This window comes from Kitasatospora sp. NPDC059673 (assembly GCF_042734215.1).
In the GTDB taxonomy this organism is placed as follows: Bacteria; Actinomycetota; Actinomycetes; order Streptomycetales; family Streptomycetaceae; genus Kitasatospora.
Genome location: NZ_JBHWEN010000011.1, coordinates 1 through 56,734 on the forward strand (window position 1 = coordinate 1; position 56,734 = coordinate 56,734).

A 56,734-nucleotide genomic window follows, 5' to 3' on the forward strand; every position below is an offset into this window, starting at 1 on the left:
GCGCCGGAAAGGTGCGGCGCCGGGCCGAGGGGACGTCAGAGCGCGCCGAGGGCGGCCAGGTACTCCTGGGTGTCACGGGCGTCCGGGAGGCCGTTGACGACGCTCCAGCGGACCACGCCCTCCTTGTCGAGGACGAAGGTGCCGCGCACCGCGCAGCCCTTGTCCTCGTTGAAGACGCCGTAGGCGCGGGAGACCTCGCCGTGCGGCCAGAAGTCCGACAGCAGCGGGTACTCCAGGCCCTGCTGGTCGGCGAACACCCGCAGCGAGAACGGGGAGTCGGCGGAGACGGCGAGCACCTGCACCTCGTCGTTCTGCAGGCGCGGCAGCTCCTTCTGGATCTCGCAGACCTCGCCGGTGCAGACGCCGGTGAAGGCGAACGGGTAGAAGACCAGGACGACGTTCTTCTCGCCGCGGAAGTCGGACAGCTTCACCGACTCGCCGTGCTGGTTCTTCAGCTCGAAGTCGGGGGCCTGGGCGCCGATCTCAATGGCCATGAGGGGACCTTCCTGCCGGGTCTTGGTGGTACGGGCAGGGAAATCCTCCCATCCGCACACCCCCCGTTCAGCCGTTCGGGTGAGGCCCCAGGGCCGTTCGAGGCGCTGTTCAGCCCTGAGCGAACAAGGTGGCGGCGGCAACGCGCGCGGGCCCCGGCGGAGTCTCCTCCACCGGGGCCCGCGCGTGCTCGCGGTCCGAAGCTCAGCGCTTGCCGGTCTTCGAGGCCTTCGGGGTGGCCAGGCGGGTGCCCGCCCAGTCCTTGGCGATCGCCACCGAGCTGGTCTGCGACAGGCCGGCGGTCTTCGCGGCATCGGCGATCTCGTGCGCCTCGACGTGCCCGTCACGGCCGGTCTTCGGCGTCAGCAGCCAGATCAGGCCGCCCTCCGCCAGGTACTCCAGGGCGTCGACCAGGACGTCGGTGAGATCCCCGTCCTCGTCGCGGTGCCACAGCAGGACGCCGTCTGCGACGTCGTCGTAGTCCTCGTCGACGAGTTCGGTGCCAGTGATGTCCTCGATGCCCTCGCGGAGCTCCTGGTCACTGTCGTCGTCGTACCCGAGCTCCTGAATGATCTGGCCCTCTACGAAGCCCAGACGAAGCGCCGGGTTGGACTTGTCCGCGGGGTCCGCGGTCGCGCTCACGGGAATAACCTCCAGTATTCGGCTCGGCATCCATGCCGAGGCTGTGGCCGTAGTCCACACGGGAGCGGCGGTTCGCGCAAGTACCCGACCCCCGATCCCACCCAAAGGTTGACGTGTCGAGGGCCGACACGCCGCCCTCCGAGTGGGCAATCGCACCGAAATGTCCGTATCCGTACCGGACGAGGACGCTTCGTCGCCCGCCCACACGCAGACCGTACGCCTGCCCGAGATGCGAACGGCATTCGGGCCAGCCGCGTGTGCGGGCGTAGAGTCTCCTGTTGGCCCTCATCCCGACCGGCCGCCATTGTCCGGCCGGGATGCCAGGTCGGACCACCTCCTGACCGTACCGCCCAACCGGCGGAACGGTTACCGATCGGTAGAGATGACGGATCTCCGAACGCGGTAGCACGATGGAGGCGGCGCGACAACTCAGTTTCGACCGACAGTGAAGGAACAGCGTGGCTTCCGGATCCGATCGCAACCCGATCATCATTGGCGGCCTCCCGAGCCAGGTCCCGGACTTCGATCCCGAGGAAACCGCGGAGTGGCTGGAGTCGCTTGACGCTGCCATCGACGAGCGCGGGCGTGAGCGTGCCCGCTACCTGATGCTGCGGCTGATCGAGCGCGCCCGTGAAAAGCGTGTGGCCGTGCCCGAGATGCGCAGCACGGACTACGTCAACACCATCGCCACCAAGGACGAGCCGTTCTTCCCCGGCAACGAGGAGATCGAGCGCAAGATCCTCAACGCGACGCGGTGGAACGCGGCCGTCATGGTCTCCCGCGCCCAGCGTCCCGGGATCGGCGTCGGCGGCCACATCGCCACCTTCGCCTCCTCCGCGTCGCTGTACGACGTGGGCTTCAACTACTTCTTCCGCGGCAAGGACGCCGACGGCGAGTCCGGCGACCAGGTGTTCTTCCAGGGCCACGCCTCGCCGGGCATCTACGCCCGCGCCTTCCTGCTGGACCGACTGACCGAGCAGCAGCTCGACGCGTTCCGCCAGGAGAAGTCCAAGGCCCCGTACGGTCTGTCCAGCTACCCGCACCCGCGGCTGATGCCGGACTTCTGGGAGTTCCCGACCGTCTCGATGGGCCTCGGCCCGCTCGGCGCGATCTACCAGGCCCGGATGAACCGCTACCTGGAGCACCGCGGCATCAAGGACACCTCCGACTCGCACGTGTACGCCTTCCTCGGCGACGGCGAGATGGACGAGCCGGAGTCGCTCGGCCAGCTGTCCCTGGCCGCCCGCGAGGGCCTGGACAACCTGACCTTCGTGGTCAACTGCAACCTGCAGCGCCTGGACGGCCCGGTCCGCGGCAACGGCAAGATCATCCAGGAGCTGGAGTCGCAGTTCCGCGGCGCCGGCTGGAACGTCATCAAGCTGGTCTGGGACCGCACCTGGGACCCGCTGCTGGCCCAGGACCGCGACGGCGTCCTGGTCAACAAGCTGAACACCACCCCGGACGGCCAGTTCCAGACCTACGCCACCGAGTCCGGCGCGTACATCCGCGAGCACTTCTTCGGCGGCGACCTGCGCCTGCGCGCCATGGTCGAGAACATGACCGACCACCAGATCCAGCACCTGGGTCGCGGCGGTCACGACCACCGCAAGGTGTACGCCGCGTTCAAGGCCGCCCGCGAGCACAAGGGCCAGCCGACCGTCATCCTGGCGCAGACCGTCAAGGGCTGGACGCTGGGCCCCAACTTCGAGGGCCGCAACGCCACCCACCAGATGAAGAAGCTGACGGTCGAGGACCTGAAGCGCTTCCGCGACCGGCTGCACCTGCCGATCACCGACAAGCAGCTCGACGAGGGCTACCCGCCCTACTACCACCCGGGCCGCAACTCGGAAGAGATCCAGTACATGCACGACCGCCGCGAGGAGCTCGGCGGCTACGTGCCCACCCGCAAGGTCCGCCCGCGCAAGCTCGAACTCCCGGGCGACGACGCGTACAAGGCGGTCAAGAAGGGTTCCGGCAACCAGACCATCGCCACCACCATGGCGTTCGTCCGGGTGCTCAAGGACCTGATGCGGGACAAGGGCATCGGCAACCGCTTCGTGCCGATCGCGCCGGACGAGTACCGCACCTTCGGCATGGACTCGCTCTTCCCGTCCGCCAAGATCTACAACCCGCTCGGCCAGACCTACGAGTCGGTCGACCGCGAGCTGCTGCTGGCGTACAAGGAGTCCCCGTCCGGCCAGATGCTGCACGACGGCATCTCCGAGGCCGGCTGCACCGCCTCGCTGATCGCCGCCGGCTCGTCCTACGCGACGCACGGCGAGCCGCTGATCCCGGTGTACGTCTTCTACTCGATGTTCGGGTTCCAGCGCACCGGCGACCAGTTCTGGCAGATGGCCGACCAGCTGGCCCGCGGCTTCGTGATCGGCGCCACCGCCGGCCGCACCACGCTGACCGGCGAGGGCCTGCAGCACGCCGACGGCCACTCGCAGCTGCTGGCCTCCACCAACCCCGGCGTGGTCGCCTACGACCCGGCCTACGGGTACGAGATCGCCCACATCGTCCAGGACGGTCTGCGCCGCATGTACGGCTCCTCCGCCGAGCACCCGCACGGCGAGGACGTCTTCTACTACATGACCGTCTACAACGAGCCCATCAAGATGCCGGCCGAGCCGGAGGGCGTGGACATCGAGGGCATCCTCAAGGGCCTCTACAAGCTCGCCGACGGCGCGGCCGGCCAGATCCCCGCGCAGCTGCTCGCCTCCGGCGTGGCGGTGCCGTGGGCGCTGGAGGCGCAGCGCATCCTCGCCGAGGAGTGGAACGTCAAGGCGGACGTCTGGTCGGCCACCTCCTGGAACGAGCTGCGCCGCGACGCCGTCGAGGCGGAGGAGTTCAACCTGCTGCACCCGGAGGAGCCGCAGCGCGTCCCGTACGTGACCGCGAAGCTCTCCGGGGCCGAGGGTCCGTTCGTGGCCGTCTCCGACTGGATGCGGGCCGTCCCGGACCAGATCTCCCGCTGGGTGCCCGGCCAGTACCAGTCCCTGGGCGCCGACGGCTTCGGCTTCGCCGACACCCGCGGCGCGGCCCGGCGCTTCTTCCACATCGACGCCCAGTCGATCGTCCTGGCCACCCTCACGGAGCTGGCCAAGCAGGGCAAGATCGACCGCTCGGTGCTGAAGTCCGCGATCGACCGGTACCAGCTGCTCGACGTGGCCGCGGCGGACCCGGGCGCGGCCGGCGGCGACGCCTGAGCGCCAGCCGCTCCACCCGCTCCACCACAAAGATCCGCCCGAGGACAGAAGTTCTGTCCTCGGGCGGATCTTTGGCGTTCTGCCCTACCGCTTCGCGCAGTTCCCCGCGCACCTGACGGGGCGCGGAGCAACCGCACGTCAGATGTGGACCGCCGGGCCGGCGTCGTTCGCGCCGCGCTTGGTGAGCAGGCCGAGGGCCGCCGCCACGCAGGCGACGATCGCGGCGACGGTGAAGGCCACGCCCATGCCGCTGACGAAGGACGAGTGGACGGCGTCGGCTATGCCCTGAGTGACCTCCGCCGGGACCCCGGGCTGGGCCGGCGGGGCCATGCCCAGCTGGGCGAGCTGCTTGAGCCCCTCGCCCTGCTCCCCGCCCGGCAGCGGCTGGCCGGTGGCGGCGGTCCACTTGTCGGGGAGCACGCTGGTGGCCTTGGAGGCCATCACCGCGCCCAGCACGGCGGTGCCGAGGCTGCCGCCGACCTGCATCGCGGCCTGCTGGAGGCCGCCGGCCACGCCGGACAGTTCCATCGGGGCGTTGCCGACGATGACCTCGGTGGCGCCGACCATGACGGGGCTGAGGCCGAGGCCCATCAGCACGAACCAGAGCGACATCACACCGTTGCCGGAGTGGATGTCCAGGGTGGACATGCCGAGCATCGCGCCGGTGGTGAGCAGCATGCCCACCACGATCGGGATGCGCGGGCCGATCCTGCCGATCAGGAAGCCGGCCACCGGGGCGCCGACGATCATCATGCCGGTCATCGGCAGCAGGTGGACGCCGGCGTCCACCGGCGCCATCCCGTGCACGTTCTGCAGGTAGAAGGTGACGAAGAAGATGCCGCCGAAGAACGCGAAGGCCATCAGCACCATCAGCAGGGTGCCCGCCGACAGCGGCACCGAGCGGAACAGCGACAGCGGGATCAGCGGCTCCTTGGCGAAGTTCTGCCAGACCGCGAACGCCAGCAGGGCGAGCACCGCGCCGCCGAGGAAGAGCAGCGTGGCGGGGTCGCCCCAGCCCCAGGTCGGGGCCTTGATGATGCCCCAGACGAGCATGAACATCGCGCCGGAGAGCAGCACGATGCCGGGGATGTCGAAGGACTTGGCGGCCTTCTCGGCGCGGACGTCCCTGAGGACCAGCAGGCCCAGGATCAGCGCGACGATGCCGACCGGGATGTTGATGTAGAACACCGACTCCCAGTTGACGTGCTCGACCAGCAGGCCGCCGACGATCGGGCCGGCCGCGGTGGAGGCGCCGATGACGCCGCCCCAGATGCCGATCGCCATGTTGAGCTTCTCGGCGGGGAACGCCCCGCGCAGCAGGCCGAGCGCGGCGGGCTGGAGCAGCGCGCCGAACAGGCCCTGCAGCACCCGGAAGAAGATCACCTGCTGGATCGAGCCGGCGAAGCCGATCGCCGCGGAGGTGGCGGCGAAGCCGACCGCGCCGACCAGGAAGGTGGACTTGTGGCCGAACCGGTCGCCGATCTTGCCGGCGGTGATCAGGAAGACCGCCAGGGCCAGCAGGTAGCCGGAGGTGACCCACTGGATGTCGGCGGGGCTGGCCTTCAGGTCGGTCTGGATCGCCGGGTTGGCGATGGCGACGACGGTGCCGTCGAGGGCGACCATCATGACGCCGACGGCGACGGTGAGCAGGGTCAGCCAGGGGTGCCCCCGCAGCTTCCCTCCGGCGGCCGGGGCCGCCTCCTTGTCGAGTACGACGGACTGGCTCATGGCTCGGGACTTCCCCGTTCGTGTGGTGTGGCAAGAGAGCGGCCCGGCCATTATGTCAGCCGCTGACATTCGACAAGCGGTGACTCGTGTCACTTGATGACAAATGGCAGGACGCTATCGTTGAGCCATGGCCACCCCCACCTCCGCCGTCGACCCGCAGCCCGCCGGCCTGCGTGAACGCAAGAAGCAGCGCACCCGCGACGCCCTGGTCGATGCCGCCAACCGGCTGTTCCTGCAGCAGGGTTACGCGAAGACCACGATCGACGAGATCGCGGCCTCGGTGGAGGTCTCGCAACGCACCTTCTTCCGGTACTTCGCCAACAAGGAGGAGGTCGCCCTGGCGGTACTGGCCGACGCCGAGGAGACCTTCCTGGGCCTGCTGCGCGACCGGCCCGCCGCGGAGAACCCGCTGGAGGCGCTGCACGGCGCGATCCTGGAGGCCTGGCGGACCCTCGACCGGAGCCGGCTCACCGAGCGCGGCTCCGTCGCGGGGGCGCTGGAACTGTTCGAACTGATCGAGTCCACCCCCACCCTGCTCGCCGCCCACCTGCGGCACACCCTCCAGCAGGAGGGCGAGGTGACCCGGATCCTCGCCGAACGCGAGGGCCTCGACCCGGCACTCGACCTGCGCCCCCGGCTGCTCGCCGCCGTGTTCGGCGCCGTGATCCGGCTCGCCCACCTGTCGTACGCCACCGAACCCGACCAGCGCGGCCACTGCATGGACGGCATGCTGGCCCTGATCGACCGCCACATCCGCCAGCTCGGACCGGCGCTGGCGGGCTCCTGGCACTGACCCCGGGGCCCGGGTAGTACTGCGGTATGACGGCCGTCGCCCGACCCGGGTATGAGGACACCGGGCGCGCCCCGCTCTACCCTCGGCCCGGTGACCACCTGGAACACCTTCCTCCGCGCCCTCGCCGAGCCCGTCCCGGGCCATCGGCCGCCGCTGTACAACGCCCGCCGGCCATGGGTTCGGGCGCTGCCCTTCCTGGTGGTGCTGGCCATGGTCGGCGCCCTGCTGCCCCTCGGCGTGGTCACGCTGACGCAGTTCTACGGCGTGAACGGGAGCCTGGCCGCCATCCTCGCCACGATCCAGGCCGGGGCGCTGGCCCTCGGGCTGGTCCGACCGCTGACCGGCTGGCAGCTGATGGCGCCCACGACGCTGATCGGCGCGATCGCCACCCACGGCGCGGCCGCCGACCTGCCCTGGCCGTGGCCGATCCCCTCCCTGCTCTGCTACCTGTTCCTGATGGTGTTCCTGGCGATCCGGGAACGCGGACGCACCCTGCTCGCCGTCTGGGCGGTCACCTTCATCGGCAACAGCCTCAGCTGGTCCGTCTTCAAAGAGCACTTCGACGGCACCTCGGTGGTGGTCACCGTGCTCTCCGGGGTGATCCTGCTGCTCGGCTGGAGCCTCCGCGGCCGCGGCGAGGCACGGCGGCTGCTCGCCGCCCAGGAACAGATCTCCGAGACCGAACGCGCCCGGCGCACCCTGCTGGAGGAACGCGCCCGGATCGCCCGGGAGTTGCACGACGTGGTCGCCCACCACATGTCGGTGATCGCCGTCCAGGCCGACAGTGCCCCGTACCGGATCGAGGGCCTGCCCGAGCCCGCCGTCGCCGAGTTCGGGCAGATCGCCACCGCCGCCCGCGGCTCGCTCGCCGAGATGCGCCGCCTGCTCGGGGTGCTGCGGGCCGCCGACACCGAGGCCGACAAGGCCCCGCAGCCGGGCCTCGCCGACCTGCCGGGCCTGCTCGCCACCGTGGCCCAGGCCGGCGTGCGGGCCGAGCTCGACCTCGCCGACGGAATCCAGGACCTCGGCCCCGTCCCCGAGGCGGTCGGCCTGTCCGCGTACCGGATCGTCCAGGAGGCGCTGGCCAACGTCGTCCGGCACGCCCCCGGCGCCACCGCCCGGGTCCGGGTCGCCGCGGCGGACGGCGCGCTCACCGTGGACGTCCACAACGACCCGGCGCCCGGCAAGGCCACCGCCGTCGAAACCTCCACCTCCACCGGGCACGGCCTGACCGGAATGCGTGAACGCGTACGCCTGCTGGATGGCACCCTGGACACCGGCCCGACCGCCGGCGGCGGCTACCGGGTCGCCGCCGTCCTGCCGATCGACCGCACCGCAACGGCGGTCGACACCGCCCCAGGGGAGAAGAAGACCGCATGACCATCCGTGTCCTCATCGTCGACGACCAGGCGATGGTCCGCGCCGGCTTCGCCGCCCTGCTGGGCGCCCAGAGCGACATCGACGTGGTCGGCGACGCCGCGAACGGCCGCGAGGCCCTGGACGTCAGCGGCCGCACCCACCCCGACGTCGTCCTGATGGACGTCCGGATGCCCGAGATGGACGGCCTCGAAGCCGCCCGCCACCTGCTCGACCCCCCGCCCGGTGTGGTCCACCGCCCACGCGTCCTGATGCTCACCACCTTCGACGTCGACGACTACGTGTACGAGGCCCTGCGGGCCGGCGCCTCCGGGTTCCTCCTCAAGGACGCCCCACCCGCCGACCTGATCAACGCCGTCCGCATAGTCGCCGCCGGCGACGCACTCCTCGCCCCCTCCGTCACCCGCCGCCTGATCGCCGACTTCGCCAAGAACCGCCCCACCCCCCGCCGCGACCCCCGCCTCCAGCTCAACGGCCTCACCCCCCGCGAGACCGAAGTCCTCGAACTCATCGCCCGCGGCCTCTCCAACCAGGAGATCGCCGCCCACCTGGTCCTCGCCGAACAGACCGTCAAGACCCACATCGGGCGCATCCTCGCCAAGCTCAACCTGCGCGACCGCGCGCAAGCTGTCGTCCTGGCCTACGAGAGCGGCTTGGTGCAGCCCGGCACATGACCAGCCGGGGGCGCGGGGTTACCTCCCCTCCCACCCCGGTATGACACGTCTCTTGGCTCCGCAGGTTGACGCCCCCTCACCCACCCCCTCCCTACCTTCCTCCCCGTCACCGAACGGGAGGAGGAAGCGATGCTGGGGCGTCTGCGTCGAAGGACAGCTGTCGCGGGGTTGGTGCTGGCGGCCGTGTTGGGGGTGGGTTCCTGGACGTCGGCGGACGCGCAGACGCCGCTGACGGGGCCGCCGCCGGGGTCCGCGGAGTGGGTGGCGGACACCGCGCTGGGGGTGCGGCTGCCCGACCCGGGAAAGGCCTCCCCTGCCGAAGTGGCGGCGTTCTTCGAGGAGTTGACGCCGAACCAGCAGCAGCAGCTCGCCCTCCGCCACCCGCAGGTCCTCGGCAATCTGGACGGCGCCCCGGTCCCGCTCCGCTACCTGGCGAACTCACTCGCCCTCGCCCAGGAGCGCGCCCATGAACAGGCCCGCGCCGACAACACCTCGCTGCCGCGCGAAGAGCGCGAACAGGCCGCCCGGAAGGCCGCCCGCTACGCCGAACTGACCGGCCGCCGACTCCTCGCGTTCGACCCGCGCGGTCGCGGCCAAATCGCCGAAGTGTTCGGCGAGTTGACGCACGAAGCCCGCACCGCCGTGCTCGTCCCCGGCTCCGACGTCGATCTGATGACCTCCGACCGCCTCGCCGCCATGGCGCAGGAACTGCGCACCGCGAGCAAGGACCAGGTCGCCGTGGTGGCGTGGGTCGGCTACACCACACCCGTCGGCGTGGGGCTGGACGCCGCCCGCGAGGATCTCGCCCGGGCCGGAGCACCGCGGCTGGAGCGTCTGGTCGCGGGGCTGGCCCCGCTGACCGGGCCCGTCACTCTCTTCTGCCACAGCTACGGCTCGGTGGTGTGCGGCCAGTCCGCGCCGGATCCGGCGCAGGTCGCGGGGGTGGTGGTGTTCGCCTCGCCGGGGCTGGGCCTGGACCGGGCCGACGAGTTGCGGGTGCCGGTGTGGGCGGCGGTCCGCAATCCGGAGGACTGGATCGCGAACGTGCCGAACGTCTCGGTGTTCGGTTTCGGGCACGGCGCCGACCCGACGTCCCCGGGCTTCCACGCCCGCCTGCTGCCGTCGAAGGGTTCGCACGGCCACAGCGACTACTTCGCTCCCGGTTCGGCCTCGCTCGCGGCCTTCGCCGCGCTCGCCGCGACCGGCTCCCCCACCACCGCCTGACGACCTGTCGAGGAGACGTCCGATGCTGCCTGTTTCCGTTCGTCGCGCCGCGGCGACCGTCGATGCCAAGACCCCCGCCACTCGTGACCGCGCGCTGGACGGCCTGCGCGCCGTCGCCCTGCTCTCGGTGCCGCTGGGGCACTGGCTGCTCGGCGGGTTCACCCTCTCCGACGGCGTTCTGCGCAACGCGAGTCCGCTGACCGCGCTGCCGTTCATGGCGCCGCTGAGCTGGGTGCTGCAAATGCTGGGGGTGTTCTTCCTGGTCGGCGGCCGGGCGTCGGCGCTCTCGCTGCGCCGGGCGGCCGGGCGCGGGGTGGGCACCGGGCAGTGGCTGCGCGGCCGGGTGCTGCGGCTGGCCCGGCCGGTGCTGGGGGTGGCCGCGGTGTGGGCGGCGCTGATCCCGGTGCTGCGCGGGTTGGGGGTGCCGGCCGACACGGTGCGCACGGGGGCGGTGCTGATGGTGCAGCCGCTCTGGTACATCGCGATGTACCTGGTGCTGACGGCGCTCACCCCGCTGTGCGTCAAACTCGGTGCGGCGCTGCGCGGTTGGGCGGCGGCGGTGCTGCTGGCGGCCGTCGCGGTGGTGGACCTGCTGCGGTACGGGCCGTGGGGCGCGTCGATGCCGGGGTGGCTGAGTCTGCTGAACCTGCTGCCGGGCTGGCTGTTCGCCTACCAGTTGGGCGTGGACTGGGCGCACGGCCGGATCTCCCGGGCCGGGGCGCGGCTGACGGCCCTCGGCGGGGCGGTGCTGTTCGCGGTGCTGCTGCTGGTGTTCCACTACCCGGCGAGCATGGTCGGCGTGCCGGGTGCGGCCCGCACCAACTCGCACCCACCGTCCCTGCTGGTGCTGGCGCTTGCCTCGGTGCAGGGCGGTGCGGCGATGCTGCTGAAGGACCGGCTGGGACGGGCGCTGCGCCGGCCGCTGCTGTGGCTGCCGGTGGTGGTGGTCAACCTGGGCGCGATGACGATCTTCTGCTGGCACCAGACCGCGATGTTCCTCACCGCGCTGGCCGGCTCCCGGCTGGGCGCGGTGCCGGGCCTGACCGCCGCCCCCGACTCCGGCCTGTGGGCGCTGTCCCGGCCGGCCTGGCTGCCGGTGTTCGCCGTGCTGCTGGCGCTGATCGGCCGCTGGGCGCGGCGCTTCGACGCCCCGTGGCCGTCCCGCGCCTGGCGGGCGGTGGCAACGGCGGGCGCGGCGCTGTTCGCGGTGTACGCGTTCGGCGCGGTCTGACGCCACGTCAATCTCCGTCGGCTGTCGGCGCCCGGCCGTACCCTGGCGGCCATGGCGACCTTCGACGAGCTGACCGCGCTGGCCCTGCGACTGCCGCAGGCGCACCAGGAGACCACCTGGGAGCAGGAGACGTTCCGGGTCGGCCGGAAGATCTTCGCGATGGGGCACCCGGAGTCCGGGCAGGTCTCGGTGAAGGCCACGGTGTCCGAGCAGGCCGAACTGATCGCCGCCGCGCCCGAGGTGTATTCGATGGCCCCGTACACCGGCCGGTTCGGCTGGGTGCGGGTCCAACTGGCCCTGGTGGAGCCGGAAGAGCTGCGCGAACTGCTCACCGAGGCCTGGCGTTCGATCGCTCCAAAGCGGGTCCGGGACGGGTACGAGGCGTAGCGTCCGGACGAATGTGACGCGGAACACTGTTTGCGCCCTGCCCGGCGCGTCTGCCGCCCTCTAGTCTGGCTGACTAGTAGTTGGCAGTCGTAGCACCATCGGGCCCGGCCCGCTGCGATGTACCGGCCCGAGGGAGTGGACGCCATGCACCGCAGGCGGGTCAAGCGGATCCTGATCGGCGTGTTCGCGGGCTGCGCGGCCCTGGTGGACGCCGGGGCGGCGGTCGCCCAGGCCACCGCGTCCAGCGAGCAGCTGGCCATCACCACACCGCCGGCCGGCAGCGCCGCCTGGGTCGCCGACAACTCCTTCGGCCGCGCCCTGCCGGACCCGGCCACCGCCGACCCGGCCGCCGTCGCCGCCTTCTTCGCCTCGCTGACGAAGTCCGAACTCGACCGGCTGATCCTCGAATACCCGCTGGTGGTCGGCAACTTGGACGGTGCGCCGCTGGCCGTCCGGTACCGGGCCAACCGGGAGGCGATCGCCGCCGAACGCGACCGGGCACGCCAGCGCGCCGAGGACCGCGCCCTGGACCCGACCGCCCGCGCGCTGGCCGTCTCGCGCGCCAACGACTCCGAGGCGCTGCTGGCGGGCGGCCGGCAGATCCTCGCCTTCGACCCGCGCGGCCGCGGCCTGGTCACCGAGGTGTTCGGCGACCTGTCCGCCGCCCAGCGGGTCGCCGTCCTGGTGCCCGGCTCGGACGCCGACCTCGGCCACTTCGACCAGGCCGTCGAGCCGCTGCGCTCCCCGGCCGGCATGGCCCGCGCCCTGTTCGCCGAGGAACACGCCCAGTCCCCGAACACCCGCACCGCGGTGATCGCCTGGACCGGCTACGTCACCCCGCAGGGCCTCGGCCCGGACGCGGCCACCTCCCGGCTCGCCGAGGCCGCCGCGCCGCGCCTGGAGCGGCTGCTCGCCGGCCTGAAGCAGACCAGCCACCCGCAGGCGCCGCCCACGCTGCTGTGCCACTCGTACGGCTCGGTGGTGTGCGGCACCGCCGCGCCGACCGTGCACGGCACCCGGCCCACCGACCTGGTGGCGTTCGGCAGCCCCGGGATGGGCGTCGATTCGGCCGCCGAACTCGGCACCGGCGTCCAGGTGTGGGCGGCCCGCAACCCCAACGACTGGATCGGCAACGTCCCCTACCTGGAGGTCGGCGGCCTCGGGCACGGCGCCGACCCGACCACCCAGGCGTTCGGCGCGATGACCATCTCCTCGGCCGGCGCCAGCGGCCACAACGGCTACCTGGCCGAGGGCACCGCCAGCCGGCACAACTTCGCCGCGATCGCCCTCGGCCACTACGAGGACATCAGCCGCCCCACGAACTTCGGCAACTGACCGTCCGTCACACCTCGCGGGCGTCCGAGGTGATACTCATGTCCGCGTAGCGGGAGCCCTGCACCCGGCCGCCGATCGGCTCCAGCTCGGCCAGCTCGGCCTCCGTCAGCTTCAGCACGGTCGCCGCGGCGTTCTCCTCCAGCCGGCTGCGCTTGCGGGTGCCCGGGATCGGCACCACCGTCAGCCCGTGCACCTCGGCCCGCTGCTGCACCCAGGCCAGCGCGACCTGGGCGGCCGCCACCCCGCGCTCCGCGGCGATCTTCCGGATCGGCTCGACCAGCTCCGCGTTGAGCGCCGCGTTCGCGCCGGTGAACTGCGGCTGGTAGCGGCGGAAGTCGTCCGCGCCCAGCTGCTCGGCGTTGGCGAACGCCCCGGTCAGGAAGCCCCGGCCGAGCGGCGAGTACGGCACCAGTGCCACGCCCAGCTCGGCCGCCGCGGGCACCGCGGTGCGCTCCGGGCCCCGGGCGAACAGCGACCACTCGGACTGCAGCGCCGCGATCGGGTGCACCGCGTACGCCTCCCGCAGCTCCGGACCGGTCACCTCGGACAGGCCCAGGTGCCGGACCTTGCCGGCCGCGACCAGCTCCGCCATCGCCCCGACCGACTCGGCCAGCGGCACCTCGGGGTTGCGGCGGTGCATGTAGTACAGGTCGATCTCGTCCACCCCGAGCCGGCGCAGCGAGGCGTCCACCGCCTGCCGGATGTACGCCGGCTCGTTGTTGACGCCCCGGAAGGTCGGGTCGTCGGCGCGCCGCTCGATCCCGAACTTGGTGGCCACCACCACCTGGTCGCGGTGCGCCCGGACGAACGGGCCGATCAGTTCCTCGTTGGCGCCCGAGCCGTAGACGTCGGCGGTGTCGAACAGGGTCACCCCGAGCTCCAGCGCCCGGCCGAGAGTGGCCAGCGCCTCCTCGGTGTCGGTCGGCCCGTAGAACTCGCTCATCCCCATGCAGCCCAGGCCCTGCACACCCACGACGGGGCCGTTGCTGCCGAGCCGGGTGGTCTCGATGCTGCTCATGCGCTCTTCCTGTCCTCGATCGGATGACACACCGTCATCTCTGCCGTCCTGTCGTCGCCGGGGACGGGTGCGGCCGGCTCGCCGTACAGATCGATCTTCCGGTCGATCACGGCGAGCGTGGCGTGCAGGTCCGCGAGCCGCTGCCGGACCTCCGCCCGGTGGTCCACCAGCAGCTGCCGGCGCTCCGCCCGGGTGGCGTCCCCTTCCCGCACCAGCTCGACGTACCGGACCATGTCGGCCACCGGCATCCCGGTCAGCCGGAGCTTCGTCAGGAACGCCAGCCGCGCCAGGTCCGCGTCGCTGTACCGGCGCCGGCCCGCGTGCGAACGGTCCACCGCGTCCAGCAGGCCGATCCGCTCGTACCAGCGCAGCGTGTGCGCCGACAGGCCGCTGATCGCGGACACCTCGCTGATCGGGTGCCGCGGCGTCCGGTCGGGCACCGCGTTCGGCGCACAAAACGCCCGCTCGCACCCCGACAGTTGAGCATCCCGCTGGGCGGACTCTGCCATCCGGACTGACTCCCGGTCTCGACGACGACGGCTCCGACGCTACTCAGTTGGAGCGCACTCCAAGCAAGCCTGGCACACCGGACCTCCCGGACGGTCGTTTAGAGTTCGGCCCATGCAGAGCTTGCGGATGATCGAGGACTGGCCGGTACCGAATGCCGCTGCGGCGGTGGTACGCGGAAGCGACGGCGCCCTGCTCGGCGCGCACGGCCCGCAGGACCACCTGTTCCCGCTCGCCTCCGTCACCAAGCTGATCAGCGCGTACGCCGCGCTGATCGCCGTCGAGGAAGGCGTCTTCGAACTCGACGACCCGGCCGGCCCCGACGGCTCCACCGTCCGCCACCTGCTGGCCCACACCTCCGGTCTGGCCTTCGACGAGCACCGCGTGATGGCCGCCCCCGGAAACCGCCGCCTCTACTCCAACGCCGGCTTCGACGTGCTCGCCGCCACTCTGGAACAGGCCTCCGGCATCCCGTTCGCCCAGTACGTGGCCGAGGCCGTCTTCCAGCCGCTCGGCATGCACACCAGCCTGATCAACACCGCCCACCGCGCGCCCGCCGGCGCGGGCGGCCTCTCCACCGCCGCCGACCTCGCCCGCTTCGCGGCCGAGCTCCAGTCCCCCAAGCTGCTCGACCCCGCCACCCTGCGCACCGCGACCCGCGAGGTCGCCTTCCCCGGTACCAACGGCGTCCTGCCCGGCTTCGGCCACCGCCGCCCCAACGACTGGGGCCTCGGCTTCGAGATCCGCGACCACAAGGACCCGCACTGGACCGGCACCACCAACTCCCCCGAAACCTTCGGCCACTTCGGCCAGTCCGGCACCTTCCTCTGGGTCGACCCCGGGGCCGGTCTCGCCTGCCTCGCCCTCACCGACCGCGACTTCGGCCCGTGGGCGGCGGAGGTGTGGCCCCGGCTCAGCGACGCGGTTCTCGCCGAGACCGCACCGTAGCGGTCCTGCGCACCCACCCACCGAGGTCGCGCCCACGGGCACGTCATTGCCCTGCGTCGCGGCCTTGCGGTCGGGTCCTTCCGCCTCGCGCCGCTACGTGTTCACCCGAATCGCAGCGGGCTGTGCATCTCCCAGAGCAGCAGCTCCACGCCGTTCTCCCCCGCCGTCGGGTCCGCGAACGCGTCCCCCGTGATCCGGATCGCGTCTCCGGCGTTCGCGGAGCGACCACCGCCCTGCGGGCCGGGGACGGTGCGGTAGCCGACCGAACCGGCCACGACGTGCACGTACCGGAAGGGCGCCGCGGGAAGTTCGGGCAACGCCGCCCACGCGCCGGCCCGGACCAGCCAGAGCGCCGCGTCCGCCCGCCGCAGGCGCAGCGCCTCGCCCGAGGGCCGGCCCGAAGCGAGCAGGGTCAGCCCGTCCGGGTCCGGAACCGACCGGAGCCCGAATCCCGGCGGGCCGCCGAACTCGTCGGGCTGGAGCCACATCTGAAGGAACGTCACAGACCCGGCCGCGCCGCCGAGGTTGCGTTCGGTGTGGCTGATGCCCGCCCCGGCGGATTGCACCTGGAGCATGCCGGGCCGGACCACGCTCGCATGGCCCGCGTCGTCGCGGTGGGCGAGCGCGCCGTCGATCACCCAGGTGACGATCTCGGTGTCGGTGTGCCGGTGGGCCTCGTACCCGGCGCCGGGGGCGAGGGTTTCCTCGTTGCAGGCGAGCAACGCGCCGAAGGAGGTGTTCTTCGGGTCGTAGTGCCCGGCGAAGGAGAACGCGTGCCGGGTGATGATGCCTTCGGCGGGTTCCGACAGGTAACGCTCGCCGGCGCGGCGCAGATCGGCGCGGCCGCGTTCCTTCCGTCCGGCCCCGGACGCGGGTTCGGCGGTTTCGAGGGGGTGCCCGTCCTGGGGCGAGGAATCCACGCTCACGGGCACCACGGTAGCCGGTGTGACGGGTGCCACCGGACTCTCCGGCGCGGGGTGTGCACGAGCACCCGCCCGCGTGAGGCAGGCTAGTGCCGTGCCATCCGCTTCAGCGAAACCCGACAAAGCATCCGGCCGGACGTCCGGCGAGCCCCCTGCCCCGGAGCGGCCCGCCGACCGGGGCCCGGAGAAGAAGCCCGCGAAACGTCCGGCGCGGCCGACCGGCGCTGCGGCGGTCCCCGGCCGTGGCCGGATGACCGCCGAGGAACGCCGACTCGCGTCGGAGCGCGCCGAGTTGCGTGCGGCGACGCTGAAACGGCTGGAGAAGTCGGCGGGCAAGCTGGCGTCCGCGGCGATTGCCCGGATGGACGACCAGCTGGCCTGGTACCGGCGGATGCCGCCGGAGCACCGGTCGTGGATCGGTCTGGTCGCGCAGGCGGGTATCGCGGCGTTCACCGAGTGGTACCGGCACCCGGAGGCGCCGCAGGCGATCTCCACCGACGTGTTCGGCACCGCCCCGCGGGAGTTGACCCGGGCGATCACGCTGCGCCAGACGGTGGAGCTGATCCGCACCACGATCGAGGTGATGGAGGAGGCCATCGAGGAGGTGGCCGCGCCCGGCGACGAGGCGGGCATGCGCGAGTCGGTGCTGGTCTACGCCCGGGAGATCGCCTTCGCCACCGCCCAGGTGTACGCGCAGGCCGCGGAGGCTCGCGGCGCGTGGGACGCCCGGCTGGAGGCGCTGGTGGTCAACTCACTGCTGTCCGGGGACGCCGACGAGGGCGTGCTGTCCCGGGCGGCGGCGCTGGGCTGGGGCCAGCCGAGCCAGGTGCGGGTGGTGATGGGCAGCGCCCCGGACGGCGACAGCGAGCTGGTCGTGGAGGCCATCCGGCGGGCTGCCCGGTACGCCAAACTGCACGTGCTGACGGGGGTGTTGGGCCGCCGCCTGGTGGTGGTGGTCGGCGGCGACAAGGAGCCGGTGCACGCGGCGCGGGCGCTGATCGGCCAGTTCGCGCCGGGCCCGGTGGTGGTCGGCCCGACCGTCGGTGACCTGCTGTCGGCCACCCGCTCGGCGCACGCCGCCGCGCAGGGCCTGAAGGCCTGCGCGGCGTGGCCGGACGCGCCCCGCCCGGTGCTGGCCGACGACCTGCTGCCCGAACGCGCGCTGGCGGGCGACGAGGTGGCACGCCGTCAGCTGGTGGAGGAGATCTACACACCACTGGAGGAGGCCGGTTCGGCACTCCTGGAGACGCTGAGTGTCTATCTGGAACAGGCGTCCTCGCTGGAGGGTGCCGCCCGGATGCTCTTCGTCCACCCGAACACCGTGCGCTACCGGCTGCGTCGTGTGACTGATGTCACCGGCTATGCTCCATCGGACGTGCGTTCGGCGTTCACCCTGCGCATCGCCCTTGCCCTGGGGCGTCTCGGCTCCGGGCCTGACCAGGGCTGATCGCACTGTAGGGAATCCACAATCCGACGTGCTTTTCTTCGTCATCGTCGCCTACCCGCCCCACGGCGTCCGGCGAGAGAGGGTTGAACCGTGCTCGTTATCGTCGCCCCTGGACAGGGTGCCCAGACTCCCGGCTTCCTCAACCCCTGGCTCGAACTGGACGGCGTCGCCGACCGGCTGCGCCAGTGGTCGGCGGTGGCCGGCCTCGACCTGGTGCACGCCGGAACCGAGGCCTCCGAGGAGGAGATCAAGGACACCGCCGTCGCCCAGCCGCTGCTGGTGGCCGCCGGCCTGGTGACCGCTCAGGCGCTGCTGCCGCAGGGCGTTTCCGCCTCGGTCGGCGCGCTGGCCGGCCACAGCGTGGGTGAGATCACCGCCGCCGCGCTGGCGGGGGTGCTGTCCGAAGAGGACGCGCTGGCCTTCGTCCGCGAGCGCAGCCTCGGCATGGCGGAGGCCGCCGCGGCCACCGCGACCGGCATGACGGCGGTGCTCGGCGGCGACCCGGAGGCGGTGGCCGAGAAGCTCGCCGCGTACGGGGTCACCCCGGCGAACAACAACGGCGGCGGCCAGATCGTCGCGGCCGGCACGCTGGAGCAGCTGGCCGCGCTGAAGGCGGACCCGCCGGCCGGCGCGCGGCTGATCCCGCTGAAGGTCGCGGGCGCGTTCCACACCGAGCACATGGCCCCGGGTGTGGCCCGGCTGGAGAAGCTGGCGCCGACGCTGACCACGGCCGACCCGACGGTGGCGTACGTGTCCAACAAGGACGGCGAGGTGGTCGGCGACGGCGCCGAGGTGCTGTCCCGTCTGGTCTCGCAGGTGTCCAACCCGGTCCGCTGGGACCTGTGCATGGAGACCCTGCAGCAGCTGGGCGCGACCGCCGTGATCGAGCTGTCCCCCGCCGGAACCCTCACCAACCTGGTCAAGCGGAACGTCAAGGGCGTCGCCACGCTGGCCCTGAAGTCCCCCGCCGATCTCGACCGGGCCCGGGAGCTCGTGGCCGAGCACGGCAAGCAGGAGAAGTCCGCATGAGTGTCACCATCACGCCGGCCACCGGCGCCCAGTTCTCGCGCATCCTCGGGGTCGGCGGCTACCGCCCGACCCGGGTGATCCCGAACTCCGAGGTGCTGAACTGGATCGACTCCTCGGACGAGTGGATCCGCTCGCGTTCCGGCATCGCGGAGCGCCGCTGGGCCGGTCCGGAGGAGACCGTCGCCGAGATGTCGGTGCAGGCGGCCACCCGGGCCATCGCGATGTCCGGGATCGCTCCGGAGCAGATCGGCGGCGTCATCGTCGCCACCGTCTCGCACCTGAAGCAGACCCCGGCGATCGCCACCGAGATCGCCCAGCGGCTCGGCTGCGGCACCGCCCCGGCGTTCGACATCTCCGCCGCCTGCGCGGGCTTCGGCTACGGCCTGAGCCTGGCCGACGGCATGGTGCGCGGCGGCAGCGCCGAGTACGTGCTGGTGATCGGCGTGGAGCGGCTGTCCGACCTGACCGACAAGTCGGACCGCTCGACCGCGTTCATCTTCGGCGACGGCGCGGGCGCCGCGATCGTCGGCCCGTCCGACACCCCCGGCATCGGCAAGGTGATCTGGGGCTCGGACGGCTCGCAGTCCGAGGTGATCTCGCAGACCAAGGCCTGGGACACCGCCTTCGCCAAGCCGGACGCCGTCAACGGCGCGGGCGAGGAGACCAAGTGGCCTGCTCTGCGGATGGAGGGCCAGACGGTCTTCCGCTGGGCGGTGTACGACATGGCGAAGGTCGCCCAGCAGGCGCTGGACGCCGCCGGGATCACCGCCGACCAGCTCGGCGCGTTCATCCCGCACCAGGCCAACATGCGCATCATCGACGCCATGATCAAGACGCTGAAGCTGCCCGCCGAGATCCCGGTGGCCCGCGACATCGTCGAGACCGGCAACACCTCCGCCGCCTCCATTCCGCTCGCCATGGAGCGGATGCTGGAGCGCGGCGAGGCCAAGAGCGGCGACCTCGCGCTGATCATCGGCTTCGGGGCCGGACTGGTCTACGCCGCAGCAGTCGTTACTCTCCCCTAGGCGTTTTCTCCGCACCACATGAAACCCGCGGCGGTCCGCCGGACCGTCCGCCGTCACCACCGAAGAGGAGCAGCCGATATGGCTACCCAGACCGAGGTTCTCGAAGGTCTCGCCGAGATCGTGAACGAGATCGCCGGCATTCCGGTCGAGGACGTCGAGCTCGACAAGTCCTTCACCGACGACCTGGACGTCGACTCGCTGTCCATGGTCGAGGTCGTCGTCGCCGCCGAGGAGCGCTTCGGCGCGAAGATCCCGGACGACGAGGTCAAGAACCTGAAGACCGTCGGCGACGCGGTGAACTTCATCGTCGCCAACGTCTGACCAGCCGTCAGGCTGCCGGTCGGGGCGCGCCCGTCGCGCCCCGACCGTCCCCCTTTCCCTCCGGCTCGTCCGGCCCTCGGCTCAACGCTCAACGTGAGAGAAGAAGAAACCAGTGACTGCTGAAAACCGCACCGTGGTCGTCACGGGTATCGGCGCCTTCACGCCGCTGGGCGGCGACGCCGCCACATTCTGGGAGGGCCTGCTGGCCGGCCGGTCCGGGGTCCGCGCGCTCACCGAGGAGTGGGCCGCCGACCTGCCGGTCCGGATCGCCGCCCGGGTCGCTGTCGAGCCGTCCGAGATCCTGCCCCGCCCGGTGGCCCGCAAGCTGGACCGCTCGGCCCAGTTCGCGCTGATCGCCGCCCGCGAAGCGTGGAAGGACGCCGGCTACGAGGGCCCGGCCACCGCCGAGTCCAGCGAACTGGCCCCCGAGCGCCTGGGCGCGGTCATCGCCTCCGGCATCGGCGGCGTCACCACCCTGCTCGACCAGTACGACGTGCTCAAGCAGCAGGGCGTCCGCAAGGTCTCCCCGCACACCGTCCCGATGCTGATGCCCAACTCCCCGGCCGCCAACGTCGGCCTGGAGGTCGGCGCCCGGGCCGGCGTGCACACCCCCGTCTCCGCCTGCGCCTCCGGCGCCGAGGCGATCGGCTACGCGATCGAGATGATCCGCAGCGGCCGCGCCGACGTCGTGGTGGCCGGCGGCACCGAGGCGGCGGTCCACCCGCTGCCGATCGTCGCCTTCTCCAACATGATGGCGATGTCCAAGAACAACGACGACCCCGAGCACGCCTCCCGCCCGTACGACAAGGCCCGTGACGGCTTCGTCCTCGGCGAGGGCGCCGGCGTCGTGGTGCTGGAGTCCGCCGAGCACGCCGCCGCCCGCGGCGCCCGCGTGTACTGCGAGGCGGTCGGCCAGGGTCTGTCCTCGGACGCCCACCACATCGCCCAGCCGGAGCCGACCGGCGCCGGCGTGTCCCGCGCCATCGCCGACCTGTTCGACCGCAACGAGCTGGACAAGGCCGAGGTCGTGCACGTCAACGCGCACGCCACCTCCACCCCGCAGGGTGACACCGCGGAGGTCAAGGCGCTGAGCCGCGAACTCGGCGAGCACCTCGACCACGTGGCGATCTCCGCCACCAAGTCGATGACCGGCCACCTGCTCGGCGGCGCCGGGGGCATCGAGACGGTCGCCACCGTCCTCGCCCTGCACCACCGGATCGCCCCGCCGACCATCAACGTGGTCGACCTGGACGACGACATCGACGCCGACATCGTCCGCGACGAGCCCCGCAAGCTCCCGGTCGAGGGCCGCATCGCCGCGCTCAACAACTCCTTCGGCTTCGGCGGCCACAACGTGGTCCTGGCCTTCCGCACCGTCTGAGGCACCCGCGCGCACACCTGCGCGACCGGCCCGGCACTCCGATCGAGTGCCGGGCCGGCGCCGTCTCCGTGCCGCTGCGAGTCACACCACCTGGTGGAGCCAGCGCACCGGCGCGCCCTCCCCCGCATACCGGAACGGCTCCAACTCGTCGTCCCACGGCTTGCCGAGCAGCCGCCCGATCTCCGTCTCCAGGTCGCTGCCCTCGCTTCGGGAACGCAGCAGCACGGCCCGCAGCCGGTCCTCGGGAATCAGGATGTCGCCGTGGATGCCGGTGACGGCGTGGAAGATGCCGAGGCTGGGCGTGGAGGAGTACCGCTCGCCCTCGGCCGTGGCGCAGGGCTCGCTGGTCACCTCGTAGCGCATCAGCTGCCACCCGCGCAGCGCGGAGGCGAGCCTGGAGGCGGTGCCGGGCTCTCCGTGCCAGGAGAGTTCGGACCGCCAGTGGCCGGGCGCGGCGGGCTGCCGGATCCAGTCGAGGTTGACCCGCACGCCGAGAGCGCCCGCCACCGCCCACTCGACGTGCGGGCACAGCGCGCGTGGCGCGGAGTGGATGTAGAGCACACCACGTGTCGTCACCGGGACCTCCTGGCTGTGGACGAGGGTCGCCTTCCCCAGCTGCCTCGCGCCGTCGCCGGTCGGTACTGACCAGTGGCTACCCCGTGACGCTCAACTTATTCGACATTAGGTCATCAAATCGAGCAAAACGGACAAGCTTTCACTCCATGCTAGTCGGTTCCCCCGAGAGGTCTACCCCCACAGCGCCCACCTCCCCCGAACGGACCTAAACGCGCGCCCCCACCGGATCGCGCGCCCGGTGGGGGCGGGTTGACGGGACGGCAGCTGTCATACCGTCAACTCTTCACACCCTCAGACCTGTACGACCATCTTCCCGATGTTGGCGCCGTGCAGCATGCCGAGGAAGGCCTCCACGGCGTTCTCCACACCCTCGACCACGGTCTCGTCGTAGCGCAGCGAACCGTCCCGCAGCCAGCCGCCGACCTCCTCCAGGAACTGGCCGCGCAGCGCGCTGTGGTCGCCGACCAGCATGCCCTGCAGGCGCAGCCGCTTACCGATGGCCAGCGCCAGGTTGCGCGGCCCGGCCGGGGCGGAGGTCTCGTTGTACTGGGCGATGGCCCCGCAGAGGGTGGCCCGGCCGTGCACCCGCAGGGCGCCGATCGCCGCCTCCAGGTGCTCGCCACCGACGTTGTCGAAGTAGACGTCGATGCCGTCGGGGGCGGCCTGGGCGAGCAGCTCGGCGACCGGGCCGTCCTTGTAGTTGAAGGCGGCGTCGAAACCGTAATCGTCGATCAGGGTGGCGACCTTCTCGGCGGAGCCGGCCGAGCCGATGACCCGCTTCGCGCCCTTGAGCCGGGCGATCTGGCCGACCAGCGAACCGACGGCGCCGGCCGCGCCGGAGACGAACACGATGTCGCCGGCCCGGAACGAGGCGACCTCCAGCAACCCGGCGTACGCGGTGAGGCCGGGCATCCCGAGCACGCCCAGATAGGCGGAGAGCGGGGCGAGTTCGGGATCGACCTTGACGGTGCGGGCCGCGTCCACGGTGGCGTACTCGCGCCAGCCGAGCCCGTGCAGCACGGCGTCACCGACCCGGAAGCCCTCCGCGTTGCTGGCGACCACGTGGCCGACCGCCCCGCCGTCCATCGGCGCACCCAGCGCGTACGGCGGGACGTAGGACTTCACGTCGTTCATCCGCCCGCGCATGTACGGGTCCACGGACAGGTAGGCGTTGCGCACGGTGATCTCGCCCGGCCCGGGCTGCCGGACGGGGGCCTCGACCAGGGCGAAGTCGCCGGGGACCGGCCAACCCTGCGGGCGGGCGGCCAGGTGCCATTCACGACCGGTGGCGGGAAGATCCTGCTCTGCCATCACACGCTCCTCATCAACCTGAAACATTCAGTGACTCAAGCAATCCTGTGGATGAAAGGTTCATGTTGTCAACTGTTCAGCTAGACTCGACGGCATGGAGAAGGAGCAGGTCATGGAGCAGGCAACGGTCCCGACCGCCGACCCGATCACCGTGGAGGTCGTCGACCTCATGGCGCGCCTGGTCGGACTCTTCCACCGCGAGTACGAGGAGGCCGCCGCCGCCCGCTCGCTGACCGGCGCCCAGGCCAAGGTGCTGGCACTGCTGCGGCGCGGGCCGATGCCGATGCGGCACATCGCACAGACCCTCTCCTGCGAGCCGTCCAACGTCACCGGCATCGTCGACCGGCTGGAGGGCCGCGGCTTCGTCACCCGCGAGTCCGACCCGCAGGACCGTCGGGTGAAGCTGGTCGTCGCCACCGACTCGGGTCTGACCGCCTCCTCCGAACTGCGCGAATCGCTGAACTTCGCCCGAGAACCGCTGGCCGCGCTGGACGCCCCGGAACGAGCCCAACTGCGGGACCTGCTGCGGCGGATGCTCGACTCCTCGGCCCGCGGCTGACCCTCCGTCGGACCAACCTCCGGACCGCCCGCCGGGTGGTTCGGGGGTACCCCGGTTCGAGGTTCGAAAAATCTCTCGGAAATGATGGTTCGCGTGTAACCATTCCCGTCACCGCGCCGTCTAAGTGGTGACGAACACCCCGTCGTCCGCAGTCTCGCGGAGACGGCAAGTGCCTGCCCTCGGGCACCAGTTCCCGTTGCGCGCAGAGAGATTCCGGATCGATGACCGACGCCACCCAGAGTCCTGCCGCGGCCCCGCCCCGACGCCGCAGAGGCCGCCGAATAGCCCAGGGTCTCGGGGCGACCGCCGCCGTCATGGTGGTCGTCGCCGCGGGACTCGGCGCCTGGTACTACCAGCGGCTGGACCACAACATCACGACCTTCGCCCCGGAGGGCATCGCCTCCACCCGCCCGCCGGCCGGGCCTCCCGCCCCTACTGGCGGACACCCCGTCAACGTCCTGCTGCTCGGCTCCGACACCCGGAGCGACGGCAATGGCGACCTCGGCGGCGGCGACGTGGGAGTCGGGCACTCCGACACCGCGATCCTGCTGCACGTCTACGCCGATCACAAACACGCCGTCGGCGTGTCGATCCCCCGGGACACCCTGGTCACCATCCCGCCGTGCCGGCTCGCGGACGGCCGATGGACCACCGCCCGGGCCAACCAGATGTTCAACTCGGCTTTCACCATCGGCGAGTTCAAGAACGGCAACCCCGCCTGCACGCAGAACACCGTGGAGGAGCTGACCGGCCTGCGGGTGGACCACACCCTGGTCGTCGACTTCAAGGGCTTCGCCTCCATCACCGAGGCCGTCGGCGGCGTGGACGTGTGCGTGCCCAACGACGTGAACTCCTACGGCATCCAGCTCACCAAGGGCCGGCAGACCGTCACCGGGCAACAGGCTGTCGACTACGTCCGCGCCCGGCACGGCCTCGGCGACAGCTCCGACATCGGCCGGATGCGTCGTCAGCAGGCGTTCATGTCCTCGCTGATCAAGAAAGTGCAGGGCGAGGGCTTCGACCTGACCACCCTGCTGCCGCTGGCCGATGCCGCCACCAAGTCGCTCACCGTCGACCCCGGCCTCGGCTCCCCGTACAAGCTCGCCGAGTTCGCCCAGTCGCTGCAGAACATCAAGCTCCCCGACATCCAGTTCGTCACCCTGCCGTGGCGCTTCCAGGGCGCCCGGGTCGCCATCGTGCAGCCGGACGCGAACATCCTGTGGAACCTGCTCCGCCAGGACCGCACCCTGGACGGCCACCTCACCGGTGACACCGCGAGCCCGTCCGCCGACCCCTCGGCCGGCGCCTCGGCCAGTCCCTCCGGTTCGGCCGACCCCTCTGGCTCGGCCAGTCCGTCCGGCTCGGCCAGTCCGTCCGCCACCAGCAGCCCCGACAGTGTGAGCCTGGACGTGCCCATCGTGGTCCACAACGCCGCCAAGTCACCCGGGCTGGCCGGGCGCGCCGCGACCGCGCTGCGCGGCAGCGGGTACCGCAACATCACCATCGCCGAGAACACCCCCGCCCGGGCCACCACGCTGATCGAGTACGCGTCCGACCAGCGCCCCGCCGCCGAACGCCTCGCCCAGCTCTACCCCGGCGCCGAGCTCCGCGCCACCTCCGGCGGCGAGGGCATCACCCTGACCCTCGGCCAGGACCGGGCCGGCACCGACACCCCCGGTACCCCCGACCCCGGGGCCTCCGCCGGCACCATCCCCTCCGCCATCCCGAACGGCATCACGGACAACACCCGGCCCGCCGACAGCGACCTCTGCGCCGACCTCAGCTTCGGCTGACCCCCGGCCGCCGGCCGCCGGGCCCGAAAGCCCGCCCCCGTGCCCGGCTCCCGCGCTACGCCTCCGGGGGCGGGGGCGGGGGCGCGGGCGCGGGCGCGGCCTGGGGCGGGGTCTGGAGCACGGCCGGGTCCGGGTCCGGGTCCGGAAGGCCGGTCACCACCAGGGTGACCCGACGGTCCGCCAACTCGCCCGCTCGGGCCAGGCCGTACACCGCGGAGAGTGCCTTCGCCACATAGCGACGCTCCACCGGAACCCCGTGCCGGCTCTCGAACCCGGCGGCGAATCGCTCCAACTCCTGCGGCACCCGGCCGTACCCACCGCCGTGCCAGCCGTGCTCCAGCCGCCAGTTGTCGAACTCCCACCCATACGCGGCGAGTTGCAACGCCGCCACCTCGCGCTCCAGGTAACCCTCGCCGCGCAGCACCGCCACGCCGAGCGCCTGCGCACCCGGCGGCAGGCCGGCGGCGATCCCGGCCAGCGTCCCACCCGTGCCGACCGCGCAGCAGACCACGTCCCGGGCGCCCAAGCCAGGCAGTTGGTCGGCCAGTTCCGCGGCCACCACTGCGGCCCCGCGCACCGCCGCCGCGTTCGACCCGCCCTCGGGCAGCACGAAGTGCCCTGCCCGCCGCTCCTGCCGCCCGGAGGCGATCTCCCGGTAGACGGAACGCTCGACGAACTCCAGCACCATCCCGTCCCGTTCGGCCCGGGCCAGCGACCAGTTCCGCGGCATCCCCGCCAGCTCGGCCCCGCGAATCACCCCGACGCTCGCCAACCCGAGCGCCCGCGCCGCCGCGGCCACCGCCCGCACGTGCGTGGAGTACGCCCCGCCGTAGGTGAGCAATGCCCGGCAGCCGTCCGCAACCGCCCGCTCCAGGTTCGGCGCGAGCTTGCGCCACTTGTTGCCAGGCACCGTCGGATGCGCCAGGTCGTCCCGCTTCAGCCACAGCTCGACCCCTGCGGCAGCGAGCTCCGGATCGTCGACCACCGTCAACGGCGTGGGCAGGTCAGCGGGCATGAGCATCCACTCACCCTAGCCGGGGCCCGGGCGCGAGGACCGGGGCCGGAAGCCCAGGCCCGGGGCCCGGGCACGAGGACCGGGGCCGGAAGCCCAGGCCCGGGGCCCGGGGGCCCGAAAGCCCAGGCCGGGAGGCCGGGGGCCCGGGAGGCCCGAAAGCCCGGGCATGGGCCTGGGGGGCGGGCCCCGGCGTGGGCGGGCCCGGGGGCAGGGAGGCCGGGGGCCAGGAGGCCCGGAAGCCCGGACAGAAGCCCGGACATGGGGGGTGGGGTCCCAGGCGTGGGCTGGCCCCGGGCCCCGGGGGCCGGCGGGCGTCCGTCGGTCCCTGGCCGTCCTGCCGCGCAGGCGTCCTGTCAGAGCGTGCCGGGCGTCTTGCGGGTGGTGACGTTCATCCGGTTCCACGCGTTGGCCGTGAACACCAGGGCGATCAGCTGCGCCATTTCGCGCTCCTCGAAGTGCTTCGCCGCTTCCTCGTACACCTCGTCCGAGACGCCGGAGGGCAGCAGCGTGACCGCCTCCGCGAGGGCCAGCGCCGCCCGCTCCTTCTCGGTGAACAGGCTGGACTCCTCCCACGCCGTCAGCTGATAGATCCGCTCCTCGCTCTCCCCGGCCTTCCGGGCGTCCACGGTGTGGTACCCGATGCAGTACGCGCACTTGTTGACCTGCGCGACCCGGATCTGCACCAGCTCCAGCAACTCCGGGTCCAGCCCCTCGCGGGCGGCCGCGTCGAGGGCCAGGACGGCCTTGAACACCTTGGGGGCGACGGCGGAGAAGTTCATGCGCTGCGGTACCTGAAACGTTGTCATGACTCAACCGTAGGGCGCCGATCGACCGGGGATAGGGTGCATTTCCGTGGCAGAAGCATGGGTCAATTCCTCGGTCGGATCCCCCTCCGAATCCCCGGTCGAGTCGTCGGCCGACTTCCCGTCCGTCGCACCCGCCGGGCCGCTCGGCACCGACCTGTTCCTGGAGCTCTCCGGCCGCGGCAGTCGACGTGCCCAACTGATGCAGGCGTTGCGCGAGGCCGTCGACTCCGGGCGGCTCGCCCCCGGCACCCGCCTGCCCCCGTACCGCAGCCTCGCCCGTGACCTGGGCATCGCCCGCAACACGGTGGCGGACGCGTACGCCGAACTCGTCGCCGAGGGGCGGCTGTCGGCCCGCCAGGGCTCCGGTACCCGGGTCGCCCACCGGGCCGCACCGCTGCCCACCGGCCGGGACGCCCTCGTTCGCCGGACGGCCGCCCGGCCGGTCGTCCACGACCTGATGCCGTCCTCGCCCGACGCCTCGACGTTTCCGCGCGCCGACTGGCTGGCCTCCGCCCGCCGGGCCGTCTCCGCCGCGCCCAACGACGCCTTCGGTGTCGGCGACCCGCGCGGGCGGCCCGAACTGCGTACCGCACTGGCCGAGTACCTGGCCCGCTCCCGCGGCGTCCGCACCGACCCCGACCGGATCGTGGTCTGCGCCGGCTTCGCCCACGCCTTGCGCCTGCTGGGCGGCATCCTGGACGGGCCCGTCGCGGTCGAGGCGTACGGTCTGGCCTTCCACCGCGGCCTGCTGACGGAGGCGGGCCGCCGCACCCTCCCGATCGGCGTCGACCGGGCCGGGGCCCGCACCGCCGAGCTGGCCGCCACCGACGCACGGGCCGCCTTGCTCACGCCCGCCCACCAGTTCCCCACCGGCGGTCCGCTGCACGCCGAGCGCCGAGCCCTGGCGGTCGACTGGGCCCGCGCGCACGGCGGACTGCTGCTGGAGGACGACTACGACGGCGAGTTCCGCTACGACCGCCAGCCGATCGGCGCCGTCCAGGGCCTCGACCCCGAGCACGTGGTCTACCTCGGCTCCACCAGCAAGAGCCTCTCCCCCGCGCTGCGGCTCGGCTGGATGGTGCTGCCCGCTGCGCTGGTCGAGCCGGTGCTCGCCGCCAAGGGCGCCCGCGAGCTGACCTCCGGGGTGATCGACCAACTCACCCTGGCCGACTTCCTCGCCCACGGTGCCTACGACCGCCACCTGCGCCGGATGCGCCGCCGCTACCGCCACCGCCGCGACCTGATGGTCCGCACTCTGGCCGACCGCACCCCGGACATCCGGGTCAGCGGCATCGCCGCCGGGCTGCACGCCGTCCTCGAACTCCCCGAACACACCGAGCCGTTGGCCCTCGGCACCGCTCGCCGACTCGGCCTGGCCCTGGAGGGGCTGCGTGCCTACCGCCACCCCGACAGCACCATGCCACTCCTCGACGGCCTGGTGATCGGCTACGCCACCCCGCCCGACCACGCCTTCCCTGCCGCTCTGGACGCCCTCTGCCAGGCCCTCACCGCACTCCCCCGCGGATGATCGGCGGGCAGGAAGCGGTGCGGTGTGCCATCGACGAACGATCACGAGGTTTCTCCCTTCCACGAATCGGATGTGGCTGCGCGCAGCAGGGCGGCGATGCCGTTGAAGCCGCGACGCTCGGCGTGCTGGAGCGCCGTCACGCCGTCGGCGTCGGCAAGCTGCGGGTCGGCGCCCGCTGCGAGCAGCAGGCGGACGATCTCGGTGTGCGGACGGCCGCCGTCGCCGAGGATCACGGCCTCCAGCAGGGCCGTCCACCCCAGGCGGTTGACGTGATCGACATCGAGGTCGGTCTCCGCCAACACCGCCTGCACGTAGGCGACATGGCCGCGCTCGGCGGCCGGTATCAGGCTGACGCCGCCGAACCGGTTGGTCAGCCCGACATCCGGCCCGGCGACCAGCAGGGCCCGCATCATGGCGACACTGCCGGTGACGCCGGTGACCAGCCATGGGCTGTCCTCCCGATCGTCCTGCGCATCCGGATCCGCTCCCACCGCGACCAGGAACTCGGCGACGGCCACCTGGTCGGCGAGCGCGGCCGTCAGCAGCGCCGTCCGCCCCTGCGGATCGCGCGCCTCCAGATTCGCGCCGGCGGCCAGGGCGGCCCTGACGGCGGCGAGGTCGCCGGTGTGGGCAGCACCGAGCAGACGCTGGTCGATTGCGGTCGTCATCACGGTCCTCCTGAGGGACGGCAGATACAGCACGGAATGCCTCGACAGACACGGTGTGGGGGCGAAAACCCGGTCCACCTGATATTTGCCCCGTCCCCCACCTCGATTCGTCGGCGAACCGGCCAGTGCTGGCGAGCTTTTCGGCTGACTCCGGCATCATCCGATCGGTCGATGCGCGACCGGAGCGGGAAGAACGCCAGCGGCTCCGCAGGCCGCCGGGAGGAAGCACCGGGCCGGGCCGAGGGTTGGCCGAGCACAGATCAGGAGGGGTCGCCCTACCGGGCGAAAGCTGTGCAGACGCCGTACAACGGCCGCGCAATGTCCCCCGAAGGGTGAATCTCGGCGTGGGAGCAGGCCGTCCAACGCACCGGTGCTCTACAGTTTCCGTGGCAGCCTGGGCGTTTCACCTGGTCAAGGGCCCCACCGACTGACGGTCGGTCAGCGGCCGAGGTAGGGCGGGTGGGACTCGAACCCACGACCAAGGGATTATGAGTCCCCTGCTCTAACCGGCTGAGCTACCGCCCCCCGACTCGACCCGCCGGGGCCGACACGCGGCCCGGCAGCAGTAGACGGCCCCTCAGGGACGCCCCCGGCAGCATAGCCGGTCGGTCACCCCTGGTGCGCGCCGGGGGCGCATCCGGGTCCGCCCGCTCCCGACCCTTCCGCGCCGCCCATTCGTGGCCCCGGTCGCACCCGTCCGGTGGACACTCCGACGAGTAGACAGCAGCGGAGAGGCGGCGGCACCACGCCGCGCGTGACGCATGATCATCGGGTCGGCGGCGGGCGGGAGCGGGCACCCTCGCCCCGCCGAGCACGGCCGGAACCGGGGCCGGCCACGAACGGCACTCGGCAGGCGCGCTCGGGCGCCCCGTGCCATCGGCTGCCACTGAACAGCCGGGTGGGGCGGTGTTCGCGCACGCCCTGGACGGCGACCGCTTCCGCACCATCTACGCTGTCGGCATCCCCGAAACCCGATCGCAACGACGGCGCCTCGCATGGTCGGCTCCGCCATGACACCTCCCGCACGGATCTGGCGTTCGCGAGAGCCACCACGTCAATGACGCCCCGCCAGGCGCCCGGCGGCCCGGTCACGCCCTGCCGTCGCGTTCCACGCGCGGGCGTCCCAGCGTTCCTGGCACCCAGTCGGGCGGCCCGCCGCCGAGGCGGTTGCCGGTGTCGTGCGGCCCCTGGTAGATCTTGCTGCATCCTCCGCCCGGCACCCCCGGGCGGGCCCGTCGAGCGGAAGCGAGTGACGGTGCCGCGCACCTCTCCCCGAACCGGCAGCGGCCCGGCCGCCGCGGCCTGTGCGCTGCTGCTCCTGCTGGGGGCGGCCGCGACCGGCTGCGATTCCGCCGGGCCGGACCGCGACCGTCCGACCGCCCGGCCCGCCCCCGCTGGTCCGCTGGGCAACCGGATCGGGCCGTTGTTCGTGGACGACATCGACGGCATGCGGGCGTGCACAGCCGCCGTGGTGCACAGCCGGAGCCACAACCTGCTGATCACCGCCGCCCACTGCGCGGCCCCGCACGGCATCCCGCTGGACGGCCTGGTATTCGCGCCCGGCTACCGCGACCAGCGCGCCCCGTACGGGAGTTGGCCGGTCAACGCGGTGCTGGTGGACCCGCGCTGGGGGCCGGACGAGAACGAAGGGTACGACGTGGCGTTCCTCACCCTCGACGCGGTGCACGGCCGACAGATCGAGGACGTGATGGGCGCCTACACCCTCGCCACCGGGCTCGGCTTCGGGCTGAACGTCACCGTCACCGGCTACCCCAACAATGCCGTGTCCCCGATTACCTGCGAGGGCCTCACCACCTCGCGCAGCAACACCCAGCAGCGCTTCGACTGCTCCGGATTCACCGACGGCACCAGCGGCAGCCCCTGGGTGACCGAGCAGGGTCAGGTGGTCGGTGTCATAGGGGGTTACCAGCAGGGCGGGAACAGCCCGGAGGTCTCCTACAGCGTCGCGTTCGGCGACCGCCTCGCCGACCTCTACCGGCAGGCCGGCGGCTGATCACCCCCAGGGTCACCGGGCGCGCCCCCGGGGCCCTGGGAAGCGCGGGAAAACACGAAAGCCCCTCGGTATCACCGAAGGGCCTTCGCTCTGTACTGATCACCGTGAAATCCGGTGAAGCTCCCCCAATTGGACTCGAACCAATAACCTGCCGATTAACAGTCGGCTGCTCTGCCAATTGAGCTATGGGGGACCGCGCTCCTCCAATTGGACTCGAACCAATAACCTGCCGATTAACAGTCGGCTGCTCTGCCAATTGAGCTATGGAGGATCGTGCTTCCGCCTCGCCCACCCCGGTCTCCGGATCTCCCCGGGGCCCACGGTGCTCGCTGCGGGACATACATTAGCGCACTCAGGGGGGTGTTCCGCCAATCGCTTTCGGCAGCGGCCTCCCCCACCTCGGCCGCGGGCCGGTCCGGCGTGGCCCGCGCGCGCCGCACGGTGCGGACGGGGATGCTGGTGCACGGTGGCTCCGGCTGGCCCGGACCCGCCACCGGCAGGGCGGTTCACGGCCCGGCCGGACGGGTAGACGCGGCACACAATCGCGCGGCGACGAAGGGTGGAACCAGGGCATGTGGAAGGTGTCGTTGATCGTGGGCATCGGGATCGGGTACGTCCTCGGTACCCGGGCCGGGCGGGAACGGTACGACCAGCTGGCCGGTGCGGCCCGCCAGCTGCGGGAGAACCCGCGGGTGCAGGAAGCGGCCGGGAAGGCCAAGCAGCAGGCGGGCGCGGTGGCCGGGAAGGCCGCCGGGGCGGTGGCCGACAAGGTCGGGGAGAAGCTGCCGAACGCGCTGACCGAACGCGTCCCGTACTTCGCGAAGCACCAGGGCGAGGACGACGGCTGGGGCACCGTCCGCCCCTGAGCATCCTGATCACGTCGTCCTGATCGCAGTGAACGTCTCCGGCCGGCACGGAACGCCTCCGACCAGGCACGGAGGGTCGGCGGTGGGGCTGGTTCCGGTACCGACTGGGCAACACTTGCGGCAGTCGGGCCCGCCCCGGCCGCCGACTGCGGCATGATCTCGGCATGGCCATCGTCGCGGGCATCGACAGCTCCACCACTCGCACCCGGATCGTCGCGTGCGACGCCGACACCGGCGCCGTGCTGCGGCAGGGCCGGGCCCCCCATCCGCTGCCCGAGGGCGATGACGCCCGCTCCACCGAGGTCGATCCGCAGACCTGGCTGCACTCGCTCGGCGACGCCGCCGCCGGGGGCCTGCTGGAGGGCGTCCGGGCGATCGGGGTGTCCGCCCAGCAGCACGGGCTGATCGGCCTGGACGCCGGCGGCGTGCTGGTGCGGCCCGCGCTGCTGTGGAACGACCCCCGCTCGGCGGGCTCGGCGGCCGCGCTGCTGGACGCGCTCGGCGGGGCGGAGCCCTGGGTGGAGGCGATCGGCGCGGTGCCGGGCCCCACGTACACCATCGCCAAGCTGCGCTGGCTGGCCGAATTCGAGCCGGTGTCGGCGCAGCGGATCGCCGAGGTGCTGCTGCCGCACGACTGGCTGGTCTCCCAGTTGCTGGGCGGTGCCCGGCGGCGCACCACGGACCGCGGCGACGCCTCCGGCACCGGCTACTGGTCGCCGATCACCGGCGAGTACCGGCAGGACCTGATCAAACTGGCGTTCGGCCACGAGCTGAAGGTCCCGGACGTGCTCGGCCCGGCCGAGCCCGCCGGGCACACCCCCGAGGGGCTGCTGATCTCGGCCGGCACCGGCGAGAACATGGCGGCCTCGCTGGGCCTCGGGCTGGGCCCGGGCGACGCGGTGGTGTCGCTGGGCGGCAACGGCACGATCTTCGCGGTGCACGACCGGGCGGTGGTCGACCCCTCCGGCCTGGTGTCCTCGTTCGCGGACGCCACCGGCCGGCACCTGCCGATGGTGGCGACGCTGAACGCCGCGCAGGTGCTGCGCTCCACGGCCGCGATGCTCGGCACCGACCTGGAGGGTCTGTCGGAGCTGGCCCTGCAGTCCTCGCCGGGCGCGTACGGGATGGTCTTCCTGCCCTACCTGGACGGCGAGCGCACCCCGAAGCTGCCGCAGGCGGCGGGCACCCTGACCGGGCTGCGGGCCGAGTCGATGGCGCCGCAGCACGTGGCGCGGGCCGCCGTCGAAGGCATGCTGTGCAACCTGGCCGAGGCGCTGGACGTGCTGCGCGGGCACGGCGTCGCGGTGAACCGGGTGTTCCTGCTGGGGACGGCCGGCCGGTTGCCCGCCGTGCAGCAGATAGCCCCGCTGGTGTTCGGGCTGCCCGTGGTGGTGCCGCCGCGCGGCGACCACGCGGCGCGCGGCGCGGCCCGCCAGGCCGCCTGGGCGCTCGCCGGGACGGCCGAGCCCCCGCACTGGGAACTGCCGGACGTCACCCTGCTCAACCCCGATCAGGAGCACGACCTGGCGGTCGGCAACGCGGTGCGCCAGCAGTACGCGGCGGTGCGCGAGCAGTTCCACCCGGAGACCGCCGCGACTTCCTGACGGACCGTCCGCACCAGCCCGTCGGAGCGTCGCTGAGGATGCGTCAGGCCCGATGGGGTGGCAACGTTGGGGGCTCCACGACTGGAGGGACGGTTCGTCATGGCATTGCACAAGGGGCAGGGACACGAGCACGACGACCGTCGGCTGCCGTTCAGTCCGCTGCACGTACTGACCGACCCGCTGGGCGCGATGCAAGTGGCCCCGCCGCTGCACCAGCTGCCCAAGATCCCGATCCCGCCTTCCGTCGCGTACCAGCTGATCCACGACGAACTGATGCTGGACGGCAACGCCAAGCTCAACCTGGCGACCTTCGTCACCACGCAGATGGACGAGTACGCGGACCGGCTGATGGGCGAGTGCCGCGACAAGAACATGATCGACAAGGACGAGTACCCGCAGACCGCGGAACTGGAGCGGCGCTGCGTGGCGATCCTCGCCGATCTGTGGCACGCACCCGATCCCGGTGCGGCGGTGGGCTGCTCCACCACCGGCTCCAGCGAGGCCTGCATGCTCGCCGGAATGGCGCTCAAGCGGCGCTGGATGCGCCGCAACGCCGACCGGTACGCGGCCGGGGCGCGGCCCAACCTGGTGATGGGCGTCAACGTGCAGGTCTGCTGGGAGAAGTTCTGCAACTTCTGGGAGGTCGAGGCGCGGCTGGTCCCGATGGAGGGCGACCGCTTCCACCTGACCGCCGATCAGGCCGTGGCGCACTGCGACGAGAACACCATCGGCGTGGTCGGCATCCTCGGCTCCACCTTCGACGGCTCGTACGAGCCGATCGCCGAGATCTGCGCCGCGCTGGACGGCCTCCAGCAGCGCACCGGGCTCGACATCCCGGTGCACGTGGACGCCGCGTCCGGCGGCATGGTCGCGCCGTTCCTCGACCCGGACCTGAGGTGGGACTTCCGGCTTCCCCGGGTGGCCTCGATCAACACGAGCGGTCACAAGTACGGACTGGTGTACCCCGGGGTCGGCTGGGCGCTGTGGCGGGACGGCGAGGCGCTACCCGAGGAGTTGGTGTTCAAGGTCAACTACCTGGGCGGCGACATGCCGACCTTCGCACTGAACTTCTCCCGGCCGGGCTCGGAGGTGGTCGCCCAGTACTACACCTTCCTGCGGCTCGGGCGCGCCGGGTTCCACGCGGTGCAGCAGGCCTGCCGGGACGTCGCCGAGTACCTGGCCGGGCAGATCGAGAAGCTCGGCCCGTTCCGGCTGATCACCCGGGGCGACCAGCTGCCGGTGTTCGCCTTCACCACGAACGGGGACGCCCCGTTCGACGTCTTCGACGTGTCCCGGCGACTGCGCGAACGCGGCTGGCAGGTCCCCGCGTACACCTTCCCGGAGGGACGGACCGATCTGGCGGTGCTGCGCGTGGTGTGCCGCAACGGGTTCACCCGGGACCTGGCGGACCTGCTGCTCAGCGACCTGCGGCGGCTGCTGCCCGAGCTGGAGCGCCAGCCCGCGCCGCTCAGCGAGCTGGGCATGCCGCAGCGCAGCGGGTTCCACCACTGACGGACCGCCGGGAGTCCGGTCAGTCCAGGTAGCCGCGGAGCTGGTCGGCGGAGGCGTGCTCGCGAAGTTTGCGGAGGGTCTTCGCCTCGATCTGCCGGATCCGCTCCCTGGTCACGCCGAACAGGTGGCCGATCTCCTCCAGGGTGCGGGGGCGGCCGTCGTCGAGGCCGTAGCGGAGCTGGACCACCTGGCGTTCGCGTTCGCCGAGGATGGCCAGCACCGCCTCCAGGTGCTCGCGCAGCAGCAGGAAGGCCGCGCTCTCCGGCGGCGAGGCGGCGTCGGCGTCCTCGATCAGGTCGCCGAGGGCCACGTCGTCCTCCTCGCCGACCGGGGTGTGCAGCGAGACCGGTTCCTGGGCCAGCTTGAGGATCTCCCGGACCCGCTCCGGCGGCAGTTGGAGCACCAGCCCGACCTCGGCGGCGGTCGGCTCCACGCCCCGCTCCTGCAGCAAGGCGCGCTGCACCCGCAGCACCCGGTTGATCAGCTCGACCACGTGCACCGGCACCCGGATGGTGCGGGCCTGGTCGGCGAGGGCGCGGCTCATCGCCTGACGTATCCACCAGGTCGCGTAGGTGGAGAACTTGTAGCCGCGGGCGTAGTCGAACTTCTCCACCGCCCGGATCAGCCCGAGGTTGCCCTCCTGGACCAGGTCGAGCAGGGTCAGGCCGCGGCCGACGTAGCGCTTGGCGACCGAGACCACCAGCCGCAGGTTGGCCTCGATCAGGCGGCGCTTGGCGATCCGGCCGAGCACGACCAGCCGGTCCAGGTCGTCGGTGAGCCGCTCGTCCCCGCCCGGGGTGGTGCGGTCGAGCGCCTCCTCGGCGAACAGTCCGGCCTCGATCTGGCAGGCCAGCTCGACCTCCTCGGCGGCCGTCAGCAGCCGGATCCGGCCGATCTCGCGCAGGTACTGCCGCAGCAGGTCGGCGGCCGGGCCGGCGCCCTCGTCCAGGGCGGCTTCCGGGGGCTCGTCGGCGAGGTCCTCGGCGGTGGGCTCGGTGTCGGGCTCCTGCGCGGCCTCGGTCTCACGGGCGCTTTCGGCCCCGGGGACGGGCTCGGTCTCGGCTCCGGAATTCGTCGGCCCGGGCTGTGGCTCGCTGGTGGGGAGTTGCGGGCCGGCCGGGCCGGGCCGGCGTGGGATCGCGGTGTCCCGGGCGGGGGCGGTCCGGTGCGGGCGGGCGACTGAGAGCTCCACGGGCATCCCTCCAGGGGCCGCGCGCGGCCTGGGGGTGCCGCGCCACACCGGAGGGGATACCCAGCCCGGCGGGCCCGGGCACCTGCGGGCGGCCGCGAGCCGGGCGAACGGCACCCGGCGCACGCACCGATGCCCCCGGGCGGGCGGGGGTGAGAGGGGTCCCGGGTGGTCGGGCGACGGCCAGAAGGTGGCGGTCAGAGGGCGGCGGCGCCGCGGGAACGCAGCTGCTGGCCGTACTGCTGCAGCGCCCACAACTCGCTCTGCACCGGGTGCAGTTCCTCGGCGGTGGCACGGTCGCCCAGCCGCCGCAGGTGGGCGCGCACCTCGTCGACCCGCCGGTCCACGGCCTGCAGGCGGAGCTTGACCAGGAACTCCCCCGCATACACCTCGTCGGCCTTGCGGCGGGAGCGGATCGGCTCCACGGTCAGTTCGGTGACCAGGCCGCGGACCTGGTCGTCCGGGCTGGCCTCGCGAACGGTGGCGGTGAAGTCCGGCAGGCTTGCGCCGTACGCGGCGCCGCCGGCCTGGCCGATGGCGCGCCGGACGGCCCGGTACGGCGGGGTGGGGAACTCGTCCTCGCCGTACTGGTCGAAGGCCGGGCTGACCAGGTCGGGGTGCTGGAGGGCGAGTTTGAGCAGCTCGCGCTCGACGAACTGCGCCGGGTCGCGCGGGTTGAGCCGGAACACCGGGCGCTCCGGACGGGTCGGCTGCTGTCCGGTGGGCTCGGGGCGGTGCAGCGGCCGGCGCTGGCCGTTCTGCTGGTTCTCCCGCTGCCAGCGGGCGAGTTGGGAGATCCGGCGGACCACGAACTGCTCGTCCAGGATGCCGACCATGCCGGCCAGCTGGACGGCGTACTCGTGCTGGATCGAGCGGTCCTTGATCTTGACGATGATGCCGGCGGCCTCTTCGAGCGCGGCGGCGCGGCCCTCCGCGGTGTCCACCCGGTGCCGGGCGACCGCCGAGCGGAGCGCGAACTCGAACAGCGGGACGGGGTTCTCGACCAGGCTGCGGACCGCCTCGTCGCCCTGGGCGAGGCGCAGCTCGCACGGGTCCATTCCGCCCGGGGTGATGGCGATGGAGGTGCGGGCGGCGAACTTCTGGTCGTCCTCGAAGGCGCGCAGGGCGGCCTTCTGCCCGGCGGCATCACCGTCGAAGGTGAAGACCGTCTCACCGCGGTAGGTGGAGGTGTCCATCAGCAGCCGACGGATGATCTTGATGTGGTCCTCGCCGAACGCGGTGCCGCAGGTGGCCACCGCCGTGGTGACGCCCGCCAGGTGACAGGCCATCACATCGGTGTAGCCCTCGACCACCACCGCCCGGCCGGACTTGGCGATCTCCTTGCGGGCCAGGTCGATGCCGTACAGGACGTTCGACTTCTTGTAGATCGGCGTCTCGGGGGTGTTCAGGTACTTCGGACCGTTGTCGTCCTCGCGCAGCCGGCGGGCGCCGAAGCCGACCACGTCGCCCGAGCTGTCCCTGATCGGCCAGACCAGGCGGCCCCGGAAGCGGTCGATCAGGCCGCCGCGCTGCCCCTGCGAGGCCAGGCCGCCGACCGAGATCTCCTTGTCGGTGAAGCCGCGGCCGCGCAGGAACCGCACCAGGTGCTCCCAGCCGACCGGGGCGTAGCCCACCCCGAAGTGCTTGGCGGCGGCCTCGTCGAAGCCGCGCTCGGCGAGGAAACGACGGCCGATCTCCGCCTCGGGGGTGGCCAGCTGCTCCTGGAACCAGGCGGCGGCGACCTTGTGCGCCTCGATCAGCCTGGTCCGCTCGCCCTGCTGGTGTCGGGGGCTGTAGCCACCCTCCTCGTAGCGCAGGGTGATGCCCGCCTGGGCGGCCATCCGCTCGACCGCCTCCGCGAACGAGCAGTGCTCGATCTTCATCAGGAAGGTGATCGTGTCGCCGGACTCACCGCAGCCGAAGCAGTGGAAGACACCCTTGCCCGGGTGCACGTAGAACGACGCGGACTTCTCGTCGTGGAACGGGCACACGCCCTTCAGCTGGGCGCCGCCGCCGTTGGCCAACTGCACGTAGTCGCCGACCACGGCGTCGATCGGCAGGGCGGCACGCACCGCCTGCACATCCTCGTCCCTGATCCTCCCGGCCACTGGGAAAGTCTACGGGAGCGCTCGGACGAACCGGCCGCCCGAAGCGGTCGTCCGAAGCGCTCGTTCGGGGCCGGGCTCAGCCGGTCAGCTTGGCGTGCAGGGCCAAGGCGGACGCGTCGGTCAGGGTGGCGATCTGGTCGATCACGGTGCGCAGCGCGGCGCGGTCGTCCTCGGCCTCCGTGTACTGGGCGGCGAACACCGGGTCCAGCCCGTCCGGGGCGGTGCGCAGCAGGGCGTCGGCGAGTTCGGCGATCACCACGCGCTGGCGGGAGCGCAGCTGGGCCTGCTCGTCGCGCTGCATCACGTACCGGACGGCGACCGCCTTGAGTACCGCGCACTCCAACCGGATCTCGCGCGGGACGACCAGCTCGGCGGCGTACCGGGTGAGCGGGCCGGGGCCGTAGCGGGCCCGGGTGGCCTGCTCGGCGGCCAGGCAGAACCGGCCGATCAGCTGGCTGGTGAGGTCCTTGAGGCCGGCCCGGGCGCGGGCGGTGCCGTCGTACGAGGTGGGCCACCAGTCCTCGGACTGCAGGCGGTCGAGGGCCGCGCCGAACTCCTCCGGCCCGGTCTGCGGAGCGAACCGCTCGGCGGCCTTGAACAGCTCGGCCCGCTCCTGCGGGGCGCGCAGTGCCGCCGGGTCGATGTGGCCGGCCTGCAGGCCGTCCTCCACGTCGTGGGTGGAGTACGCGACGTCGTCGGACCAGTCCATCACGGTGGCCTCGAAGCACCGGCGGCCGTCCGGCGCGCCGGTGCGCATCCAGCGGAAGACCGGCAGGTCGTCGCCGTACACGCCGTACTTGGTGGAGGCGCGGTCTGTGGGGTGGCCGCCGCGCGCCCACGGGTACTTGGTGGCGGCGTCCAGCGCGGCCCGGGTCAGGTTGAGGCCGACGCTGCGCCCGGGCCACGGGGAGAGCCGGACCTCGGGCTCGTCGAGCGGGGCGAAGCGCTTGGGCTCCAGCCTGGTCAGGATGCGCAGCGACTGGGCGTTGCCCTCGAACCCCCCGCAGGCCGCGGCGGCCTGGTCGAGCGCCTCCTCGCCGGTGTGGCCGAACGGCGGGTGGCCGATGTCGTGGGCCAGGCAGGCGGTCTCCACCAGATCCGGATCGCAGCCGAGCGCCGCGCCCAGCTCCCGGCCGACCTGCGCGCACTCCAGCGAGTGGGTGAGCCGGGTACGCGGGAAGTCGCTGCGCATCGGCGCGACCACCTGGGTCGTCCCGGCCAGGCGGCGCAGCGCGGCCGAGTGCAGCACCCGGGCGCGGTCACGCTGGAAGGCTGTGCGGCCGGGCCGCTTGTCGGGCTCGGGCACCCAGCGGGCCTCGGACTGCGGATCGTACGGAGTGGTGGTCTTCATATGTCAGTCACCGTACGCCGGGTGACGGACATTCGGACCGGCGCCGCGCGAACACCGGGCGCCGCCAAGGCAAATTGCAGAGACTTCTCTGCAAAGGGGTCTATGCAGAGAAGTCTCTGCACTCTAGTGTTGCCGTCATGAACGAGCACCGCCCCGAAAAACACCCCGCCACCCCCGCGCCGAAGGACGAGCCCCCGCGACGCCGACTCGACGCCAACAGCCTGCGCGGACTGGCCCATCCGCTGCGGATGCAGTTGCTGGACGAGCTCCGGTTGCACGGCCCCTCGACGTCCGCGCGGCTCGCCGAGCGCACCGGCGAGTCCACCGGCACCATCAGCTGGCACCTGCGGCACCTCGCGGAACACGGGTTCATCGAGGAGGAGACCGGCCGCGGCACCAAGCGGGAGCGCTGGTGGCGCGCCGTGCGCGGCGCGATCACGCTGACTGCCACCGACTTCGAGCAGGACCCCGGCGCCAAGGCGGCGGTCTCCGTCTACCAGGCGGAGAACCTGCGCCGTCAGTACCAGCGGGTCGCGGACTCGCTGGCCGCCGAGTGGGAGGGCGACTGGCGCAACGCGGGCCTCGTGAGCGACTGGAGCAATCTCCGCCTGACGCCCGCCCAGCTTCAGGCCCTCGGCGACGAACTGGCCGCCGTCGTCGCCCGTCACACCCCCGACCGGGACGCCGCCCTCGACCCCGAGGCGCGACCGGCCATCGTCCAGATCCAGGTACTGCCCCGAAAGGAACCCGACCGGCCATGACCTCGACCGCCTCCACCGAGTCCCACCCAGCCGAGCCGGTCGCGGAGCCGGTCGCTGCCGGGTCCTGTCGCCCGGGGTCCGCCTTAGCCGACCCGACCGACCGCCGCCGCGTCGGGCTGCTGCGGCGCCACCGCGACTTCCGGCTGCTGTGGATCGGCGAGACCGCCAACAAGTACGGCTCCGCCGTCACCGGCCTGGCCCTGCCGCTGATCGCGGTCAGCACCCTGCACGCCAGCACCTTCCAGGTCGGCCTGCTCGGCGCGGCGGGCTGGCTGCCCTGGTTGCTGATCGGCCTGCCCGCCGGGGTGTGGGTGGACCGGCTGCGCGCCCGCCCGATCATGCTCACCGCGACCGCCGTCTCGCTGGTCCTGTACGCCACCGTCCCGCTGGCCGCCGTCGCCGGGGCGCTCACCCTGTGGCACCTGCTGGCCGTGGCGCTGCTCGCCGGGGCCGCCGGGGTGTTCTTCCAAACCGCGTACACCGCGTACCTGCCGCAGCTGCTCGACCCTGCGGACCAGCCCGAGGGCAACGCCAAACTGCACGGCAGCGCCTCCGCGGCGGGCATCGCCGGACTCGGCAGCGGCGGCCTGATCGCCCAGCTCGCCGGACCGGTCAACGGACTGCTCGCCAACACCGCGACGTTCCTGCTCTCGCTCTGGTGCACCGCCCGGATCGGCCACCGCGAGACCGGTCGCGCCGACCGGCCGCGCCGGGCGCTGCGCAAGGAGATCGGCGAAGGACTGCGGCTCCTCGGCTCCGACGTCTGGTTCCGTACCTTCGCCCTGTTCGGCGCCACCTCCAACCTGGTGCTGACGGGCTACCAGTCCCTGCTGGTGGTCTTCCTGATCCGCGAGGTCGGCATCGCCGAGGGCACCGTCGGCCTGCTGGTCGGTCTGGCCTCCACCGGCGGCATCGTCGGTGCGGCCTTCGCCCGCCGGGTCGCCGCCCGGCTCGGCACCTCCCGCGCCATGCTGATACTCGAACTCGTCCTGCCCGCCCTGACCGTCCTCATCCCGCTCACCGGTCGGGGCCTCGGACTGGGCTGGTACCTGATCGGCGGCTTCGGCGCCTCCGCAGGCGTCGTCGCGGGCAACGTCATCAAGTCGACCTTCCAGCAGCGCTACTGCCCGCCGGAACTGCTCGGTCGGCTCTCCGCCAGCAGCGCGGTGCTCAACTTCGGCTCCATCCCGCTCGGCGCCGTACTGGCCGGCTTCCTCGGCACCCAGCTGGGCGTGCGCCCCGCGATGTGGCTGATGACCATCGGCGTACCGCTGGCAGCGCTGATCCTCTGGTGCTCCCCGATGCGCCGCGTCCGCGAACTGCCCACCGAGCGCCGACCGCTGGACACCGCCGACCGGCCCGCAACACCCGCCTGCGCGGGCTGACCTTCCCTCACCTCCCCGCATCTCCTCGCAGCGACCTGACGGATCGACGGTGGCAGCTGGTCAGTTCTTTGCCCGACCGGAAGCGGTCGGTTGACGGGGGATACGCGCGCGGCGGGTGGTCGGCGCGGGTGCCGTGGGCGCGACCGGCGCGACCTCGGGACGGGGGCTGCCGGTCTCCCCCGGAAGCTGCCCCCGCTGGATGGGCACCGCCGGCACGGCAGGCCCGGCGGGCGTGGCGGGCGTGGCGGGCCCGGCGGGCGTGGCGGGCAGCGCCTGCGGGTTCCGCCCGCTGCACCGCCGGGCGGCTTCCCCTTCGGCCCCGTCCTCCTGCTGGCGCAGCATCATCGCCTCACCGTGTGCCAACGGCACCCCCGCCTCCTCGGCCCGCCGGTACCACTCCAGGGCGCGCTCGGTCTGACGGCGATCGGCCAGCATGCGGGCGGCCGCCAGCAGGGCGTCCCGGTCGCCTACGTCGGCGGCCCTCGCGTACCAGTCGAGTGCCTCCTCGATCCGGCCCCGGTACTCCAGCATCTCGGCCGCTTCCGAGACGGCCTGCCGGTCTCCGGCGTCGGCGAACCTCTGCACCCACTCGATGGCCGCGTCCGTATTCACGGAGCCGGACAGCATCCGGGACGCCTCACGCAACCTGGCCTGTACGGATCGCTCCGCCAAGCTCTGCAGCAGGTTCGCTTCGAAGTACCGGCCGCCGTCCTTCAACAGTTCCACCGCATCGAGCAACCGCGCGGCGCTCGCCTCGGCGTCTTCGGCCGGAGCGGGGAGCGGGTGGGTGCGGGGGTGGGAACGAGGCCGGTCGGAGGCCGTGGCCGACCGTCGGTCGAGCTGCTCCACCACGCGGACCGCCTCGGGCAGTACCCGCCTGTCGCCCGCCCTGGCGGCGGCGCGGTACCAGCTGACGGACCCCTGCCACCGGCCGAGTTCACCCAGCAGTCGGCCGAGTTCACGCATCGCGTAGGTGTCGCCCCGCTTGGCGGCGAGCTCGTACCAGTGCACCGCCCGGTCCCGGTCGCCGTTCCGTTCCAGCATGTCGGCCGCCTGGAACAGTGCCGCCTCGCTACCTGCCTCGGCAGACTGGCGGTACCAGTTCAGCGCCCCGGCCAGGTCACCCTCCCGCTCGCACTGTTCGCCGCGCTCGCGCAGCGCCTGATGGTCGCCGATGTTCGCGTACCAGGGCAGAACGCTGTACTGACCGTGTCCGGCGAACAGCGCTGCGGTCTCGTGCCGGGCCGTCTCGTCGCCGTCGGACGCGGCCCGTTCGTAGCAGGCGGCCGCCTCGTTGATCCGGCCCGCCGTCTCCCATACGTCTGCTGCCTCGTGCACCGTGGTGACCCCCTGTTCCCACGCGCGTTCCCACCAGGCGATCGCCTGGTCCGTTCTCCCGGTCGCCGCAAAGATTCCGGCGCGGGCTGCGGGTGCCTCGGGATGGCCGTCGGCCGCCGACCGGGCGTCCGGTGCCGCCTTCCGCCCGGATTGGCCCGGCCTCATCGCGCCCGAACTGTGCTGGGCCCGGTCGGCGTCCCGCAGGGCGGCCCAGTAGCGGGCCTGCCGTACCGGGCGGCCGGCGGCACGGGCCAACTCCCCTGCCACGATGGTCAGCCGGTCGATCTCGCGGGGCACGGAACGCCCGGACAGCCACCCGTTGAGGGTGGACGGGCCGATCCCGCCCAGCCGGGCCAGGTGTTTCTGAGTGATCGTCCGACCTCCGGCCCGGCGGGCCGCCTCCCAGAGCAGGAGCAGTTCGCGCAGCACCGCGGAGTGGGCGGCACGTCCCCTCACCCGCACGTCAACTGCCATGCCAGCTCCCCGGCCGGACTCGGAGCGGATCTTCGAATCCGTCCCTCTGCGTGCAGGGTACGCATTCCGACACCCCGTCGTACCGAGTTCTTCGGGAATCACCTGCGGGATCGGCGATCCTGCCCCCACTCAGGCCTGTGACCTGCTATGGGACCTTCGGGCCGCCTCACGATTCGGTGAGCAGTGGGCGCGTGCACGAAACGCGCGCCCGGTCGGTCCGCCGAGCAACTGGTCAGTGCCGCTGCTGCAGAGACGTCAGGACGGCATCAGCCATGCCCTGTTGGCCCTGCGCGTTCGGATGGATCGGGGCCAGACCGCCCGCCGCACCTAGGGGTTCGATCCAGCGGGTGCCCTCCGCCTCGCACATGTCGTGGCCGGTGGACGAGGCATAGGTGTCGACGAAGGTCACTCCGGCCGCCTCGGCCCGTTGGCGGAGCATGGCATTCAGCTGCTGCTCCTGCTCGGTGACGAATCCGATGTCGGCGGCCGCGATCCCGTCCCCCAGGGTCTTGGCGCACCGGGCCGGGTCCTGCGGCAGCAGCGCCGGATAGCCGATCAGGAGGACCTTGGCCTGCGGCGCCCGCCGCTTGACCTCGCCGAGGGCGGTCGTGAGCCGCTCGCCGGTGTCCTGTACCTTCCGCTGGACCTCGCCGCGCCCGCCGCCGGTGGTGTAGTAGCTGCGGCAGGGGGCGTCGCTACCGCCGCCGATCAGGCTGTGCCGGACGTTCTCCAGTGCGCAGCGGCCCAGGACGTCGAGGAATCCGGCATCGTTCCCGCCCACGCCGAGCGTGACCAGGCGGGTCGTCGGGCCGAGAGCGTCCAGCTGTGGCGGGTTGACCCCGTTGTCGGTCTTCTGGGCGGCCGTCAGGTCTCCGGTCCGTGCGCCGCTGCAGCTGACGTCCGTGAAGTCCGGCAGGCCGAGCTGCCGGGCCACCAGGGAGGGGTAGTTGACGCCGGACCGGCCGCAGCCCAGCGGCGAGCCGCCCTGCGGGGGGATTCGCAGGCCGGAGGTGTAGGAATCCCCGAGTGCCACGTACGGCCCGGTGATGGGCTCGGCGGAAGGGCTGGGGGACGCTGCCCGGCCGAGGCCGGGTTTTGGGGAGGTCTCGGCGGCACTGCACGCTGCGGTGCTGATCAGCACCGCCGTGGTGGCGGCCAGTAGGCGGCGGCGCACCTACTCCGCGCCGCGCTCGTGCTCGGCGAGGAACTCCTCGAAGCGGCGGCCGAGCTCGTCGGCCGAGGGCAGGTCGGTGGTCTCGGCCAGCAGGCTCTCGCGATCGACCGCGCCGGAGACCGCGTCGTACTGGCTCTCCATGCCCTGGATCGCGGAGCGCAGCTCGCCGTCGCCCTGGGAGAGTTGGTCCTCGATCTCGGCGTAGACCTCGTTGACCCGCGCGCGCAGTTCACTGCCGGGCATGACCAGGCCGGTCGCGGACTGCACGGCCTCCAGGATCACCACTGCGGCGGCCGGGTAGGCGGAGCGGGCGATGTAGTGGGGGACGTGCGCGGCGAACCCGAGCACGTCGTGGCCGGACTCGGCGAGCCGGTACTCGACCAACGCCTGTGCGCTGCCCGGGACCTGCGCCTGGTCGAACCACTTGGGGTGGCCGGCCGCCAGGTCGACGCGGTTGCCGTGCGGGGTGAGGCTGACCGGCCGGGTGTGCGGCACACCCATCGGGATGCCGTGGAAGGAGACAGCCAGGCGGATCTCGAACCGCTCCACCAAATCCCGTACGGCGGCGGCGAACAGTTCCCACTCGGTGTCCGGCTCCGGGCCGGTGAGCACCAGGAACGGCGCGCCGACGGAGTCGCGCACCAACTGGAGGAGAATCTCCGGCGGGTCGTAGTCCGTCCAGCTCTCCTGGTCGAAGGTCATTGCGGGGCGACGGGCCCGGTAGTCGACCAGCCGGTCGTGGTCGAACCTGGCGACCACCTGCGGCGAACCATGTTCCAGCAGGTGCGCCACCACCTGGCCTCCGGCCTCGCCGGCGTCCATGAAGCCCTCGAAGTGGTACAGCAGCACCAGGCCGGTACCGGCCTCCGCGGCGGCGCGGGCCGCCGCCAGGGCGGTCACGCCCTGCGGTTCCAGCTCGTACAGCTCCTTGGGATCACGCACAGCGCACCCAGCCCCGTTCCGTCTCGTCGTCTCGGAATGTTTTCGGATCTGATCTGTCCAGCGTGCGACGGCCCGCCGGAATTCCCGTCCACGCGCGAGTCTTCACCCCGTCTCGGGAATCCTCTCACCTCCCGGCAAAGCCGCTGGTCATGGACGTGGCGAGCGGGCCGAGCGGTAATATGACGGGGCGTCTCGGCGTGCCGAAAGGACCCGCGCGCCCTCGTTGGCGCGCCGCGAAGTGACGCACCGCCTTCTGGCGGGTATCGTCCTCTCGCTGCCTCGCATCGTCGCGTCGTCGCGCCACGCCGTCTGTCACGTCGTGGGCCACGCCCCGGTCCGTTGCGCTGCCAGCCATCCATTGCGCACCTTGCCTTCACCTGGCCGCCTGCTTCGCTTCGTGATCTCGTTTCTCTCTCGGCCATCTCGCGGACGCACACTGTCCCGTCGCTCATCCCGCCGGATCGGTCCGTCGACCCGTGTCCGTACCGGCACCGCGCTGCCCGCCTCCGGGCTGCCGACCCGCCGCACGCCCGAGCCTCTGGCGTAGCGCACCCGGGCGGCCGCTGTCCGGGGCCGGGGCGAACGACCACTGCCCACGCGCCGCGAACCCGGCACGCGGGCCCCGACGACAGCCGAAGGACCGAAGGATCCGTGCCCGTACCCGTCACCCTCTACGGCCGCACCGTGCGGCTGGAGCCCCTCGCCGAGCACCACGCCGCGGCCCTGGCCGAGGCCGGCGCTGAGGACCGTACGACCTACGCCTTCACCCCTGTCCCGCACGGCTTGGAAGCCGCCCGGGAGTACATCGCGCGCGCCCTCGCCGACCAGGCGGCGGGCCGGTCGATGCCGTACGCCACCGTGAGTACGGCCGACAATCGGGTCGTGGGCTCGACCCGATTCCTGGAACTGGACTACTGGCAGGGGCCGCTGATCTGGCCGCCCGTACCCGGAATCCCGTACGGCGATCCGCTGGAGGCGGTGCCGGACGCCGCGGAGATCGGGAACACCTGGCTGTCCCCGCGGGCGCAGGGCACCGGCATCAATACGGAGGCGAAGCTGCTGATGCTGCGGCATGCCTTCGAGGTCTGGGGCGTGCAGCGGATCTCGCTGCGTGCCGATGCCCGCAACGCCCGCTCCCGGATCGCCATCGAGCGGCTGGGGGCCACCTCCGAGGGGATCCGCCGGGCGCACTCGCGCGGTCTGGACGGCGTGGTCAGGTCGACCGCGTTCTACTCGATCCTGGACGAGGAGTGGCCGGCCGTCCGCGACATCATCGAGCTGCGGATTGCCGCGGCGACCTCGCCCAGTGCGCCGGATCCGGCGCCGCTCAACCAGGAGTGCCTTAGACACGGCGGCCCCCTGGCCGGCGAGCCTGTGAGCTCGCTGCTCCCGGCCGCCTGAGACGGCCTTCCGGCTCCCGCTCCGGCGGGAGCCGGCCCGTCCCGGGGTGGGGGTACGGCGGGGTCGGCCCCCGTACACCCACCCCGCACGGTTTTCTGCCGCGATGGGGGCTTCGACGCTCTGTCCAGTTGTCAAGGAGCGTGGGCCTCACGTGCGTTGGCTCCACCTCCGCTCCTGGGTGTGATCCTTCCGACACTTCACCAGGCCTGACCCGCCCGTCGTCTCAGCCCTCGCTCAAGCCGCCCTCGGTGTCGGACTCCGAGCCGGCCGCCTCGGCGGCGGCGGCCAACTGCTGGAGTGCGGCAAGGTGGGCGGCCAGCACGGCCCGGCCCTGCCGGGTCGCGGAGAGCCAGGTGCGCGGTCGCTTGCCCACGTAGCCCTTGCGGGCCCGCAGATAGCCGGTCGATTCCAGGCTCGCCGCGGTTTTGCTGAGCACCGAGTCCGAGACCTGGCAGTAGTCGCGGACCACGGAGAACTCCGCCTCCTGGCACCCGCTGAGGAAGGCCAGGACGGTGAGCTTGGTCGGCTGATGGAGGGCTGGGTCGAGCCCGTTCACTGCGCGCTGCTCATGCTCTGCTCCTTGACGTGACGGTTGATCAGAGCGATGCCGGCCCACAGTGTCAGCCCGCCGCCCGCACCGGCGGCCGCCCCGGTCCAGCCCGAGTCTCCGGTGGCCAGCCAGCCGACGAGGCCGGACAGTGCCGCCGCCACGACGACCGCGCCGAGCGCCCGAAGGGCGTGCGGCGGGAGCCCGCGTTCGACGAGCCCAGCGACGCCACGAGCACGGGTGGCCGCCCGCACTATCGCGGCCTGCACCAGCACCAGCCCGAGCGGGCACAGCAGTATCAGCCACTGCGCCTGCTGCTCGAAGGACCTCCCCAACGCCGCCCCGTAGGCAGCGAACGAGAGCCCCACGCCTGGCCCGTACCACCAGGGCAGCGGCAGCGGCCGTCGCGCGGCAGCCTCGGCCCGCCCGGCAAGGACGAGGGCCTCGGCAGGCGTGAGGGTGTCTCCGGGCGGCAGCCCTTCGAGCTCTCCGTGTGTGAACTGCTTGTCCTCGGTCATCGAACCCCCGGGCAGCGTGACATCGGATCCGGCCTGCTGCCGGATCAAGTACTGCCACCCTGGCACATACTTTCCGTGATGGAAAGTAATTTACCGGCGGGTCGTCAGCAACCGTGTCAGCAGCGCGAGTCGATCTCCTGGAAGGAGGCGTAGTGGTCGGCCGTCCAGTACTGCTCACCGGCGCTTCCGGTCACCACCCGCCGGGTTCCGCGGTCGTCCGAACCCGGGGTGACCACGGTGAACTCGTGGTAGTAGCCGTTGTTCTGGCGCGGCAGGCGGCTCTCCCGGTTCTCGAAGACGATGCCGTCCGAGCGGTACGGGTAGGGTCCGCCCTTGGCGATCAGCCCGAGGGTGTCGGTGGCCTGCGAGGGCAGCTTGCTGCGGCAGACGTCGGCCAGCGCGGTACTTGTGGGCACCCAGGTGGGCAGGTCGGCAGGTGACTTCGCCGGGGCGGACGGCTTGGGGGCGCTCGTGGTGCCGTTCCGGGAGGCCGTGGCGGCGGGCGCGGACGGCGACTTGGCGGCGCCCGGGCTGCCCGGGTCTCCCCCGCCGTTCAGCAGGGCGGTCACTGCGGCAACGAGGCCGGCGACGATCAGGACGGCGAGGCTGATCAGGCGATTGCGGCTGGTCATGGCCTCCAGCTTGCCGTACCGGCTCACTCGGACGGCGCAAGCGCGTACGTGCCGGGCGAGGTTCGCGTCCGCAGCGGTGGGCCGCAGAACGCCGGAGTCGGCCTGCTCGGCGCGTGCGGTCGATCGAACCGGGAAAACGCCGCCGGGGCGGGAACGGACGCCATTGTCCGTTCCCGCCCCGGCTGCTCCGTACGGCGGCTCTCCTGCGCCGAGCTCCGCCGTACGCCCCTCTTTCTACGGAGGGGTGCGGTCAGTGATCCGCGCTGCTTCGTGTCAGCGCGAGTCGCTTCCCGCCGTCTCAATGGCGGCGCGGCCTGCCTCCAGGCGCGCCACCGGGATCCGGAAGGGGGAGCAGGACACGTAGTCCAGCCCCACCTCGTGGAAGAAGTGGACCGAGTCGGGGTCGCCGCCGTGCTCGCCGCAGACGCCGAGCTTGAGGTCGGGACGGGTGGCCCGGCCGGCCTGCGCGGCGCTCCGGACCAGCGAGCCGACGCCGTCGCGGTCGATGGTCTCGAACGGGCTGACTCCGAAGATGCCCTTCTCCAGGTAGGCGGTGAAGAAGGAGGCCTCGACGTCGTCGCGGGAGAAGCCCCACACGGTCTGGGTCAGGTCGTTGGTGCCGAAGGAGAAGAAGTCGGCGGCCTCGGCGATCTGCCCGGCCGTCACGGCGGCGCGCGGCAGCTCGATCATGGTGCCGAGCTTGATGTCGAGGTTGACGCCGGTGGAGGCGGCGACCTCGGCGAGCACCCGCTCGCACTCGTCGCGAACCAGCTCCAGCTCCTGGACGGTGCCGACCAGCGGGATCATCACCTCGGGGCGCGGGTCGCCGCCGGCCAGCTTGCGCTCGGCCGCAGCCTCGGCGATCGCCCGGACCTGCATCCCGAACAGGCCGGGGATGACCAGGCCGAGACGGACGCCGCGCAGGCCCAGCATCGGGTTGGCCTCGTGCAGGCGGTGGACGGCCTGGAGCAGACGCAGGTCGTTCTCGTTCGGGTCCTTGCGGGCCTCGGCGAGGGCGACGCGTACCGACAGCTCGGTGAAGTCGGGCAGGAACTCGTGCAGCGGCGGGTCGAGCAGGCGGACCGTCACCGGAAGCCCGTCCATCGACTGGAAGAGCTCCAGGAAGTCGCCCTTCTGCAGCGGCAGCAGGCTGGACAGCGCGGCCTCGCGGTCCTTGTCGTTGTCCGCCAGGATCAGGCGCTCGACCTCCTTGCGGCGCTCCTCGCCGAGGAACATGTGCTCGGTGCGGCACAGGCCGATGCCCTGGGCACCGTACCGGCGGGCGCGGTTCGCGTCCTCGGCGTTGTCGGCGTTGGCGCGGACCGCGAGGCGACGGCGGCCGTCGGCGTGCGACATCAGCCGGTGCACGGCCTGGACCAGCCCGCCCTGAACGTCGGCGCCGGCGTGCAGGGTGCCCTCGAAGTACTCGACCACCGGGGACGGCAGCACCGGGACCTCGCCCAGGTACACCTTGCCGTTGGCACCGTCGATGGACACCAGGTCGCCCTCCTGGACGACCTGGCCGTCGGAGGTGGTGAACTTGCGGTTCTTGGTGTCGACCTCCAGCTCCTCGGCGCCGCAGACACAGGTCTTGCCCATGCCGCGGGCGACCACGGCCGCGTGCGAGGTCTTGCCGCCGCGCGAGGTGAGGATGCCCTCGGCGGCGATCATGCCTTCCAGGTCGTCCGGGTTGGTCTCGCGGCGGACCAGGATGACCTTCTCGCCGGAACGCGACCACTTCACCGCGGTGTACGAGTCGAAGACCACCTTGCCGACCGCGGCGCCGGGCGAGGCCGCGATGCCGTAGGCGACCGGCCGGGTCTCGGCGGTGGGGGCGAAGCGCGGGAACATCAGCTGGGCGAGCTGGCCGCCGGTGACCCGGTGCAGCGCCTCGTCCAGGTCGATCAGGCCCTGGTCGACCAGCTGGACGGCGATCCGGAACGCGGCGGCGGCGGTGCGCTTGCCGACGCGGGTCTGCAGCATCCAGAGCTTGCCGCGTTCGATGGTGAACTCGATGTCGCACAGGTCCCGGTAGTGGTTCTCCAGGGTCTGCATGATGGACATCAGCTCGTCGTACGACTTCTTGTCGAGCTGTTCGAGGTCGGCCAGCTGGAGGGTGTTGCGGATGCCCGCCACCACGTCCTCGCCCTGGGCGTTCTGCAGGTAGTCGCCGTAGACGCCCTGGGTACCGGTGGAGGGGTCGCGGGTGAAGGCGACACCGGTGCCGGAGTCCTCGCCGAGGTTGCCGAAGACCATGGTGCAGACGTTGACGGCGGTGCCCAGGTCGTTCGGAATGCGCTCCTGGCGGCGGTACAGGCGGGCCCGGTCGCCGTTCCAGGAGTGGAAGACCGCGTGGATCGCCAGGTCCAGCTGCTCGCGCGGCTCCTGCGGGAACTCGCGGCCGGTCTCCCGGAGGACGATCGCCTTGAAGGTCTCGACCAGGGTCTTGAGATCCTCGGCGGTGAGGTCCAGGTCGTTGACGGTGCCCTTGGCGTGCTTGGCCTCGTCCAGCGCCTCTTCGAACAGCTCGCCGTCGACGCCCAGCACGGTCTTGCCGAACATCTGGACCAGGCGGCGGTAGGAGTCCCAGGCGAAGCGCTCGTTGCCGGACTGGGCGGCGAGCCCGGTCACCGAGGCATCGGAGAGGCCGATGTTCAGGACGGTGTCCATCATGCCGGGCATGGAGAACTTGGCTCCGGACCGCACCGAGACCAGCAGCGGGTTGTCCGCCTGGCCGAGCTGCTTGCCCATCTGGCCCTCGAGGGCGACCAGGTGGCCGGTGATCTCCTCGTTCAGCGAGGCCGGCTCGCTGCCGGTCTCGAGGAACACCTTGCAGGCGTCAGTGGTGATGGTGAACCCCGGAGGGACGGGGAGGCCCAGGTTGGTCATCTCGGCGAGGTTCGCACCCTTCCCGCCGAGAAGATCCTTGAGGTCCTTGTTTCCTTCGGTGAAGGAGTAAACAAACTTCTGCTGCGCCGCCACGGGTCGTTCTCCTCGCACACGGTTGCCCTGACGCCGGAGAACATACCCATTTCGAAGGCTGCTTAGGGGAGCGAATAGGTCGTACGAGCTGCGAAGCAGGCCGTTGACCAGCAGATCGAATGCCTGAATGGACGTTTGCCTGCGTTGCTGAAATCGTCCGGGTGACGTTAGTGAGCCTTCAAGAAGTGAAGGCATCACCACGCGAAGCTCATACCAACCGGACATACAGTGACGGCATCGATCCCATCGCGTTTCCCCGGCTTGATTTCCTGCAACCAGCCGCAGCCATCCACCCGGAGCCCGTTCGGGAAGCGATCCGGACTTGTACACCTTGGCGAAGTCCGCTGACTGGTCGTCACCCGCCACGATATGTGGCCAGCGTCACGGGCGCATCTCAGCTGTCGAGCCCAGGCTCTCTACGCCAGGCGTCGCTTTCCGTCGAGCATTCGATCACTCCGCGTCGCCGAATTTCGCCTTTGAGGAGCCCTACTGTCCATCTTGGACAACTCGGCTGGGCCAGTTCGGCCAGCCGATAGAGGTGACCATTTCTGCCGAACAGTACAGATCATCCGCCAGAGGTATCCGATTCGGCATCTTCGCCGAGTCGGGCGCACTCGTACGGATCGTCCAACCACCCCTCGGGCAGGACCACCCGGTTGTTGCCGCTGGTTCGACCGCGCGGACCATCGGCGCCGATCGGCCAGCTCTGTTCCTGGTCGACCAGAGCCAGGGTTTCGGCGAGTTCGGTGAGCGAGCTGGAATTGGCGAGCTTCACCCGCAGCTCGGAGCCGACCGAGAAACCCTTGGTGTACCAGGCAACGTGCTTGCGGAAGTCGATGACGCCGCGGGCCTCGTCCCCGAGCCACTCCCCCAGCAGCTGGGCGTGCCGAACCATGGCACGGGCCACGTACGCGAAGGTGGGTCGGGCGTAATCGACGTCGCCCTCGAAGATCGAGACCAGGTCCTTGAACAGCCACGGCCGACCGAGGCAGCCACGGCCGACCACCACGCCGTCGCAGCCGGTCTCGCGCATCATCCGCACGGCGTCGTCGGCGGACCAGATGTCGCCGTTGCCGAGCACCGGGATGTCGGTCGGTACGGACTCGCGCAGCCGGGCGATGGCCGACCAGTCGGCGGTGCCGCCGTAGTGCTGGGCGGCGGTGCGGCCGTGCAGGGCGATCGCGGCCACGCCCTCCTCGGCACCGATCCGGCCGGCGTCGAGATAGGTGAGGTGGTCGTCATCGATGCCCTTGCGCATCTTCATGGTGACCGGGAGGTCGCCCGCGTTGCCGACCGCCTGACGCAGGATGTCCCGCAGCAGGTTGCGCTTGTACGGCAGCGCGGAGCCGCCGCCCTTGCGGGTCACCTTCGGGACGGGGCAGCCGAAGTTGAGGTCGATGTGATCGGCGAGGCCCTCCTCGGAGATCATCCGCGCCGCCTTGCCGACGGTCTCCGGGTCCACGCCGTACAGCTGGATCGAGCGGGGCTTCTCACTCGGGTCGAACTTGATCAACTGCATGGTCTTGGCATTGCGCTCGACCAGGGCCCGGGTCGTGATCATCTCCGAGACGTACAGGCCGCGGCCGCCGCTCTGCTCCCGGCACAGGGTGCGGAACGGGGCATTGGTGATGCCGGCCATCGGAGCCAGCACCACCGGAGGCCACACCTGCATCGGCCCGATGTTCAGCGGGGCGAACTCCGGCGCTTCGGGCGCTGCCGGAGTTGCCTGGGCGGAGTCGGGCGTGATGGTCATGCGCGGCAGATCCTCAAACGGGTAGGGCCCCAACGGCGGGAGTTCCGGACTCTCCATTCTCCCCCACCGACCGAGCGGGCCGCCCCGCGCTGCTGGACGGCCCCGGTCGGGCGCGGGCTCGGTGTTCGGTCAGTGCTGGTTGCCGATCCGGTTGATGGTGACGTCGCCGGAGGCGGTGACGATGTCCAGCACCCGGGAGGAAGCCGAGTTCTGCAGGGACGGGTCCATCACCAGGGCGGTGCCTGCGCTGCTGAGGTCGATCCGGTACTGACTGCGGTCGTCGGGGACTTGCAGCACGAGACTGCCGGAGGCCAGCCGGGCCGTCACCGAGGCCGGCGGCCGGTCGTACTGCAGGGTGACCTGGCCCGAGGAGGAGAAGGCCCTGGTCTCCGCAGACGTCAGCCCGGTGCCGACGATCTGACCGGAGCCGCCCTTGGCCCAGATGGCGCCACTGACCCGGCTCAGCTCGATCTGCCCGGAACCGGTCTCCGCCAAGGTGTCCCCGGAGATGTCGAGGATCTCCGTCCGGCCCGAACCGCTGCGGGACTTGACCGCGGTCGCCGCCGGGACCTGTATCTCCAAGGCGACGGCGCAGCCGAACAGCATGCTCGCCTCGGGGCAGTCGACGGATATCGCCAGCGTGTCCGCTTCGACCTGCTCGCTCACTGCGGGCCTGCGCAAGGACCAGCCGACGCGTTCGGTGACGATCACCCGATCGGTGCCCCCGGCGCGTACGGTGACCATGGCCGGGCCGGAGTCGATGTCGAGCCGGTCGATCGCTTCGAAGAACGTCCTCTCGTAGACGCTGTCGCGCTGGACCAGGGCGGCACCGGTGGTCGCCGCTCCGCCCACCAGAGTGCAGGCGAGCACCAGCACCCCGATGATCCGCCAGACGCGGCGCTCCCCCGCGCGCAGCTCGGCGGCCGGGACGTCCGGACCGGGTTTCGGCAGCCATCGGACGAAGCGGCCCTTGTCGGCGGGCCGCCGCTCCGCCTCCGGCTCCGATCCCGTGGTCGATCGTCGTGTCATTGGCTGATCTCCAGGAAGCGGAGTACCGCGAGTACCCGCCGGTGGGTGTCTTCGGCGGGCGGAAGGTCGAGCTTGGTGAGGATCGAGTTGATGTGCTTGGAGACCGCGCTGTCGCTGACCACCAGGGATTCGGCGATCGCGGTGTTGGAGCGCCCTTCGGCCATCAGCGCCAGTACGTCCCGCTCGCGGGGCGTCAGCCGGTGCAGCGGATCCTTGTCACGGCGCAGCAGCAGCTGCGCGACCACTTCCGGGTCGAGGGCCGTGCCGCCCTCGACCACTCGCTGGAGCGCCTCCACGAACTCGTCGACGTTGGCCACCCGCTGCTTGAGCAGGTAGCCGACGCCGCTGGTGTTCTTGGCCAGCAGATCGGCCGCGTAACGCTCCTCGACGAACTGGGAGAGCAGCACGACTGCGGTGTCCGGCCACTGCTGGCGGATCATCAGGGCGGCGCGGACGCCCTCGTCGGTGAAGCCGGGTGGCATCCGGACGTCCGCGACGACGATCTGGGGGCGGTGCTCCTCCACGGCGGCGAGCAACGCCTCGGCGTCCTCCACGGCGGCGGCCACCTCGTAGCCTTCGCTCTCCAGGACCTTGACAATGCCGATCCGCAGCAGGACGGAGTCCTCGGCGATCACAGCTCGCATGGCAGCTCCATGGTGATAGTGGTGGGGCCCCCGCGGGGGCTGGTGATGGCAAGTGATCCGTCCACGGACGCGGCCCGTTTGCGCAGGCCGGTGAGCCCGCTGCCGCGGGTGGCGTCCGCGCCGCCGATGCCGTCGTCGGTGATGGTGATGAACAGCCGGTCGGAGACCCGGCGCAGGGCGAGATCGACCCGGGAGGCCTTGGCGTGCTTGGCGGCGTTGGCCAGTGCCTCGGAGACCGTGAAGTACGCGACCGCCTCCACGGTGGGGGCTATCCGGCCCGGCAGGTCGACCGCGAGGTGCACGGGGACGGGGCTGCGCGCGGCGATGCCGGAGAGCGCCGCATCGAGCCCGCGGTCCTCCAGTACGGCGGGGTGCAGGCCGCGGACCAGGTCGTGGAGTTCCTTGATGGCGGCCTGGGCCTCCTCGTGCGCGGTGACGATGACCTCCATCGCCTCGGGCGGAATGTTCTTGAGGGTGCGCCGGGCGAGGCCGAGGTTCATCGCGAGCGAGACCAGCCGCTGCTGTGCGCCGTCGTGCAAGTCCCGTTCGATCCGGCGGCGTTC

General features: G+C 71.9%; 49 protein-coding genes and 3 tRNA genes (1 of these 52 cut by a window edge). 24 read left to right on the forward strand and 28 right to left on the reverse strand.

Annotated elements, in window-relative coordinates:
- Positions 1-35 precede the first annotated feature (35 nt).
- Positions 36-494 (reverse strand): peroxiredoxin, encoded by a 459-nt coding sequence (locus ACFV18_RS15005; protein ID WP_380483157.1) that lies wholly within the window; start codon positions 492-494, stop codon positions 36-38.
- A gap of 202 nt (positions 495-696) precedes the next feature.
- Positions 697-1,134 carry a DUF3052 domain-containing protein gene (locus ACFV18_RS15010; RefSeq protein WP_380483158.1) on the reverse strand — a complete coding sequence of 146 codons (438 nt, stop codon included), beginning with the start codon at positions 1,132-1,134 and terminating at the stop codon, positions 697-699.
- Positions 1,135-1,592: 458 nt separating this feature from the next.
- On the opposite strand from ACFV18_RS15010, the gene aceE reads away from it, so the two are divergent.
- Complete coding sequence (gene aceE / locus ACFV18_RS15015) at positions 1,593-4,343, forward strand: pyruvate dehydrogenase (acetyl-transferring), homodimeric type (protein WP_380483159.1); 2,751 nt, start codon at positions 1,593-1,595, stop codon at positions 4,341-4,343.
- Positions 4,344-4,481: 138 nt separating this feature from the next.
- On the opposite strand, the gene ACFV18_RS15020 is transcribed toward aceE, so the two are convergent.
- Positions 4,482-6,071 (reverse strand): MFS transporter, encoded by a 1,590-nt coding sequence (locus tag ACFV18_RS15020; protein ID WP_380483161.1) that lies wholly within the window; start codon positions 6,069-6,071, stop codon positions 4,482-4,484.
- A gap of 127 nt (positions 6,072-6,198) precedes the next feature.
- Here ACFV18_RS15020 and ACFV18_RS15025 point away from each other — a divergent pair, with 127 nt between their 5' ends.
- The 7 genes from ACFV18_RS15025 to ACFV18_RS15055 all read left to right on the forward strand — a co-directional run bounded on the left by ACFV18_RS15025 (position 6,199) and on the right by ACFV18_RS15055 (position 13,092).
- Positions 6,199-6,864, forward strand: coding sequence for a TetR/AcrR family transcriptional regulator (locus ACFV18_RS15025; protein WP_380483163.1), 666 nt, complete (start codon positions 6,199-6,201; stop codon positions 6,862-6,864).
- Positions 6,865-6,954: 90 nt separating this feature from the next.
- On the forward strand, positions 6,955-8,244 hold the full coding sequence (locus ACFV18_RS15030) for a sensor histidine kinase (RefSeq protein WP_380483165.1): 1,290 nt from the start codon (positions 6,955-6,957) through the stop codon (positions 8,242-8,244).
- The gene (locus ACFV18_RS15035) at positions 8,241-8,915 is read left to right on the forward strand and encodes a response regulator (protein WP_380483167.1); all 675 of its coding nucleotides are present in this window, start codon (positions 8,241-8,243) and stop codon (positions 8,913-8,915) included. Before ACFV18_RS15030 ends, ACFV18_RS15035 begins: the two co-directional genes overlap by 4 nt.
- A 129-nt stretch (positions 8,916-9,044) precedes the next feature.
- On the forward strand, positions 9,045-10,139 hold the full coding sequence (locus tag ACFV18_RS15040) for an alpha/beta hydrolase (protein ID WP_380483169.1): 1,095 nt from the start codon (positions 9,045-9,047) through the stop codon (positions 10,137-10,139).
- A 22-nt stretch (positions 10,140-10,161) separates the two neighbouring features.
- Positions 10,162-11,370, forward strand: a complete 1,209-nt coding sequence (locus tag ACFV18_RS15045; RefSeq protein WP_380483171.1) for an acyltransferase — start codon at positions 10,162-10,164, stop codon at positions 11,368-11,370.
- A 51-nt stretch (positions 11,371-11,421) separates the two neighbouring features.
- Positions 11,422-11,757, forward strand: a complete 336-nt coding sequence (locus ACFV18_RS15050) for an MmcQ/YjbR family DNA-binding protein (RefSeq protein ID WP_380483173.1) — start codon at positions 11,422-11,424, stop codon at positions 11,755-11,757.
- A 144-nt stretch (positions 11,758-11,901) separates the two neighbouring features.
- Positions 11,902-13,092 carry an alpha/beta hydrolase gene (locus ACFV18_RS15055; RefSeq protein ID WP_380483175.1) on the forward strand — a complete coding sequence of 397 codons (1,191 nt, stop codon included), beginning with the start codon at positions 11,902-11,904 and terminating at the stop codon, positions 13,090-13,092.
- 7 nt (positions 13,093-13,099) lie between these two features.
- Here ACFV18_RS15055 and ACFV18_RS15060 read toward each other — a convergent pair whose 3' ends face one another.
- Positions 13,100-14,110, reverse strand: coding sequence for an aldo/keto reductase (locus ACFV18_RS15060; RefSeq protein WP_380483177.1), 1,011 nt, complete (start codon positions 14,108-14,110; stop codon positions 13,100-13,102).
- Positions 14,107-14,619 carry a MerR family transcriptional regulator gene (locus tag ACFV18_RS15065; RefSeq protein ID WP_380483178.1) on the reverse strand — a complete coding sequence of 171 codons (513 nt, stop codon included), beginning with the start codon at positions 14,617-14,619 and terminating at the stop codon, positions 14,107-14,109. Before ACFV18_RS15065 ends, ACFV18_RS15060 begins: the two co-directional genes overlap by 4 nt.
- A 112-nt stretch (positions 14,620-14,731) precedes the next feature.
- Between ACFV18_RS15065 and ACFV18_RS15070 the strand changes: the two genes are divergently transcribed.
- On the forward strand, positions 14,732-15,565 hold the full coding sequence (locus ACFV18_RS15070) for a serine hydrolase domain-containing protein (protein WP_380483180.1): 834 nt from the start codon (positions 14,732-14,734) through the stop codon (positions 15,563-15,565).
- A 101-nt stretch (positions 15,566-15,666) separates the two neighbouring features.
- Here ACFV18_RS15070 and ACFV18_RS15075 read toward each other — a convergent pair whose 3' ends face one another.
- Positions 15,667-16,491: a pirin family protein gene (locus ACFV18_RS15075; RefSeq protein WP_380483182.1), complete on the reverse strand. Its 825-nt coding sequence runs from the start codon at positions 16,489-16,491 to the stop codon at positions 15,667-15,669.
- A gap of 247 nt (positions 16,492-16,738) precedes the next feature.
- Between ACFV18_RS15075 and ACFV18_RS15080 the strand changes: the two genes are divergently transcribed.
- From ACFV18_RS15080 to fabF, 5 genes are all read left to right on the forward strand, one after another.
- Positions 16,739-17,935: a CdaR family transcriptional regulator gene (locus ACFV18_RS15080; RefSeq protein WP_099907699.1), complete on the forward strand. Its 1,197-nt coding sequence runs from the start codon at positions 16,739-16,741 to the stop codon at positions 17,933-17,935.
- A gap of 90 nt (positions 17,936-18,025) precedes the next feature.
- On the forward strand, positions 18,026-18,964 hold the full coding sequence (locus ACFV18_RS15085; RefSeq protein WP_380483185.1) for an ACP S-malonyltransferase: 939 nt from the start codon (positions 18,026-18,028) through the stop codon (positions 18,962-18,964).
- A complete protein-coding gene (locus ACFV18_RS15090) occupies positions 18,961-19,989 on the forward strand; it encodes a beta-ketoacyl-ACP synthase III (RefSeq protein ID WP_380483186.1) in 1,029 nt (342 codons plus the stop codon). Before ACFV18_RS15085 ends, ACFV18_RS15090 begins: the two co-directional genes overlap by 4 nt.
- Before the next feature lie 78 nt (positions 19,990-20,067).
- Positions 20,068-20,310: an acyl carrier protein gene (locus ACFV18_RS15095; RefSeq protein ID WP_073812203.1), complete on the forward strand. Its 243-nt coding sequence runs from the start codon at positions 20,068-20,070 to the stop codon at positions 20,308-20,310.
- Positions 20,311-20,422: 112 nt separating this feature from the next.
- Positions 20,423-21,691, forward strand: coding sequence for a beta-ketoacyl-ACP synthase II (gene fabF, locus ACFV18_RS15100; protein ID WP_380483188.1), 1,269 nt, complete (start codon positions 20,423-20,425; stop codon positions 21,689-21,691).
- Between the two features lie 81 nt (positions 21,692-21,772).
- Here the strand turns inward: fabF and ACFV18_RS15105 are convergent, their stop codons facing one another.
- Together ACFV18_RS15105 and ACFV18_RS15110 are read right to left on the reverse strand one after the other, a co-directional pair.
- Positions 21,773-22,267 (reverse strand): DUF3145 domain-containing protein, encoded by a 495-nt coding sequence (locus ACFV18_RS15105; RefSeq protein WP_380483190.1) that lies wholly within the window; start codon positions 22,265-22,267, stop codon positions 21,773-21,775.
- 291 nt (positions 22,268-22,558) lie between these two features.
- Positions 22,559-23,578: an NADP-dependent oxidoreductase gene (locus ACFV18_RS15110; protein ID WP_380483191.1), complete on the reverse strand. Its 1,020-nt coding sequence runs from the start codon at positions 23,576-23,578 to the stop codon at positions 22,559-22,561.
- 94 nt (positions 23,579-23,672) lie between these two features.
- On the opposite strand from ACFV18_RS15110, the gene ACFV18_RS15115 reads away from it, so the two are divergent.
- Together ACFV18_RS15115 and ACFV18_RS15120 are read left to right on the forward strand one after the other, a co-directional pair.
- Positions 23,673-24,137: a MarR family winged helix-turn-helix transcriptional regulator gene (locus tag ACFV18_RS15115; protein ID WP_380483193.1), complete on the forward strand. Its 465-nt coding sequence runs from the start codon at positions 23,673-23,675 to the stop codon at positions 24,135-24,137.
- A 221-nt stretch (positions 24,138-24,358) separates the two neighbouring features.
- Complete coding sequence (locus ACFV18_RS15120; protein ID WP_380483195.1) at positions 24,359-25,930, forward strand: LCP family protein; 1,572 nt, start codon at positions 24,359-24,361, stop codon at positions 25,928-25,930.
- A gap of 55 nt (positions 25,931-25,985) precedes the next feature.
- On the opposite strand, the gene ACFV18_RS15125 is transcribed toward ACFV18_RS15120, so the two are convergent.
- Together ACFV18_RS15125 and ACFV18_RS15130 are read right to left on the reverse strand one after the other, a co-directional pair.
- Positions 25,986-26,951 carry a 1-aminocyclopropane-1-carboxylate deaminase/D-cysteine desulfhydrase gene (locus tag ACFV18_RS15125; protein ID WP_380483197.1) on the reverse strand — a complete coding sequence of 322 codons (966 nt, stop codon included), beginning with the start codon at positions 26,949-26,951 and terminating at the stop codon, positions 25,986-25,988.
- Positions 26,952-27,298: 347 nt separating this feature from the next.
- The gene (locus ACFV18_RS15130; RefSeq protein ID WP_380483199.1) at positions 27,299-27,751 is read right to left on the reverse strand and encodes a carboxymuconolactone decarboxylase family protein; all 453 of its coding nucleotides are present in this window, start codon (positions 27,749-27,751) and stop codon (positions 27,299-27,301) included.
- 46 nt (positions 27,752-27,797) lie between these two features.
- Between ACFV18_RS15130 and ACFV18_RS15135 the strand changes: the two genes are divergently transcribed.
- Complete coding sequence (locus tag ACFV18_RS15135; protein WP_380483201.1) at positions 27,798-29,279, forward strand: PLP-dependent aminotransferase family protein; 1,482 nt, start codon at positions 27,798-27,800, stop codon at positions 29,277-29,279.
- Between the two features lie 41 nt (positions 29,280-29,320).
- On the opposite strand, the gene ACFV18_RS15140 is transcribed toward ACFV18_RS15135, so the two are convergent.
- Entirely contained in the window at positions 29,321-29,947 is a 627-nt protein-coding gene (locus tag ACFV18_RS15140) for an ankyrin repeat domain-containing protein (protein WP_380483202.1), read from the reverse strand.
- A 451-nt stretch (positions 29,948-30,398) separates the two neighbouring features.
- Positions 30,399-30,472, reverse strand: a tRNA-Ile gene (locus ACFV18_RS15145).
- 730 nt (positions 30,473-31,202) lie between these two features.
- On the opposite strand from ACFV18_RS15145, the gene ACFV18_RS15150 reads away from it, so the two are divergent.
- Positions 31,203-31,961, forward strand: coding sequence for a trypsin-like serine peptidase (locus ACFV18_RS15150; RefSeq protein WP_380483204.1), 759 nt, complete (start codon positions 31,203-31,205; stop codon positions 31,959-31,961).
- Between the two features lie 120 nt (positions 31,962-32,081).
- Here ACFV18_RS15150 and ACFV18_RS15155 read toward each other — a convergent pair.
- Together ACFV18_RS15155 and ACFV18_RS15160 are read right to left on the reverse strand one after the other, a co-directional pair.
- Positions 32,082-32,154 (reverse strand) — tRNA-Asn (locus ACFV18_RS15155).
- Positions 32,155-32,159: 5 nt separating this feature from the next.
- A tRNA-Asn gene (locus tag ACFV18_RS15160) sits at positions 32,160-32,232 on the reverse strand.
- Positions 32,233-32,554: 322 nt separating this feature from the next.
- Here ACFV18_RS15160 and ACFV18_RS15165 point away from each other — a divergent pair.
- The 3 genes from ACFV18_RS15165 (at position 32,555) to ACFV18_RS15175 (ending at position 35,943) form a co-directional block, all read left to right on the forward strand.
- Positions 32,555-32,827 carry a hypothetical protein gene (locus ACFV18_RS15165; RefSeq protein ID WP_380483206.1) on the forward strand — a complete coding sequence of 91 codons (273 nt, stop codon included), beginning with the start codon at positions 32,555-32,557 and terminating at the stop codon, positions 32,825-32,827.
- 164 nt (positions 32,828-32,991) lie between these two features.
- The gene (locus ACFV18_RS15170) at positions 32,992-34,431 is read left to right on the forward strand and encodes an FGGY family carbohydrate kinase (RefSeq protein ID WP_380483208.1); all 1,440 of its coding nucleotides are present in this window, start codon (positions 32,992-32,994) and stop codon (positions 34,429-34,431) included.
- 99 nt (positions 34,432-34,530) lie between these two features.
- Entirely contained in the window at positions 34,531-35,943 is a 1,413-nt protein-coding gene (locus ACFV18_RS15175) for a glutamate decarboxylase (protein ID WP_380483210.1), read from the forward strand.
- Between the two features lie 19 nt (positions 35,944-35,962).
- Here the strand turns inward: ACFV18_RS15175 and ACFV18_RS15180 are convergent, their stop codons facing one another.
- The 3 genes from ACFV18_RS15180 to ACFV18_RS15190 form a co-directional block, all read right to left on the reverse strand.
- Positions 35,963-37,141: a sigma-70 family RNA polymerase sigma factor gene (locus ACFV18_RS15180; RefSeq protein WP_380483212.1), complete on the reverse strand. Its 1,179-nt coding sequence runs from the start codon at positions 37,139-37,141 to the stop codon at positions 35,963-35,965.
- A gap of 188 nt (positions 37,142-37,329) precedes the next feature.
- Complete coding sequence (gene dnaG, locus ACFV18_RS15185; protein ID WP_380483213.1) at positions 37,330-39,240, reverse strand: DNA primase; 1,911 nt, start codon at positions 39,238-39,240, stop codon at positions 37,330-37,332.
- Between the two features lie 76 nt (positions 39,241-39,316).
- Entirely contained in the window at positions 39,317-40,591 is a 1,275-nt protein-coding gene (locus ACFV18_RS15190; protein WP_380483214.1) for a deoxyguanosinetriphosphate triphosphohydrolase, read from the reverse strand.
- Positions 40,592-40,728: 137 nt separating this feature from the next.
- Between ACFV18_RS15190 and ACFV18_RS15195 the strand changes: the two genes are divergently transcribed.
- Both ACFV18_RS15195 and ACFV18_RS15200 read left to right on the forward strand, forming a co-directional pair.
- Positions 40,729-41,352, forward strand: a complete 624-nt coding sequence (locus ACFV18_RS15195; protein WP_380483215.1) for a helix-turn-helix domain-containing protein — start codon at positions 40,729-40,731, stop codon at positions 41,350-41,352.
- On the forward strand, positions 41,349-42,737 hold the full coding sequence (locus ACFV18_RS15200) for an MFS transporter (protein ID WP_380483217.1): 1,389 nt from the start codon (positions 41,349-41,351) through the stop codon (positions 42,735-42,737). The genes ACFV18_RS15195 and ACFV18_RS15200 overlap by 4 nt, the downstream gene beginning before the upstream one ends.
- Positions 42,738-42,797: 60 nt before the next feature.
- Here the strand turns inward: ACFV18_RS15200 and ACFV18_RS15205 are convergent, their stop codons facing one another.
- From ACFV18_RS15205 to ACFV18_RS15215, 3 genes are all read right to left on the reverse strand, one after another.
- Positions 42,798-44,549: a hypothetical protein gene (locus tag ACFV18_RS15205; RefSeq protein WP_380483219.1), complete on the reverse strand. Its 1,752-nt coding sequence runs from the start codon at positions 44,547-44,549 to the stop codon at positions 42,798-42,800.
- Between the two features lie 232 nt (positions 44,550-44,781).
- A complete protein-coding gene (locus ACFV18_RS15210; protein ID WP_380483221.1) occupies positions 44,782-45,582 on the reverse strand; it encodes an SGNH/GDSL hydrolase family protein in 801 nt (266 codons plus the stop codon).
- Between the two features lie 141 nt (positions 45,583-45,723).
- Positions 45,724-46,665, reverse strand: a complete 942-nt coding sequence (locus tag ACFV18_RS15215) for a PAC2 family protein (protein WP_380483223.1) — start codon at positions 46,663-46,665, stop codon at positions 45,724-45,726.
- Positions 46,666-47,316: 651 nt separating this feature from the next.
- Here ACFV18_RS15215 and ACFV18_RS15220 point away from each other — a divergent pair.
- A complete protein-coding gene (locus ACFV18_RS15220; RefSeq protein ID WP_380483224.1) occupies positions 47,317-48,066 on the forward strand; it encodes a GNAT family N-acetyltransferase in 750 nt (249 codons plus the stop codon).
- 223 nt (positions 48,067-48,289) lie between these two features.
- Here ACFV18_RS15220 and ACFV18_RS15225 read toward each other — a convergent pair whose 3' ends face one another.
- The 8 genes from ACFV18_RS15225 to ACFV18_RS15260 form a co-directional block, all read right to left on the reverse strand.
- Positions 48,290-48,622 (reverse strand): transcriptional regulator, encoded by a 333-nt coding sequence (locus tag ACFV18_RS15225; protein WP_380483226.1) that lies wholly within the window; start codon positions 48,620-48,622, stop codon positions 48,290-48,292.
- Positions 48,619-49,179: a hypothetical protein gene (locus ACFV18_RS15230; protein WP_380483228.1), complete on the reverse strand. Its 561-nt coding sequence runs from the start codon at positions 49,177-49,179 to the stop codon at positions 48,619-48,621. Before ACFV18_RS15230 ends, ACFV18_RS15225 begins: the two co-directional genes overlap by 4 nt.
- A gap of 68 nt (positions 49,180-49,247) precedes the next feature.
- Positions 49,248-49,763 (reverse strand): ribonuclease, encoded by a 516-nt coding sequence (locus ACFV18_RS15235; protein WP_380483230.1) that lies wholly within the window; start codon positions 49,761-49,763, stop codon positions 49,248-49,250.
- A 273-nt stretch (positions 49,764-50,036) separates the two neighbouring features.
- Positions 50,037-52,745: a pyruvate, phosphate dikinase gene (ppdK, locus tag ACFV18_RS15240; RefSeq protein ID WP_380483231.1), complete on the reverse strand. Its 2,709-nt coding sequence runs from the start codon at positions 52,743-52,745 to the stop codon at positions 50,037-50,039.
- Between the two features lie 565 nt (positions 52,746-53,310).
- The gene (gene dusB / locus ACFV18_RS15245; protein ID WP_380483463.1) at positions 53,311-54,417 is read right to left on the reverse strand and encodes a tRNA dihydrouridine synthase DusB; all 1,107 of its coding nucleotides are present in this window, start codon (positions 54,415-54,417) and stop codon (positions 53,311-53,313) included.
- A 210-nt stretch (positions 54,418-54,627) separates the two neighbouring features.
- Entirely contained in the window at positions 54,628-55,527 is a 900-nt protein-coding gene (locus ACFV18_RS15250) for a DUF4097 family beta strand repeat-containing protein (RefSeq protein WP_380483232.1), read from the reverse strand.
- Positions 55,524-56,171: a response regulator gene (locus ACFV18_RS15255; protein WP_380483234.1), complete on the reverse strand. Its 648-nt coding sequence runs from the start codon at positions 56,169-56,171 to the stop codon at positions 55,524-55,526. Before ACFV18_RS15255 ends, ACFV18_RS15250 begins: the two co-directional genes overlap by 4 nt.
- Positions 56,159-56,734 carry the end of a histidine kinase gene (locus ACFV18_RS15260; RefSeq protein ID WP_380483236.1) on the reverse strand. It continues 696 nt past the right edge of the window, so only the last 576 of its 1,272 coding nucleotides appear in the window; its start codon lies off the right edge, out of view; its stop codon occupies positions 56,159-56,161. Before ACFV18_RS15260 ends, ACFV18_RS15255 begins: the two co-directional genes overlap by 13 nt.

What these genes read in the sequence shown, in the direction of transcription:
- ACFV18_RS15020 (WP_380483161.1), bottom strand. Translation starts at nt 6,071, where the DNA reads ATGAGCCAGTCCGTCGTACTCGACAAGGAGGCGGCCCCGGCCGCCGGA.
- ACFV18_RS15055 (WP_380483175.1), top strand. Translation starts at nt 11,902, where the DNA reads ATGCACCGCAGGCGGGTCAAGCGGATCCTGATCGGCGTGTTCGCGGGC.
- ACFV18_RS15080 (WP_099907699.1), top strand. Translation starts at nt 16,739, where the DNA reads ATGACCGCCGAGGAACGCCGACTCGCGTCGGAGCGCGCCGAGTTGCGT.
- ACFV18_RS15050 (WP_380483173.1), top strand. Translation starts at nt 11,422, where the DNA reads ATGGCGACCTTCGACGAGCTGACCGCGCTGGCCCTGCGACTGCCGCAG.
- ACFV18_RS15235 (WP_380483230.1), bottom strand. Translation starts at nt 49,763, where the DNA reads ATGACCAGCCGCAATCGCCTGATCAGCCTCGCCGTCCTGATCGTCGCC.
- ACFV18_RS15040 (WP_380483169.1), top strand. Translation starts at nt 9,045, where the DNA reads ATGCTGGGGCGTCTGCGTCGAAGGACAGCTGTCGCGGGGTTGGTGCTG.
- ACFV18_RS15190 (WP_380483214.1), bottom strand. Translation starts at nt 40,591, where the DNA reads ATGAAGACCACCACTCCGTACGATCCGCAGTCCGAGGCCCGCTGGGTG.
- ACFV18_RS15175 (WP_380483210.1), top strand. Translation starts at nt 34,531, where the DNA reads ATGGCATTGCACAAGGGGCAGGGACACGAGCACGACGACCGTCGGCTG.
- ACFV18_RS15095 (WP_073812203.1), top strand. Translation starts at nt 20,068, where the DNA reads ATGGCTACCCAGACCGAGGTTCTCGAAGGTCTCGCCGAGATCGTGAAC.
- dusB (WP_380483463.1), bottom strand. Translation starts at nt 54,417, where the DNA reads ATGCAGGTGTGGCCTCCGGTGGTGCTGGCTCCGATGGCCGGCATCACC.
- ACFV18_RS15250 (WP_380483232.1), bottom strand. Translation starts at nt 55,527, where the DNA reads ATGACACGACGATCGACCACGGGATCGGAGCCGGAGGCGGAGCGGCGG.
- ACFV18_RS15205 (WP_380483219.1), bottom strand. Translation starts at nt 44,549, where the DNA reads ATGGCAGTTGACGTGCGGGTGAGGGGACGTGCCGCCCACTCCGCGGTG.
- ACFV18_RS15045 (WP_380483171.1), top strand. Translation starts at nt 10,162, where the DNA reads ATGCTGCCTGTTTCCGTTCGTCGCGCCGCGGCGACCGTCGATGCCAAG.
- ACFV18_RS15005 (WP_380483157.1), bottom strand. Translation starts at nt 494, where the DNA reads ATGGCCATTGAGATCGGCGCCCAGGCCCCCGACTTCGAGCTGAAGAAC.
- ACFV18_RS15130 (WP_380483199.1), bottom strand. Translation starts at nt 27,751, where the DNA reads ATGACAACGTTTCAGGTACCGCAGCGCATGAACTTCTCCGCCGTCGCC.
- ACFV18_RS15195 (WP_380483215.1), top strand. Translation starts at nt 40,729, where the DNA reads ATGAACGAGCACCGCCCCGAAAAACACCCCGCCACCCCCGCGCCGAAG.
- ACFV18_RS15025 (WP_380483163.1), top strand. Translation starts at nt 6,199, where the DNA reads ATGGCCACCCCCACCTCCGCCGTCGACCCGCAGCCCGCCGGCCTGCGT.
- ACFV18_RS15180 (WP_380483212.1), bottom strand. Translation starts at nt 37,141, where the DNA reads ATGCCCGTGGAGCTCTCAGTCGCCCGCCCGCACCGGACCGCCCCCGCC.
- ACFV18_RS15035 (WP_380483167.1), top strand. Translation starts at nt 8,241, where the DNA reads ATGACCATCCGTGTCCTCATCGTCGACGACCAGGCGATGGTCCGCGCC.
- ACFV18_RS15065 (WP_380483178.1), bottom strand. Translation starts at nt 14,619, where the DNA reads ATGGCAGAGTCCGCCCAGCGGGATGCTCAACTGTCGGGGTGCGAGCGG.
- ACFV18_RS15115 (WP_380483193.1), top strand. Translation starts at nt 23,673, where the DNA reads ATGGAGAAGGAGCAGGTCATGGAGCAGGCAACGGTCCCGACCGCCGAC.
- ACFV18_RS15170 (WP_380483208.1), top strand. Translation starts at nt 32,992, where the DNA reads ATGGCCATCGTCGCGGGCATCGACAGCTCCACCACTCGCACCCGGATC.
- ACFV18_RS15125 (WP_380483197.1), bottom strand. Translation starts at nt 26,951, where the DNA reads ATGCTCATGCCCGCTGACCTGCCCACGCCGTTGACGGTGGTCGACGAT.
- ACFV18_RS15120 (WP_380483195.1), top strand. Translation starts at nt 24,359, where the DNA reads ATGACCGACGCCACCCAGAGTCCTGCCGCGGCCCCGCCCCGACGCCGC.
- ACFV18_RS15255 (WP_380483234.1), bottom strand. Translation starts at nt 56,171, where the DNA reads ATGCGAGCTGTGATCGCCGAGGACTCCGTCCTGCTGCGGATCGGCATT.
- ACFV18_RS15060 (WP_380483177.1), bottom strand. Translation starts at nt 14,110, where the DNA reads ATGAGCAGCATCGAGACCACCCGGCTCGGCAGCAACGGCCCCGTCGTG.
- ACFV18_RS15090 (WP_380483186.1), top strand. Translation starts at nt 18,961, where the DNA reads ATGAGTGTCACCATCACGCCGGCCACCGGCGCCCAGTTCTCGCGCATC.
- ACFV18_RS15110 (WP_380483191.1), bottom strand. Translation starts at nt 23,578, where the DNA reads ATGGCAGAGCAGGATCTTCCCGCCACCGGTCGTGAATGGCACCTGGCC.
- ACFV18_RS15070 (WP_380483180.1), top strand. Translation starts at nt 14,732, where the DNA reads ATGCAGAGCTTGCGGATGATCGAGGACTGGCCGGTACCGAATGCCGCT.
- ACFV18_RS15200 (WP_380483217.1), top strand. Translation starts at nt 41,349, where the DNA reads ATGACCTCGACCGCCTCCACCGAGTCCCACCCAGCCGAGCCGGTCGCG.
- ACFV18_RS15140 (WP_380483202.1), bottom strand. Translation starts at nt 29,947, where the DNA reads ATGACGACCGCAATCGACCAGCGTCTGCTCGGTGCTGCCCACACCGGC.